This is a genomic window from Micromonospora sp. CNZ297 (genome assembly GCF_007827625.1).
Window position 1 is genome coordinate 397,576 of the sequence record NZ_VISU01000004.1, and the last position, 44,173, is coordinate 441,748.

The 44,173-nt window shown below is 70.8% G+C and carries 34 protein-coding genes and 4 tRNA genes (1 of these 38 cut by a window edge); 14 read left to right on the top strand and 24 right to left on the bottom strand.

The features are described 5' to 3' along the window. The 3 genes in view from amcB to amcA are tightly spaced (each overlapping or abutting the next) and all read right to left on the bottom strand, a layout consistent with a single transcriptional unit that may run on beyond the window. Positions 1-940 carry the 5' portion of a cyclophane-forming radical SAM peptide maturase AmcB gene (amcB, locus tag FB454_RS10750; protein WP_013284419.1) on the bottom strand. Its footprint begins 197 nt before the window's first position, so 940 of the gene's 1,137 nt are visible here — the first part of the coding sequence; the start codon lies at positions 938-940; the stop codon falls past the left edge of the window. After that, entirely contained in the window at positions 937-1,284 is a 348-nt protein-coding gene (locus FB454_RS10755; protein WP_013284418.1) for a hypothetical protein, read from the bottom strand. Before FB454_RS10755 ends, amcB begins: the two co-directional genes overlap by 4 nt. Then, complete coding sequence (gene amcA / locus FB454_RS34835) at positions 1,281-1,445, bottom strand: multiple cyclophane-containing RiPP AmcA (protein WP_013284417.1); 165 nt, start codon at positions 1,443-1,445, stop codon at positions 1,281-1,283. Before amcA ends, FB454_RS10755 begins: the two co-directional genes overlap by 4 nt. 368 nt (positions 1,446-1,813) lie before the next feature. On the opposite strand from amcA, the gene FB454_RS10760 reads away from it, so the two are divergent. Continuing rightward, complete coding sequence (locus FB454_RS10760) at positions 1,814-3,040, top strand: helix-turn-helix domain-containing protein (protein WP_030270184.1); 1,227 nt, start codon at positions 1,814-1,816, stop codon at positions 3,038-3,040. Between the two features lie 6 nt (positions 3,041-3,046). Here the strand turns inward: FB454_RS10760 and FB454_RS10765 are convergent, their stop codons facing one another. Next, positions 3,047-3,727 (bottom strand): YdcF family protein, encoded by a 681-nt coding sequence (locus FB454_RS10765; protein WP_186461571.1) that lies wholly within the window; start codon positions 3,725-3,727, stop codon positions 3,047-3,049. A 287-nt stretch (positions 3,728-4,014) separates the two neighbouring features. On the opposite strand from FB454_RS10765, the gene FB454_RS10770 reads away from it, so the two are divergent. Beyond that, the gene (locus FB454_RS10770) at positions 4,015-4,902 is read left to right on the top strand and encodes a hypothetical protein (RefSeq protein WP_145753308.1); all 888 of its coding nucleotides are present in this window, start codon (positions 4,015-4,017) and stop codon (positions 4,900-4,902) included. On the opposite strand, the gene FB454_RS10775 is transcribed toward FB454_RS10770, so the two are convergent. The 3 genes from FB454_RS10775 to FB454_RS10785 form a co-directional block, all read right to left on the bottom strand. Then, entirely contained in the window at positions 4,895-5,350 is a 456-nt protein-coding gene (locus FB454_RS10775; protein WP_486481522.1) for a DUF4326 domain-containing protein, read from the bottom strand. The two genes, FB454_RS10770 and FB454_RS10775, sit on opposite strands and share 8 nt — an antisense overlap. A 121-nt stretch (positions 5,351-5,471) precedes the next feature. Then, positions 5,472-5,547, bottom strand: a tRNA-Lys gene (locus tag FB454_RS10780). Positions 5,548-5,610: 63 nt separating this feature from the next. Further along, entirely contained in the window at positions 5,611-8,679 is a 3,069-nt protein-coding gene (locus FB454_RS10785; RefSeq protein WP_145822879.1) for a VWD domain-containing protein, read from the bottom strand. 77 nt (positions 8,680-8,756) lie between these two features. Here FB454_RS10785 and FB454_RS10790 point away from each other — a divergent pair, with 77 nt between their 5' ends. Together FB454_RS10790 and FB454_RS10795 are read left to right on the top strand one after the other, a co-directional pair. Continuing rightward, entirely contained in the window at positions 8,757-9,491 is a 735-nt protein-coding gene (locus FB454_RS10790; RefSeq protein ID WP_013284411.1) for a class I SAM-dependent methyltransferase, read from the top strand. Then, a complete protein-coding gene (locus FB454_RS10795; RefSeq protein WP_013284410.1) occupies positions 9,481-9,990 on the top strand; it encodes an SRPBCC family protein in 510 nt (169 codons plus the stop codon). The genes FB454_RS10790 and FB454_RS10795 overlap by 11 nt, the downstream gene beginning before the upstream one ends. A 158-nt stretch (positions 9,991-10,148) precedes the next feature. Here FB454_RS10795 and FB454_RS10800 read toward each other — a convergent pair whose 3' ends face one another. The 8 genes from FB454_RS10800 to FB454_RS10835 form a co-directional block, all read right to left on the bottom strand. Beyond that, positions 10,149-10,664, bottom strand: coding sequence for a hypothetical protein (locus FB454_RS10800; protein ID WP_145822880.1), 516 nt, complete (start codon positions 10,662-10,664; stop codon positions 10,149-10,151). 625 nt (positions 10,665-11,289) lie between these two features. Next, a complete protein-coding gene (locus FB454_RS10805; protein WP_486485411.1) occupies positions 11,290-18,075 on the bottom strand; it encodes a polymorphic toxin-type HINT domain-containing protein in 6,786 nt (2,261 codons plus the stop codon). A 90-nt stretch (positions 18,076-18,165) separates the two neighbouring features. After that, on the bottom strand, positions 18,166-21,627 hold the full coding sequence (locus FB454_RS10810) for a LamG-like jellyroll fold domain-containing protein (RefSeq protein WP_176921770.1): 3,462 nt from the start codon (positions 21,625-21,627) through the stop codon (positions 18,166-18,168). 116 nt (positions 21,628-21,743) lie between these two features. Continuing rightward, on the bottom strand, positions 21,744-24,938 hold the full coding sequence (locus FB454_RS10815) for a DNRLRE domain-containing protein (protein ID WP_145822881.1): 3,195 nt from the start codon (positions 24,936-24,938) through the stop codon (positions 21,744-21,746). A 696-nt stretch (positions 24,939-25,634) separates the two neighbouring features. Next, entirely contained in the window at positions 25,635-26,492 is an 858-nt protein-coding gene (locus tag FB454_RS10820; protein WP_145822882.1) for a MerR family transcriptional regulator, read from the bottom strand. A gap of 47 nt (positions 26,493-26,539) precedes the next feature. After that, a complete protein-coding gene (locus FB454_RS10825; RefSeq protein WP_013284404.1) occupies positions 26,540-27,091 on the bottom strand; it encodes a kinase in 552 nt (183 codons plus the stop codon). An 84-nt stretch (positions 27,092-27,175) separates the two neighbouring features. Continuing rightward, entirely contained in the window at positions 27,176-27,430 is a 255-nt protein-coding gene (locus FB454_RS10830; RefSeq protein ID WP_013284403.1) for a hypothetical protein, read from the bottom strand. 248 nt (positions 27,431-27,678) lie between these two features. After that, positions 27,679-27,754, bottom strand: a tRNA-Lys gene (locus FB454_RS10835). A 187-nt stretch (positions 27,755-27,941) separates the two neighbouring features. On the opposite strand from FB454_RS10835, the gene FB454_RS10840 reads away from it, so the two are divergent. Both FB454_RS10840 and FB454_RS10845 read left to right on the top strand, forming a co-directional pair. Continuing rightward, positions 27,942-29,219 carry a L,D-transpeptidase gene (locus FB454_RS10840; RefSeq protein ID WP_013284402.1) on the top strand — a complete coding sequence of 426 codons (1,278 nt, stop codon included), beginning with the start codon at positions 27,942-27,944 and terminating at the stop codon, positions 29,217-29,219. Between the two features lie 162 nt (positions 29,220-29,381). Continuing rightward, on the top strand, positions 29,382-30,677 hold the full coding sequence (locus tag FB454_RS10845) for a L,D-transpeptidase (RefSeq protein ID WP_013284401.1): 1,296 nt from the start codon (positions 29,382-29,384) through the stop codon (positions 30,675-30,677). A gap of 46 nt (positions 30,678-30,723) precedes the next feature. Here FB454_RS10845 and FB454_RS10850 read toward each other — a convergent pair. Then, a tRNA-His gene (locus FB454_RS10850) sits at positions 30,724-30,799 on the bottom strand. A gap of 89 nt (positions 30,800-30,888) precedes the next feature. Beyond that, the gene (gene orn, locus FB454_RS10855) at positions 30,889-31,479 is read right to left on the bottom strand and encodes an oligoribonuclease (protein ID WP_013284400.1); all 591 of its coding nucleotides are present in this window, start codon (positions 31,477-31,479) and stop codon (positions 30,889-30,891) included. A 74-nt stretch (positions 31,480-31,553) separates the two neighbouring features. Here orn and FB454_RS10860 point away from each other — a divergent pair, with 74 nt between their 5' ends. After that, positions 31,554-32,849 carry a glycosyltransferase 87 family protein gene (locus FB454_RS10860; RefSeq protein ID WP_145822883.1) on the top strand — a complete coding sequence of 432 codons (1,296 nt, stop codon included), beginning with the start codon at positions 31,554-31,556 and terminating at the stop codon, positions 32,847-32,849. Positions 32,850-32,951: 102 nt separating this feature from the next. On the opposite strand, the gene FB454_RS10865 is transcribed toward FB454_RS10860, so the two are convergent. The 3 genes from FB454_RS10865 to FB454_RS10875 form a co-directional block, all read right to left on the bottom strand. Continuing rightward, a complete protein-coding gene (locus tag FB454_RS10865; protein ID WP_145822884.1) occupies positions 32,952-33,800 on the bottom strand; it encodes a hypothetical protein in 849 nt (282 codons plus the stop codon). Between the two features lie 140 nt (positions 33,801-33,940). Next, positions 33,941-34,672 (bottom strand): YcnI family copper-binding membrane protein, encoded by a 732-nt coding sequence (locus tag FB454_RS10870; RefSeq protein ID WP_030270213.1) that lies wholly within the window; start codon positions 34,670-34,672, stop codon positions 33,941-33,943. 16 nt (positions 34,673-34,688) lie between these two features. Next, on the bottom strand, positions 34,689-36,356 hold the full coding sequence (locus tag FB454_RS10875) for a copper resistance CopC/CopD family protein (RefSeq protein WP_123111773.1): 1,668 nt from the start codon (positions 36,354-36,356) through the stop codon (positions 34,689-34,691). A 222-nt stretch (positions 36,357-36,578) separates the two neighbouring features. Between FB454_RS10875 and FB454_RS10880 the strand changes: the two genes are divergently transcribed. From FB454_RS10880 to FB454_RS10895, 4 genes are read left to right on the top strand one after another with little or no spacing between them, the layout of a single operon-like run. After that, positions 36,579-37,166 carry a sigma-70 family RNA polymerase sigma factor gene (locus FB454_RS10880; protein ID WP_013284395.1) on the top strand — a complete coding sequence of 196 codons (588 nt, stop codon included), beginning with the start codon at positions 36,579-36,581 and terminating at the stop codon, positions 37,164-37,166. A gap of 30 nt (positions 37,167-37,196) precedes the next feature. Then, the gene (locus FB454_RS10885; RefSeq protein WP_145822885.1) at positions 37,197-37,721 is read left to right on the top strand and encodes a MauE/DoxX family redox-associated membrane protein; all 525 of its coding nucleotides are present in this window, start codon (positions 37,197-37,199) and stop codon (positions 37,719-37,721) included. Next, positions 37,714-38,430, top strand: coding sequence for a thioredoxin domain-containing protein (locus tag FB454_RS10890; protein ID WP_145822886.1), 717 nt, complete (start codon positions 37,714-37,716; stop codon positions 38,428-38,430). Before FB454_RS10885 ends, FB454_RS10890 begins: the two co-directional genes overlap by 8 nt. After that, complete coding sequence (locus FB454_RS10895; RefSeq protein ID WP_145822887.1) at positions 38,427-39,515, top strand: hypothetical protein; 1,089 nt, start codon at positions 38,427-38,429, stop codon at positions 39,513-39,515. The genes FB454_RS10890 and FB454_RS10895 overlap by 4 nt, the downstream gene beginning before the upstream one ends. 486 nt (positions 39,516-40,001) lie before the next feature. On the opposite strand, the gene FB454_RS10900 is transcribed toward FB454_RS10895, so the two are convergent. Genes FB454_RS10900 through FB454_RS10915 form a run of 4 tightly spaced genes read right to left on the bottom strand, consistent with a single transcriptional unit; the run spans position 40,002 to position 42,677 of the window. Further along, the gene (locus FB454_RS10900) at positions 40,002-40,763 is read right to left on the bottom strand and encodes an energy-coupling factor ABC transporter ATP-binding protein (protein WP_145753329.1); all 762 of its coding nucleotides are present in this window, start codon (positions 40,761-40,763) and stop codon (positions 40,002-40,004) included. Further along, on the bottom strand, positions 40,760-41,530 hold the full coding sequence (cbiQ, locus tag FB454_RS10905; protein WP_145753333.1) for a cobalt ECF transporter T component CbiQ: 771 nt from the start codon (positions 41,528-41,530) through the stop codon (positions 40,760-40,762). The genes FB454_RS10900 and cbiQ overlap by 4 nt, the downstream gene beginning before the upstream one ends. A 2-nt stretch (positions 41,531-41,532) precedes the next feature. Further along, a complete protein-coding gene (locus FB454_RS10910) occupies positions 41,533-41,961 on the bottom strand; it encodes a PDGLE domain-containing protein (RefSeq protein ID WP_145753337.1) in 429 nt (142 codons plus the stop codon). Continuing rightward, positions 41,958-42,677, bottom strand: a complete 720-nt coding sequence (locus tag FB454_RS10915) for an energy-coupling factor ABC transporter permease (protein WP_030270233.1) — start codon at positions 42,675-42,677, stop codon at positions 41,958-41,960. Before FB454_RS10915 ends, FB454_RS10910 begins: the two co-directional genes overlap by 4 nt. A gap of 123 nt (positions 42,678-42,800) precedes the next feature. Here FB454_RS10915 and bcp point away from each other — a divergent pair, with 123 nt between their 5' ends. The 3 genes from bcp to FB454_RS10930 all read left to right on the top strand — a co-directional run bounded on the left by bcp (position 42,801) and on the right by FB454_RS10930 (position 44,026). Continuing rightward, the gene (gene bcp, locus FB454_RS10920) at positions 42,801-43,271 is read left to right on the top strand and encodes a thioredoxin-dependent thiol peroxidase (RefSeq protein WP_030270235.1); all 471 of its coding nucleotides are present in this window, start codon (positions 42,801-42,803) and stop codon (positions 43,269-43,271) included. 77 nt (positions 43,272-43,348) lie between these two features. Continuing rightward, a tRNA-Leu gene (locus FB454_RS10925) sits at positions 43,349-43,434 on the top strand. Between the two features lie 64 nt (positions 43,435-43,498). After that, positions 43,499-44,026, top strand: a complete 528-nt coding sequence (locus tag FB454_RS10930; RefSeq protein ID WP_145753341.1) for a GNAT family N-acetyltransferase — start codon at positions 43,499-43,501, stop codon at positions 44,024-44,026. The last annotated feature ends 147 nt before the right edge of the window (positions 44,027-44,173 follow it).

The window sequence follows — 44,173 nt, forward strand, 5'->3', positions numbered from 1 at the left end:
CGACGTAGTCCAGGTCGCCGGCGCCGGCAAGCATGGCGGTGATCGGCTGTTGGAGGACGTTGCCGGCAATGAAATCGCCGTATCGCGGCTCGGTGATGCCGAGCAGCTCCGGTGACAGCAGCACCACCTGCCCATCCCAGGAGACGGTCGGGATCGGCTCGTAGGGCGCGTGATCGACGTGGCCGGAGCGGGTGGCGGCAATATAGTCGGCCAGGCGGTCCACGTCGCGGATCCGCAGCGTGCTGCCGCCGACGCGCCGTGCGATGAGCTGCTGCCAGAACCGGTACGCGTCATCCTCCGCGACCGGTGCGCGGTCGGCGCCCTCCTGCTCTTCGATGTTGAAACCCACAGACTCGCAGCCCGGCAGGCCGGTGAAGAAGTCGACGAGTGCGTCCGCGTGTTCGATGGTTTCCGGGGTGACCACACAGATCACCGAGTACCTCAGCCCCGTGCCGGCCAGCATGTGCATGCCGCGCAGGGTGCGGGCGTCCGTCGGGTTGCCGGCCCGGTCGAGGCGGTTGCGGTTCAACGCGCCCGGTCCGTCGATGCTGACCCCGACCTCGAACCCGTAGGTGGTGAACAGCTCGCACCACTGGCGGTTGATCAGCGTCGCGTTCGTCTGGATCTCGTGACACACCAGCCCCGCGCGCCGCAGCTCCTCGAACGGGGCCAGCAGATCCCGGAACAGCCCGATGGGTGTGGCGGTGGGTTCGCCCCCGTGCCACACGACACTCACCGGATGACCGCTGTTCTGCTGGGCGATCGACTCGGCGCAAGCCTGCGCGACCGCGCCGCTCATCAGACGCAGGGATCTCCGGTCGGGCAGGTAGCAGTAGGTGCAGTCTAGGTTGCAGAAGCTCGTCGGCTGCACGACCAGGGTGTGGAAGCTGCCAGCGACCGCCGGCTGGCCGGTGGAGTCGATGAGTCCGATACCGTTCACGAGGTGGCCTCCTCGATGCTGACGGCCGTGGTGGTACTGACGCGGTAGGCGTGGGTGTGGCGGGCGGGCCAGCCGAGGAACCGGTCGAACATGTCGGCGGCGCTGCCCGTGACGCTCGGGTTCAGCCGGTGCAGGTCATCTATCGCGTCGTGCAGGCAGCCGGCCAGGTAGAGGAACAGGCTCACCGGCACTTCTCGGTACTCGGCCAGAAGCGCGAGCTTCGCCGCGCCGCAGGGCCACGGCTGACCGCACCGGCGACACCGCCACAGCGGGCGCATCGGCAGATGTTCCACCTCGGCTGGCGCGAGCCGGTTCGCCGCGAGACGGCGCTGTGGCCCGGTCACCGGCGACCGCCCTCGCGGGCTTGCTGCTCGAACAGCCGACGCCACACGAAGGTGAGAAGCGGCAGATCAGCCGGCCACACCCGTCCCGGCGAGGCCGTCCACCTCGGCTCGGGAAGCCGGGACTGGCCGGCCATGGCGTTACGCGAGACGTACACCGTCATGCCGCCACCCCCACCAGGGACGATGAGCGGCGGGCTCGCCGGGGGATCGGCGAGCCCGCCGCCGCACCACGGCGGCTGGGAGCGGACCGCCGATCACCCACCCACGCAGCCCTCATGGCGGTACGCAGGCGGGGAAAGCCTCGAGACAGTTCGCTCCCGGACGGGCCGAGCCAGCGGCCCAGACCGTGGTGTGGAGCGCCGCTCATCGATCCCTCCATCTGCAGCTCCTGTCAGTCATCCCGACACCGGCATCGACACGTGCCGTTGATCCGAGGTGAACTGAACGTAGGGGCGACCCCTTCGGAGGACCGGGAAAATCCGTACCGGGTCCAGCAGCCTTCAGCGGGCAGGGTGATGGTGTGCGAGGGATGACGGACGACATGACGATCGGCCAGCGCGTCGCCTTCTACCGGCGTCGGCGAGGGCTCTCCCAGGAGGTGCTGGCCGGTCTGGTCGGCAAGACGCAGGAGTGGTTACGCAAGGTCGAAACGAACCGGGCCGACCTGGACCGGCTGTCGGTCATACGCGCGATCGCCAAGGCCCTCGACGTGTCCCTCGGCGACCTGATCGGTGCACCGAGCCTGTTCGAGTGGTCGGACGACTCGGGACGCGAAACTATCCCCGCCCTGCGGGCCGCTCTCCACGACTATCGTCACCTCGCGCCAACGCTGGCCCGCACGGGCGATGTCGAGGCCCTCACCCTACGCGAGATCGAGATCGATGTCGCCGAGATCTGGACCGCCTACCAGCACTCCCGTTATGGCACCCTCGCCCGCCGGCTGCCCTACCTCATCCACGACTGCCTCACCGCCACCGAGGCGTACGACGGAGACGACGGCCGGCGCGCACATGCGATGACCGCCTACGCCCACCAACTCGCCGCGTTGTTCCTCACCAAGCTCGGCGAAGGTGACCTCGCGTGGACCGCCGCCAGCCGAGGGCTGGCCGCCGCGAACGCCAGCCACGATCACGTCGTCATCGGCTCACTCAGCCGCTCCGCCGCGCACTCGCTGGCGTCCATCGGTGAATATGCCCAAGCCCGGGGCCTCGCCGCCACGGCGGCGCAGTTCCTGGGACCACGGCTCGCCAAGCCGACTCCGCAACTGCTGTCGGTCTACGGCAGCCTGCACCTGGTCTGCGCGCTGGCCGCCGCCCGGGACGACGACCGCGCCTCCGCCGACACCCACATCGCCGAAGCCGATGCCGCCGCACGGCGACTCGGTGCCGATGGCAACCACGTGTGGACCGCATTCGGCCCGACCAACGTGTCGATCCACAAGACGACCGTGGCAATGGAACTCGGCGACGTGCAACGCGCCATCGCCATCGGCGCCCCACTCGACACCAGCACCGTGCCCGTCGAGCGGCAGGTTCGGCACGCCATCGAGACCGCCCGAGCCCTTGCCCGGTGGAACCGCATCGACGACGCGCTCGCGGCGCTTCTGGACGCCGAGGTCATCGGCCCCGACCAGGTGCGCTACCACCGGCTCTCCCGCGACCTCGTCCGGGACATCCTCACCCGCCCCCGACCACCTCGACTGGCCGTCGAACTCAGCGACCGGATGGGCGTTCGGTCGGGAGGGCCGCGCTGGTAGCTGGGCTCAGATCAGTCGGCTCGTGTAGCCAGCGGCCACCAGGCGCTGGAAGGCCTCCCGTACCTCGTCCGGCATCTCCTGCGGGATCGCGAACCCGCGCTCGGCGTACACCTCGATCCGCTGTGTGTCGCCGACCAGCATGTCCACCACCCGCCGCGGGTCGCCGATGCTACTCACGTAGTCGTCCAGTTCGAGTGGATTCGACGCGCACACCACATCAACCTCCGGCCACATAAGCCTGCAGGTGGCGTAGGCCCGACGCTGTTGGTAGGGCCGCGACATGATCAGCACCGACTTCACCGGTATCTGGTGCTCGGTCAGGAGCTGACGCGAGTACTCCAGGTTCTGAGCGGTGTTCGTGGCACGCGGCTCTACGAGAATCGCTTCCCCGGGTACACCCTGCTCAATGGCGTACTCGCGGTAGTGCACTGCTTCTCCACGCGGAAAACGCTCGACGGTCGTCGGGGCGTTCGCGCCGGTGAACACGATCCTGGGGAACAGGCCCTCGTGAAACAAGCGCGTCGCGATGACAGCCACCCCGAGGTCATGACTGCCCAATCCGATCCCCACGTCGCACGGATGCAACTCGTGACCCATGTCGTGGTAGCGCCAGAGCGTCTCCACGTCCGCCCGAATCGCGTCGGGGATCGCCTCGGCAGGTGCCGCCGCATGCCGGCTCATCAGCACCTACCAGTCCGGTCCGCGCTGGGTTCCCTCATGCCGCCAGCGTAGGGGTAGCAGGGCACACGACGCCGCTGACTCCAGCACCAGGCCGCTGGCCTCCTAAGCATCAGAAGGTTGGCGGCGGTCGGGGGCATCGTGACGTGGGCGGTCAGGTTCCAAGCTCGACGAGGCGACGCCTGCCAGTTTCACCCGGGACCTGCCATACCTGCTCGCCCGGCCGGCTAGCGCCAGCTCCCCCAAATGTGAGACTGTCCATGTAACTGAATGTGTCTGTACAGCTGCATTTAGCGATGTGGGTGGTTCCGTTGGAACAGCTTCCATTGTGGGGACCCAGCACCGACGAAGAGCCAAGACTGAAACCAGTCCTGGCACGACCAGCGAAACTCCGCCTCCTGATCACAGTGAAGGCGGCACCCAACCCCTCCGCGCGGTACGGCGAGACGGTCTGCGTCGGGGCACTGGGCATGGACCCACCCTGGACGGGCTGGATTCGCCTCTACCCAATCCACTACCGGCACCTCGACGACGACGGCAAGTTCCACAAGTACGACATCATCCACGTCGAGGCGCTCCCAGCCAGGCAAGACCAGCGGCGCGAGAGCTGGAAGCCGATCGTGGACACCATCACCACCGAGCGGCATATCGCCAATCGGCAGTCGCGCCGGAACCTCCTCGATCCACTCGTCGAAGACTCCATGTGCCGGCTCAACAAACAGGCCCGCGACGACCCGAGCGCACGATCGATCGCGCTCATTCGCGTGGCCGACATCTCGGCGCTTCAGGTCAAGCGACACCCCGGCTGGTCGGCGGAGGATCGCAGGAAGATCGCTGGCTACCTCAACCAGTTCGACCTACTGGAACCGGCCAAGCGCAGCCCGCTTCAAGCACCGCGCTTCACCGGCGCCTACCGCTACCGCTGCGCGGACCGCCAGTGCCGCGGTCACCAGCAGACACTCTGGGATTGGGAGTTCGTCGCCCTACAACGTCGCCTGAGCAAGCTCACCGACCCAGAGGCCGAGGAGCAGCTGAAGAACAGGTTTCTCACCCGGCTCTGCGCCGCCGACCGCGACGTCGCCTTCTACGTAGGCAACCAAGCGGCAAGACCGCAGTCCTTCAGCATCGGCGGCGTCTACGCACCGAGACGGCCCACCGCCCGGTACCGGCTGCACGTCAACTAATGACGTCGGCCAGCACGTCGGCATGGCACGCATCCTCGACGCGGCACCAGCACGCCAACTGCTTCCCCGTGAGCTCTCGACGCGCCCGGTCCACGAGGGCCGGCTGCCCCACAAGCCACTGCCGATAGAGGCGTAACGCCTCCGCCCGATCATGCTTTCGCAGGCTGAACGGATTGGCCCACGGAGAACGCCGCAACCCGAACCCCTGCCGCCCCACATACACGGCACCGGGCGGCACCACCGGGTGATAGAGATCCCCCTGCACACGAACCCGCGGCTGTCCCCCCACACCGCCAGCGTAATCGCCAATGATCGGCCCCGCGTGGATGCTCGAAGGAAGCGCGTCGACGCCCGGGCGGGCGGATGCGCCAACGACCCCGAGGACCCAATGCGGGCTGGCCACCTCAGAAAATGACGATGAGCCCAGGCGTCCACGGAACAACGACATGTCCCAGCAACGCCGGCCCGGTCCAACGGCTCCCGAGCACCCACCGAGCGACCACCCACCGCCCGCGTACGCGAAAAAGGCCCCGACCCGGTGAGAACCACCAGGTCAAGACCTTGATCGTTGGTGCGCCGCCAGGGACTCGAACCCCGAACCCGCGGATTAAGAGTCCGCTGCTCTGCCAGTTGAGCTAGCGGCGCTCGCTGACAACGGGACGAGACGTTAGCACGCCCGCACACCACCCCGGAAACGCAGGGTCGGCCTCACCGCAGCGCCAGCGTGACCTGCCCTGTCGCGGCCCCGGACGGGTCCACCACCAGGGTGTACGCCCCGGAGGCCGGCAACACGGTTGGCCCGATTTCACCGGCCCCGTTGATCACGCAGCCGGTGGTGACGGTGCTGCCGTCGGGCGCGTGCAGGGCCAGCACGCCGCACTGGTCCGGCAGGTCGGAGGCGGTCGCGCTCACCGTCACGGACGCGCTGGCCGTGACGGTGAACCGGTAGCCGGTGATCGCGCCGGGCCGGTCCGCGACGGCGACGACAGGCGGTCCGCCGACCGAGATCGTCGCCTCCCGGTCCCGGCTGGCGATCAGCCGCAGCGTGGTCGTGCCGGTGCCGCGTTCGGTCGGGTCGACCACCACGGTGTACGTCCCGTCGGCGGGCAGCAGCGTGCCGTCGATCTCGCCGGCGCCGTTGATCACGCAACCGCTGCTCAGCAGCCGTCCCTCGGCGTCCCGCAGCTCCAACGGCGAGCACTGGTCGGTGAGCGTGCTCGTCGGCACCTCCACGTAGACGCGCTCCCCCGCGCGCCCGGTGAACCGGTAACGCGCCCACGCGCCGGGTTGCGCGACGGTGGCGGTGACCGCCGGGCCGTTCGGCTGCACCGTGCCGTCGCTGTCCCGGGCCGAGTACACCCGCACGGCGGCGCGGCCGGTGTCGCCGGGTGCGGCGACGACCCGCAGCGCGTACGTGCCGGTGGCGGTGAGGTCGACGCGGTCGACGTACCCGGCGCCCTTGATGTTGCATCCGCTGGCGATCTCCCGTCCGCCCGGCTCGGTGAGCACGTACGGCGAGCAGCGGTCGCCGATTCCCGGCGCGGTGGCGTCGACGAAGACGGCGTCCCCGGCGCGGGCGGCGAACGTCAGCGGCTCTCCGCCGGGGGTGAGCGTGGCGGTGGCGACGGGTACGGCGGTGATCGGGGTGGCGGCCGGCGGGGCGACCCGTTCGGTGGTGGCGCCGGCCACGGCGAACTCGGGTCGGCCGCTGACCGCGACGTCGAAGACGCATTCGGCGAGCTGGGCGGGCGCGGTCACGCCGGCCCAGCGGCAGACCTGTTCGGCCGCCGCGCGCCGGGCCGGGTCGAGGTCGCCGACGGTGACCTCCCGTTCCGGGAACGCGCGGTCGGTGAAGGTGCCGGTGTCCTGCCCGTCGTCGTAGTGCAGCAGCGAGCGTTCCGGGGTGATCCGCCAGCTGTCCGCGTACGCGGGATAGAGCTTCCCGAACGGCACCGGCTGGGCCAGCGCCGCCCCGGAGGCGGGCGCGATGTCGTCGTCCGGGTCGCCGTCGAAGTCGCCGAGCAGTCCGCGTACCTTCCCGGCCCTGGTTTCGGCGAGCCGGACCAGCACGCGGTAGCCGTACCGGCCGATCTGGTCCACCGCCGCCGCGGACCCGTCCGGCCACGTCACGTCGTACCCGTCGGTGGGGCCGGTGTCCGACGGACGGCGGGTGAGGATGCCGCCGCCGACCAGGTCGGTGCGGTCCGGCAGCGCGGCCGGTGACGCGCCGTCGACGTGCACCCGGGTGCCGCCGTCGGTGAGGGTGAGCGCTATGCGGTGCGCGCCGATCCGGAACGCGACAGCCGAGTTGACCGAGGCGGTACGCGTGCCGGCCATCGGGGCCTGCCGGACCTGCACCTCCAGCGGGTCGCCGCCGGTGGACGCGACCAGCGTGAACTCGCCGACGGCCTGGAAGTCGTAGGCGACCCGGTCGAACGTGACCAGGTGCGGGTCGCCGTTGCTGCCGCCGCAATCAGCGCCGTCCTCGCAGAGCTTCACCGGGCCTTTCGGCGGCGGTGTCTTCTTGGCCGGTTTCTTGCACTCGTCGAGGTTCTTCGGCAGCGGCTTCCCGTCGTACTCGGTGCGCGGCGGCAGCCCTTTCGCCGCCCGGTAGCGGTTCTCCGCGAGCGTCGCCTTCACCTCGGCGGTACGGATGCCGGTGCCGCCGCACTCGCCCTGCGGCACCGCGTTCCGGGAGATGTCGTCGGCGTGGTTCAGCTCGTGGTAGAGCGCGGCGCACGGGTCGCGGGCCACCCCGTCGCCGTACGGGTCGGTGGAGTTCGGGTTCCACGTGACTGTCGAGGAGCCCTTGCCGTCGGCGCTGTCCGGCGTCTCGAACGCGCCCGATCCACCTGTGGTCGGGATGATCCGCACGCGGGGACTCTTCTTGTCGCGCAGCCGGGGCAGCAGGCCGGACGGGTCGCCGCCGGGTAACGCGAACCCGGCCAGGCAGCCGTCGACAGCCGCCTGGAAGTCGACGCCGCTGACCGGCACCCCGGCGGTCGGGTCGACGCCGTAGTCGGCCCGCGCCGGCCGGGCACCACCGCCGACGTACGCGCCGACGGCCACCAGCAGCACCAGGGCCACGGCGGCGGCTGTCGGCCGGCGTCGTCGGCATACCAGCAGCAGCACGACCAGCGCGACGACGAGCAGCGCGAGTGCTCCCCCGCCGACGAGCCAGAGCCAGCGCCGGCCGGTCCCGCCGTCGTCGGACACGGTGAACGTGGCGGTCCGCAGCGCTGTCGCGCCCGCACACGGGTTCGTCGCGCCTGTGACCGGCAGCGTCACGTAGCCGGCGGTCACCTCGTACCGGCCGGGTGCGCCGACCGGCCAGAGCGTGTCCAGCCCACCGCCGTCCGGGGTGGCGGCCACCGAGCGGAGCACGACCTCGCCGTCGCGCAGCCGTACCCCGGTCGACGCCACGACGGCGGTCGCTCCCGGCTCCACTGAGGTGAGCCCGGCGGTGGCGGCGGCGCCGATCCCGTCCTCGAAGAAGCTGCGGGCCAGCGTCGGCTCGACGTCGCGCCCGTCCCGGCGTACCCCCGTGACCTGCACGGTGCCGACGGGCCCGGTGGCGAGCGCGCACGCCGACCCGGTCGTGTTCGTGACGGTGAGGTCGAGGCGGACCTGGTCCCCGGCCTGGTAGTCGGCCTGGCCGGGCCGCAGGGCCAGGCCGAGGCCGCCGTCGGCGGGCGCCGCGGCGCCGCTCGCCGACCCGGTCGCCAGAGCGGTCGCGAGTACGCCGAGCGCCGCCGCCAGCCGCAGGGTCCACCTCATGGTGCGGACTGTAGAAGCGGGTGGGCCGGTTTCCGCGCGGTCTGTCGGGGACCGGTCGGAGCCGTATCCTGCTGGTGATGAATGTCTTCGGCACGGTCGCCGACCTTTACGAGCGCGCCCGGCCGGGATATCCGCCGGAGATCGCCGGGTCGATACTCGCCTACCACGGCGGCGCACCGGCGTCGGTGGCCGAGGTCGGCGCGGGCACCGGGAAGGGCACCGAGGTGCTGGCCCGCCTCGGTGCGCCCCTGACCTGCGTGGAGCCCGACGCGCGAATGGCGGCCCGGCTGGCCGAGCGGTTCCCGGAAGCGCGCATCGAGGCAACGACGTTCGAGCGGTGGTCGCCGCCCGCCGGTGGGGTGGACGTGCTCGCCTGCGCGATGGTCTGGCACTGGCTGGACCCGGCCACCCGCAACGCCCTTGCCCGCCGCGCCCTGGCGCCCGGCGGCACCCTCGCCGTCTTCGGGCACCGCTACGACTACGCCGACGCCGCCCAGCAGGCCGCCGTCCGGGCCGCACTGCGATCCGTCGACCCCACCGTCCGGGAGCGGCCCGTCGACTGGTTCCACCGGGACGTCCTCGACAGCGGACAGTTCGACGACGTACGCCGCGAGGTGTTCCGGCGGGAACTGCCGCTGGACAAGGAGCGGTACCTGGCGCTGATGCGCACGTTCGGGCCGTACCTGTCCCGCACCCCGGACCAGCAACGACGCGGGATCGCCGCGCTGGACCGGCTGGTCGACGACTTCGGCGGCACCGTCGTGCTCGACCTGCGGACCACGCTGGTGCTGGGCCGGGCCGATGCTCGGTGACCGGTGGGGTGTCTCCGACGACGAGACACGTCGCCGGTACCCGTGCGACCACTTCGTCCCCGCGCCCACGTTGCGGGCGTGGCGCGGGGTGAGCGTGGACGCGCCACCTTCCGCCGTGTGGCGGTGGGTCGCCCAGATCCGGCTCGCGCCGTACTCGTACGACTGGATCGACAACCTCGGCCGCCGTTCACCGCAACGGTTGGTGAACCTTCCCGAGCCGGTGGTGGGCGAGGCGTTCACGACTGCCGGCGGGCGGCGGCGGGGCCGGATCCTCGCGGTCGAGCCGGGGCACCACCTCACCGGCGAGATCATGGGCGCGGTGCTGTCGTACGTCCTGGTGCCCGACGCCGGGAACACCACCCGCCTGCTGCTCAAGGTGGTGATGCGGACGAACCCGGTGATCGCCCTCGGTGGCTGCCTCGGCGACCTGGTGATGGCCCGCCGGCAGTTGCTGAACCTCAAGCGGCTCGCCGAGTCCGGCGATGGGTCGGCTCGCTGACCGTCGTGGCTAGACCCCCGGATACGTTCACGACCGGCAGAGGTTCTCGACCTACGCTACGCCGATGGCCGGGCTGGTCAGTGGCTCTCCTTACCCTGATGACGGCCATCGGCCCGTTGCTGTGGTGGATCGGCGTGGGCACCGCATCTGCACCCTGCTCAGCAGCTGCCAGCAACCGGTGCGCGCAACTCCGCACTTCGTTCTCGCCCGGTTCGCGCTATCGAAACTCCCCCAGCTGGTTCATCAACGTCATCCGGAGAGCTGGTGAAGAGTTCAACTCCGGTTGACGAGATTGCGTACGACGAGTCGCCGTCGAAATCAACCGTGAGACCGCCCTGAGCTAGCTCCTCAAGCACGGCCACGAGAGGCCTTCCCGTTAATTGAGTTCCACCAAGTGACACGGCTGTTTCGCCTCCGATCTCTATGAAGGCGAGGCGGTCCAGCTCGTCGTAGGACAGCATGACCATTCCATCTTCATAGATGTCGGTCACCCCCGCGCCCGGCACTCGCTCGAAAGCCTCGTAGCTTCCGAGCCGCTCACGGTGACTGGAACGGCTCTCCCCGAACCGGGCACGATCAAGGCCGATCCCAGGCAGGACATCCAACACGCTTGGACCCTCCGGCACGGCCGAGCCCCTTTCGCTATCCCACACTGCGATCAGCCCATTCTCCATGGCCGCACCATGCCGAACGAAGCATCAACATGGATTGAGATTGATCGGCAGCTGAAATCGACGTCGCCACCGCGCGGCGCTACGCACAGGAAGCGACAACCCCGCTTGCGACGGCAGCGAACGATCTGGCCGCCGCCATGGAAAGGATCCGCCGGCTGCCTTCGCGGCCCTGGACGGCACGGCTGCCCTGATCGACCGGGTCGCTGACCTGCCTCCGCTCTCTCTGGGAGGCGCGAGCACCGTCATGCCCGCCCACGCGCGACGTGATGATGCCGCTGCGAGAGCGAGTCGCTCCCGCAGCGGCACCATCAGAAGAGCATCACAAATATCTTGCGGTCATTCTTCTTGTCGCTTCGCCGTTATTATTCGGCACTCAGCCCATCCCTCAGATTATCATGAAGCCGCTCTTGACACGCTCTCGTGTCAGACCACGTTTCGCTGAAGTGTACGATTTCCTTGGCCTGGCCAAGGTTCCCGCCTGTCAGCGACTTCACCGCCTTTACACACTCAATCTGTGACAACCCCGCGCTCCTCATGTACCGCAGCGCGGACTCCATGCTTTCGCCGCCGTCAATCAGATGACGTGCGCCCTGCAATGCAGCCTCATATCGCTCTTGTGGTTGCATCAGCACACATCACGACCGGCATACTTCTGCAGGTCCAGGGTGAAGTCAGGGCGATGCCCAACCGGCCCGGTAAGCCGAATCCCTGAGATAGTCAACTGATCAAATCCCTGCGCAGCCGCCGCAGGTGCAATTTTCCCGCGCAAAGCTTTCAACACAGTTGACGTGCCCAAAGATCCGCGGGTTAGCTCCGGACTGTCACCGTAGACCACCACATTGGAGAGCGTAACGCGCCGTCCGCTCACACTTGTTTCTGCGAGCATTCCTACATTCCCCTTCGGCGTTTCGATGCTCCACTCGAAGTCTTGCCCATCCACGAAGGGCGGCACCGGCACGCCACCCTCGTTGTGCACGAGGACCGGAGTATTGCCGGCGACCACATAGTACGTGTGGATGTCGTCGATCGTGAGATTGTGGACCTGTGCAGGCTCCGTCCACTGCCGGATCGCGCTGATCTGCACGTGAGTGCCGGCCGAGGTGCTCAGCCACTGGCCAGCCCGCAGATCGGCGGCGACGACCCACTTGCCCAGAGCAGGCACCCAGAACGGGTGATTGTCGGTGGCGACCACGCGCTCAGTGGCGTCGCCGCTGTCACGGTCGGGGTCGATGGTGACTTCGACCAGGTTCTTGCTGCCCTGACCGATGATGGTCGCCACCACCGGCTTGATCGTCGTCTTGCCGGTCACCGGATCGGTCACCAACACCATGTCGCCGGTCTTGACGTCCTCGATCGGCTTGCGCGATCCGTCGGCCATCACCACCAACGTGCCGGGCACGAAGCTGTTCTTGCACTTGATGAATGCCTTGGCGCTGCCGACCAGATCGCCGAGCAGGCCCTTGACGCGGCTGGTCAGGTTGGCGAGTTTCTTCCACTTCCATGGAGCGCCGTATCTGACGGCCAGCTTGCCCAGCGCACCGCCGATCGCCGCGCCCGCGACGTTGACTGCCGTGGCCAGGCAGCCGCCCATGTCGCCCTTGAGGAAGCAGTCCAGGGCATCGGTGATACCCAACTCGTCCATCAGGATCTTCGCCAGGGCCTTGGCGGCATTGAGCATCTTCGCCTTGGCCGCGGCGATCCGCCGCTGCCTTTCCTTCTCCGCCGCCGCCCGCGCGGCCGCGGCCCGCTCCTCCGCTGATGCCCGCGGGTTGTTGTGGACGTTGATCGTGGGCTCGTCCGGGTCGTACGCGCCCGAGCAACCGCCGCACCCGTCGTTGTGGCCCTTGACCTTGTGGTAGTTGCCGTACATGTCCTCGTAGTCGGCGCCCGGCCCGCAGGCGTCGTCGGAGCAGGCCTTGAGACCGTCCGGGTCGGAGAACGAGATCGGGTTGTTGTTGGCGTACGCGTACCCGTTCATCTGCTGCGGGTCGTTGACGTCGATGATCGGGTCGACCGAGATGAACCGGCCGGTGATCGTGTCGTACTCCCGCGCGCCGATGTTGACCAGGCCTGTCGTGGAATCGATGTTCCCGTTGACGAACCCCTTCTCCGTCGGCCACTGACCGGGCGAAGCGCCCCGGTTCTCGCCGTACGGGGTCATCCGCCGGTGCGTGACAGCGCCGCTCTGGTCCACGACTGCCTGGCCGGTGCCGTGGTGGTCGTTCGCGACGTACCGGAGGCCGTCCACCTTGCGGACCAGGCTCGCCCCGCCCGGAAGCGAGTAGTACCGGGTGGCGTCGGTGGACCGGGTCTGGTGGTTCAGCCGGATCTCCATGCCCGGCAGGTAGAGCGTGGTGGAGGCCGGCTCCTTGCGGAGCATCCGGGAGCCGTCGACGTCATAGAGGAAGCTGGTCTTCTTGCCGGCTTCGGTGACCGACTCGAGGTTGCCCTCGGCGTCCCAGGCCAGGGTCTGGTCCTCGCCGGTCCTCGTCCGCTTCTTCGTGTTGCCGGCCGCGTCGTACTCGTACGAGTACAGCCGGTCGCCCTGCGGAGTCTTCTCCGTCATCTGGCTCAGCGTGTGCGGCTGCGCCTGGCCGGCGGCCGGATAGGTGTAGCTGCGCTCGATCAGCGGAGTGCCGTTGGTCCCGTACTGGACCTCGGTCTTGCGGTTGCCCGTGACGTCGAAGGTGTAGGCGTGGTGGTAAGGGGCCACGCCGCCCACCCCGGTGACCGAGGGCCCGCCGGCGCACGGGTCGGTCGCGGTGCTCGCCGACGTCCAGGCCCGCTCCATGCGGCGCAGGTAGTCGTACGTGAAGCACTGCGTGTCCTGGGTCCCGGACGGGTTGTTGGCGATCCGCAGGATGTTGCCGGACTGGTCGTACGTGTAGCGGGCGTCGATGTCCACGACCGGGGCCGACTCGCGGTCCAGCCGTTGCCGGGTGAGCCGCTTGGAGCCCTGCTCGTACTCGTAGGTCGACCAGACCTTCCGGGTGCCCACCCGAGCCTCGGTCTGCAGTACCTCGCCGGTGCCGGCGTACTCGACGTCGGTCAGGTAGGGGGCGTCACCGGTCGCCGCGGTCAGGCGCTCAAGACTGTCGTAGGTGTAGGCGACAGTCTCGAACGGCAGCCCACCGCCCTCCGACATGCTCAGCGACTGGACGGTGCCGTCCCGGTTGAACTCCGTGCCGAAGGTGTAGAAGCCGGCCAGTTCGGCACCGGCGTGCTCGGGCACGGAGTAGTAGGTGGCGTGCGGCCGGTAGAACTCGTCGTAGATCGAGAAGTACGTGGCGTACTCGTGTCCCTCGATCCAGCGGCTCGTCGACGAGAGCTCACCCAGCATCTCCAGGTCGTACGTCCAGCTGCTCAGCAGCTCGCCAGTGTCGGCGGCCCCCTTGTAGACGGCGATCTTGCGGCCGATCTCGTCGTACTTCGTGCTGATCGTCTGGTTGAGGGCGTTCGTGGTGCTGGTGAGCCGGTCCAGGTCGTCGTAGCCGGACGTCGACGTGCCGGCGTCCGGGTCAATCGACTTCGTCTTGCGGCCCAACTGGTCGTACTCGTGGGACCAGACGTTGCCGGCCGGGTCCTTGACCGTCTTCAGCTGCCCGGCATGCGTGTAGGTGTACTCGGTCTTGTCGAAGTCGCCCGTAGGACCGCTGCCCTTGTACTGCCGCAGTTCGGTGGTCTTGCCCAGGGCGTTGGTGATCGCGGTCGTCGGGGTGCCGCCGGCCGGTGGGTCGACCGAAACCCGGTCGCCGCCGTAGGTGGTCGTGGTGCGCCACTTCTCGTTGCCCGCGACCGCGAAGATCTCCGCCGTGACCCGGTCCGCGCCGTCGTAGACGTACAGCGTCTGGCCGTTGACGTCACCGTTGACGGCCGGGTAGATCACGTCGGTGGGCGTGCCCGCCACCGTGTACGTCGCGTACGTCTTCGCCAGCTGGCCGGTGCCGGTGTAGAAGGTGTCGGCGACCGTACGGGTGCCGTCCGGGCCCTCCGACTGCACCTGGCGGGGCCGGAGCAGACCGTCGTGCAGCTTGTACTCGACGCTGTAGGAGCCGTCGTTCTGCCGCCGCTCGGTCTTGATGGCGACCGGCTTGTCGGTGCGGACCAGGTAGCTGTAGCGGATGCTCGGCTCCAGCCCGCTGGCGCCCGTCCGGTCCGGCATCCAGACCTTCGCCAGCCGGCCCAGGGCGTCGTACTCCAGGACGCTCTTGAGGCCGTTCTGGTCCACCTGGCCGACCGGCACACCCCACGCCGGGGCGTAGTCGGTGGTGGTGACGAACTGCAGCGGGTTGGTCTCCTTGACCTTGGTGGTCAGGCCGTTGGTGTCCGTGTACACGGTCTTGGTGACCCGGCCCAGCGCGTCGACGGCGGTCAAGGGCCGGCCGTACGCGTCGAACGTGCCCTCCGAGGCGCGGATGTAGGTGGCCGTCGTGCCGTTGTGGCTCTTCAGCCGCTCGGTCCGGGTCGGGTTGCCCAGCGTCGGCGCGACGCCGAACGCCTTGCCGTCGTAGAGCGTCCGGGTGTCGGAGATGACCTGCTTGCTGCGGTCGGGGGTGGCCGAGCACGCCACCGACACCGACTCGACCCGCGACACCAGGCTGTACAGGTGGGCGGTCGCGTTGTCGGCGTACGTGGTCCGGCTGCAGGCCTCGTCGCCGGTGACCGCCACGTCACCCTCGTTCTCGGTCTCGGTCACCCGGCCGAAGCTGGTCTCGAAGGTCGAGGTCTGCTTCGTCTCCCGCCAGCCGCCGGCGGCCAGGGCGACCAGGCTCCGGGCGGTGGTGGTGTTGATGAACCAGGCCTTCTTGCTGCCCCAGCTGTGGGTCTCCGTCGCGGTGTTGTGCCGCCACGGGACGGCGATGCTCTTGCTGACCGCGTCGGCGCCGTCGTAGACGATGCTCTCCAACTGGTGGCCGGAGAACTCGTTGTGGTCGGTGTGGCTCCCGCCGGTGGAGTCGGCGACGCTGACGGTACGCGTGCCGCCGTCCGGATCCTTGTCGCCGTGCATGCCGCGCAGGTAGCGGTACTCCGTCTTGGTCGTCTGGACCTGACCGTCGCCGGCCGTGACGATCACGCGGCCGTAACCGCGCCAGTCGCTCCAGGTCAGGTCCTTCGGGTCGGAGATGCCGTCCGGGTCGGCGTGCCGCCAGGCCGCACCGTCCAGGTACTGGTAGCGGGTCACCATGTCCGGCGCCCCGCCGGTGCGGTCGGTCTCGACGACCTGCTCGACCACGTACTTGTGGAACCAGTCGGTGATCGGGTCGCCGCTGCCGAGCGGGTTCCACTTCACCGGGTAGCAGCGCCTGGTGCTGTTGCCCGGCGTGGGCAGCGTGCTCTTGGTGCAGTCCGGGGTGGCGTAGTTGACGTCGATCTGACCGCCGGCGTCGGTCCACACTGTCGCCAGCCGGAAGCGGACCAGCGGGGCGATGTTGTCGCCGTCGCGGTCGATCCGGTTGGGCAGCTGCAGGCCGCCCAGTTCGACCGACGGCATGGCGATGTCGGCGCCCGGCCCGTAGAGGCCGGTGTGGGTGATCTTGTGGAGCCAGAGGGTCCGCGAGCCGTCACCGTTGTCGGTGAGCAGGTGGTCGAGCTTCCAGTTGTCCACCGGCGTCCAGCCGGTGCCCTCGCGGATCTCGGTGGTGATGCCGGTCAACCGGGCCCGGGTCCAGAACGTCGGGGTGATCTGGTCGAGCTTGCACTTGGTGTCCTTGGCGCAGTTCCGGTCGAACGGCACGTCCGGCCAGTAGGGCGCGGTGGTGGTGTTCAGATCCTGCGGGTCGCAGTCGACGTTGCCGGACGGCAGGCACCGTTCCTTGGTCTCGAAGCGCACCCGGGCGGGGGCGTTGGTCGTGTAGACGGCCTCGTGCCGCTGGCCGTAGTCGACCCGCTTGAGCCAGCCGCCCCGGACGTACGGGACACCGTTGACGTCGGTCTTCTTGCCCCGGGCGTAGTAGTTGATCTCCTTCTCGTAGAAGTACGAGGTGACGTTGCCGTAGCGGTCCTTGACGTAGTCGAGGCTCCAGCGCCACGCCTGGTCGCAGTAGGCCGACGTGAACGTCGCGTTGTAGCAGGGCTCGCCCGAGTCGTCGCCGTAGATCGGCACGGTCCAGGTCGAGCCGGTCTCCTCCTTGCCGGAGGTCCAGCCGGGGAGCCGGTTGAGGCCGAAGTGGTACTGGGTGCCGTCGGTGGTGGTGACCCGCCAGTACTCGCCGTCGTTGTCACCGTTCACCGCGCCGGTGAGCCGCTCGACCTTCGAGCCGTCGTCGGTCCCGAACCGCCAGGTGTCACCGGTCTTGACCAGTTCCGTCGACTTGCCGTTGAGCAGGATGGTCGCGTTGTCGTACGCCCAGCACTGGTCGGCGTACTGGTCGTGCCCGTCGTCCGAGCAGGGCTTGTACCGGCGCTCGATGTGCCCGGGCTCGTAGTTGAAGCCCTCACCGATCCACGAACCCTGGTTGTTGGTCGTCGCGGTCCGGCCGTCGACCGACTGCGACGAGTAGGCAAGCGCGATCGGCGGCGCACCACCACCCGGCACCGGCGGGCTCCGCAGCGGGTAGCTCCAGGAGAAGCCACCCGTGGAAGGGGCCACCGACCACTTGGACGACGGGGACAGCTTCGTGGCGCCGTAGTCACCCTGCGAGGAGGAGTCGGTGGCGGTCATGGCGAAGAGCGCACCGGTGCCCGCCTCGGCGGAGAGCGTCTCGGCGGCGCTGTCGTTCGTCGTCGGCAGCGGAACCGGGGCACACTGGGCCTTTTCCGGCGTGGTCAGCGCGCACTCCGGCAGGCGGACCAGCCGCAGCCGGGCGCCGAAGTCGCCACCGAACGCACCGGCGACCCCGCCGTAGCCGAGGGCGAGGCGGACGTTCCCGGCAGCGGCCTGACCGTCGGCCCGGTCGAGCCGGACGATCGGGCCGTCGACCTTGGCCTTCTCCGAGGCCTTCCGGTCGAGCACCTCGATGCGTACCTTGCCGGGAGCGGAGGCCGCCGGACGGGCCGAGTCCGGCGCGGCGGCCGCCGCGGCGGGTGCGGCCGACACCGCGACCGGCAGGCCACCGATCTTGGCGGTGGCCGCCGGGGCCTTCGAAGAGCCGGCGGTGGAGCGGGCCGACGCGGGCGCCGGCACGGTGATGTCCGCGGCGCCGGCGGCGGGCCAGGTGACCTTCGCCGGGGCGGTGGAGGCGGCAGCCACCGCCGGGTTGGCCGCCTTCGGCTTGGCCGGCAGCGGGTCGCGCTTGGGCAGGACCTTGGACGCGTCCGAGGTCGACGGACGGTTCGGCTTCGCCTCGGCCGAGGCGGGTGGGGTCGCGATCTGGATGAAGCCGGCGGCCATGACACCGGCCATCGCCCAGGAAACCGGTCGTACGGTGTGGCGGACGAACCCGCCGGACCGGACCAGGAGTCGGGAGAACATCACCCCTCCAGGGGTTACGGGAGAAGAACGGGAAAGGTCTCGCGTGCCGGTGGGCCCGCCCGGGAGCGGGCGGACCCACCGCCTGTCACGTCAGAGCGAGAGTTGTTCGCGGACCTGGACGTTGAGCTTCTCGATCAGGACCTTGTCGGCGACACCGTCGTAGACCCGGACGTCGTCGACGGCGCCGGACAGGTGCTCCTTGAAGGCGCCGTCGAGCCAGGCGCGCCCCAGTTGCACCCCGCCGGTGGCGACGAACGGCGACACCAGCTGGATCGCCTCGGTGAAGGACCCGTTGACGTACAGGGTCACTTCGCGGGCGTAGCCGTTGTAGACGAGGGTCAGATGGTCACCCTTGCCGACCAGCTTCGGCGCCTCGTCGGTGGCCTTCGTGGTCCACTCCGGTGCCACCGTGTCGGTGCTCGCCATCGCCAGCTCCCACTGCCCGGCGTTGTTGCAGCGCACGACGACCGAGCTGCCGTTGGTGCCCTTCTGCGAGAAGACGGTCATCGGGGTACCGGCACAGTTGCTGGTCAGCTTGACCCGGGCGCTGATCGAGAAACTGCCCGCCATGTCCGCGTTGGTCGATGTGCTGGCATAGCTGTCCGCGTTACCGGTCAGCGCGAGGTGACCACCGCCGAGCAGGGACAGGACCGGGTGCTTGAAGATGGTCGCACCGGTGCCCAGGGTGAGCCCCGCTCCACCGCGCTCCTCGGGGCTGACCTTGCTGGTCTCCGCGTTCAACCGCCAGTACGCCTTACGGCTCGGAGCGGTCTTCTGCAGACCGGTGACCTCGTCGGCGATGATCAGCCGGTCGAAGACCGAGACGTCCGCCATCGCCCCTCCCCAGTTGTCGGCGTAACCGCTCTTGGTGAGCACACGGCCGATCTGGAGCGGACCGCGCGACTTGGTCAGCGACCTGCGCTGGGCGACGCGCGGGGCGTTGTTCCCGACCTGGAGCGACATCTCCTTCTTCGCACCGTCGAAGATGGCGGACACGTACGTCCAACCCGTGGTGGCCGCCGCACCGTCCACCTGCCAGCGGCCCAGTGAGTTGACGTCGTTGACCGGCATCCGGAAGAACCAGGTTCCTCCCTCGACCCCCAGCGCGAACCCGGGCTCACCGGTGCCGTCCTGGCTGACCGCCACCTGCCGGCGGCCGGCATCGTCGATCTTGAACCAGCCGGTCACGGCGAAGCTCGCCGACGTGTCGGTCAGGACCGGCTTGCTGGTCGTGAGGTGGGCGTCGGCCGTCCCGTCGAACCGGGCGGCCGTGTCGGACGTCCCACCCGGACCCTCGACCCCGAACGTGACGCCGCTTCCGGCCGTCGCGTCGTTGTCACCGAGCCCGTCGCCGGCGCCGTCCTCGCCCGCGACCTCGCCGAGCGACCACTGGGCGGTCGGCGGTCGCTTGCCCACCCGGAACGTGCACGAGGCGATGCTGCTCGACCGGCCGGCCCGGTCGACGGCCTGGACGTTGATCGTCCGCGGGCCCTCCTTGTCCGGGTACCAGTTCGGCAGGGTGACCGGGCCGCCGTCGGTGGTGGGCCGAAGCACATTCACGCCCGGCGCCGGGTTGGTGTTGAAGCCGTACCGGTACTCCACCACGTCCGTGGCGGCGGAGTCGAAGACGAAGTTGCCGGGTACACCGATCGAACCCAGCCACTCGTCGCTCTCGATGCAGTTCGACGCGCTCGCCGTCCCGTTGTCGGCCGCGTCCTGCGGCAGGTACACCGCGGAGTCGACGTCGGGCGCGCTGGGGCTGGTCTTGTCGTAGAGGAACTGACAGACGTTGCGCGAGCCCTCACTGCTCCACGGACCCCAGCTGGTGTTGTCGCTGGCCCGTACCTCCCAGGAGATGGGGACGTTCTGCGCGATGTCACTCGGGACCGTGTACGAGAAGACCGATCCGCTGGCCTTCAGCGGAGTGGTGTACGAGCGCGTCTGCAGCGTCCCGCCGGCCGGCGTCCAGGTCACCTTGAACTCGGCCTTGATCTGCTCGGTGTGGGCCGAGGAGTGGTCCGGGTCCCGCAGCACCGCGTTCAGCCGCGGCGGCACGTCCACGTAGGGCGCGCCGGAGCCGTAGACACACTGCCCGCCGGGGGACATGGTGAGTTCGTTGAGGTTGGCGATCACCGGCGCCCGGTTGTAGCGGACCGAGAGGACGCCGTTGTCGCAGAACCGCTTGGTGTGCGTCGAGTCGCTCTCACTGACCGACCGCAGGCCGAGGGTCACGTTGCTCCAGCCCTTGGTCACCGCCTGCTGCACCGCGGCCTTCGCGTTCCACTCCGTGTTCTGGTTGGTGGAGGTACAGGTGGCCTGCGTCTTGGTCGGTGAGCTGGTGGCGAGGTGCGTCGCTCCGGACCAGCCCGAGCCGCCGGGCTGGTTGCTCCAGTTGGTGGAGGAGGTGATCCCGGCCGGCATCAGGTAGAGCGCCGCCGCCCGGGCGGTCGAGTTGTAGACGTGCTGCAGGGTGACCCGGAAGGTGGCCTCCAGGATCGTCTTGCCCGAGTACGGCGTGGCGAGCCGGTAGAACAGGCGCTTGACCTTCGAGTTGTTGCAGGAACTGGGGCAGAGGCCGATCCGTTCGTGCCGCTTGCCGTCGAACTTCCAGTACTCCTCGTTGGGGTAGCCGCTGTCCACCATCGCCCAGGCGCTGTTGGTGCTGCTCTGCCATACCGGGTCGATGTACAGCGGGAACGAGGCCTCCGGATCGGTCAGCATGGACCGGTCCGGGGTGAGGGTGAGGGTGTTGTCCGAGTAGTCGAGGCCGACCGGAGCCACCTCCGACGTGTCGCCCGGTCCCTCGGCCGAGGCCGCGCCCGGGTCGGTGGACGAGGTGTCCAGCGACCGCGCCGCGGCCGCATCGCCCCCCTCCTGGCTTCCGCTGTCCCACATGGTCGGCGCGTCCGCCTCCAGGACCGGGTTGTCGGTGACCGGGTCCAGGGCGACCACGCCACCCTCGGCCGTCTCCTCGATGGTCAGACCCACCGCGGCGACCCCGAGCCGGAGATTCTGGAGCTCCGGCAGATCGGCCGCCTCCGGCGTCTTGACCACCAGTACGTGCGAGAAGCCCTCGACAGTGACGTTCGTGACCAGGTCGACATCCTGGAACACGTTCGGGTAGGTCGCCTTGCTCTCCTCGACCACGGGAGCGGGAAGCGGCCCGTGCGGCCAGGTCAGGGTCATGCTCTTCTGGTCCCGGGTGACCACCATCAGCGGTGCGGTGCCGCCCTGGGAGAGCTGCATGCCGAGCAGCGCGGCCGCCGGGGCGTACGAGCCGTCGGGCTGAACCACAAGGGTCGAGTCCGCGGGTACCCAGGCGTCCCCCTGGGTGACCCGCACCGGCTGCGTGTGGCCGTTGGCGATGAGCGTGCCGTCCGGCTGCGCGAAGACGTCGCGGTACTCCGTGCGGTGCGCCAGCACCTCGACCGGCTGGTTGAGTGCCCTCGCGGCCACCAGCGCCTCGGCCTCGGTGTCCCGGACGAGGTCCTCCGAGGCCGCGGCGGTGCGCGGCGCCGGCTCCGGAGGCTGGACGAACACCGCAGTGGACATCAGGCCGGCGAGGCCGAGCGTGAGGCCGAGCGTGAACACCCGGCCCCGTTTTCTCGTACGACGGGCCACCCTCTGGTCCTCCCCCGCTGGATAACTGCTCATGTCGATGGTCTTCATCAGCTGATCGCCGCCCCGAACGCGCTGTGCCCGGTGGGGAGACCGCCCTGTCCCGGCTGCCAGGTGACGCTCGGAACCGTGTTGCCCGCGCTCAGGTCGGACCAGGTGAACCCGTAGACGGCGTCCGCACCGTAGGGAGTGCCGACATAGAGCCGCTGCGAGGTGGCCGAGAGCGAGGTGCCGACCAGTTCCTGGGCGCCGGCCGTCCCCGGCATGCCGCCCGATTCCCGGTGCAGCGTGGTCGGGGTGCCGATCGGATTGGCCAGCGCCGGGAAGACACGTACCCGTCCGGAGTCGGCCACCGACGTGCCCGCGTCCTCACCCGGCACGCCGATCGCGACGAACATCGTCGCGTTGGTGCCCTCACTGCCCGGCGCGGTGTTCACCACCACGACCTTCTCGCCGAGGTAGTCGCCGTCCTCCGAGGCGTACGTGATCGCGGGCAGTTCGGTGAAGGTGTTCGCGGCCGTGACGTGGAACCGGTGCACCAGCCCGGCGTCCGGCGCCGGGGTGTTGGTGGCCGCGACGACCAGGTCCTCACCCGGCACACCGACAACGACCAGCGAGTCGGCCTGGCCGGCGGGAGCACCGACGGGCCGGTACGGCGCGATCGAGATCGACTTGCCGAAGTTGTCGTTGGCCTCGGCGTCGTTCGAGACGTTGGCGACGTTCTGCTCCAGGCCGGCGGCGAGGGTCGGCAGCCCGTTGCTCAGCGTGTGGCTGAAGACGTTCACCGCTCCGGCGAAGGCCTCGGTGCCGATCGCCTCGCCCGGGGAACCGACCGCCCAGTGGTGGGTGGAGGCGGCCACCGCATAGCCCGTTCGGTCGTCGATCTCGGCCGCGCCCGGGATGCCGCTACCCTGGGACATCGCCACGTTCACGGTGCCGCGCATGTAATGCACGATCCCGGTGACCGGGTTGGCCAGCCCTTCACCGGGCGCGCCGATGACGAGGTACGGCTCACCGCTGGCCGTCCGGCTGCCGGCCACGGCGTAGCCGAACCAGTCGTACGCCTCGGCCGCGTCGGGGACGTTGGCGCTGTCCTGGTGGTACGAGACGGCGGGCGGGCCCTGCGCGAGGCCGGCGGGTGATCCGAGCAGTACGTAGACGACACCGGCCTGGGCCTGGCCGCTGACGGCCTGGTTCGGCACGCCGACCGCCAGGTCGGTGCACCCGTCGTTGTTGGCGTCGTACACGGCGATCGACGTGCCGAAGCGGTCACCCGCCTCGGCTGCACCGGGCATGTTGGCCCCACCCTCGTGCAGGGTGTGCACCGTCGTGCTGCCGCCGTACGTGACGTTGATGCGGCCGGCACGGATCTGGCCGTTGACAGTGGCCTCCGGGTCGGCGATCGCGATGTCGGCGACGCCGTCGCCGTTGAAGTCGCTGTCCGTTCCGCCGGTGCAACCGGTGACCGGAGTGGCCGTGGTGTACACCTGCATCTCACAGAACGACGACCAGATGTCGCTGCCGCTGACCCCGTCCGCGGCCTTCACCCGCCAGCGGTAGATGCCGCCGTCGACGAAGGCCCCGGCCGGCACGGTCGCGGCGGCGGTAGCCCCGGAGGCGACGCCGCTGAGGCTCGCCGCACCGATCGGCCCGTCGGCGTTCATCGCCCACCACTCGAAGGTGACAGTCATCGCGGTGCCGTCACCATCGGTGACTGTTGCTTTGAGCTGCGGCGTGAGGGTGTTGACCAGCGGACGACCCGACCCGGTCGCGCACGTGGTGGCAGGGACGGTCGACCGGGCCGTCACGGTCGGCCACGAGTTGTAGGTGACGCTGGCCTTGGGCACCTCGGCACTGGCGGTCGCGTTGCGGGAGCGGAACTGCTTGAAGGACTTCGAATCGGTTTCGTCGGTGGCCCGTAGGCCCATGTCGGCGCGGGTGTCACCGGCGTTCGCCGCGCGCTGGAAGAACTTGGTACCGCTGATCCCGACCCAGGCGTCGTTGCAACTGGCGTCGTAGCCGGCAGTCGCCAGGGTGGTCGCCTCCTGGTTGTTCCATGCCGGCTGGGTATCCCAGATCATGTCGTCGGCCACGGCCCCCACGGTCCAGAGCTCCCACGACCGGCCCTCGCACAGGGGCGACCACCAGTTCCAGAACGAGACGGTGGCAGAGGTGATCTGCTTGCCGACGAGGGCCGCGGTGTCCCAGCGCAGCAAGGACCGGGTGACGGGCCCGGTCGGACCGAGCCGACCGAGCCGGAGGTCGTCGGTGCCGCCCCGGTTGACCGTGTCGCCGGCCTGGATGAACGTGTCGAAGGTGGTGTACAGCGGGTTGATCGTCGGGTCGATGACGATCGGATACTCCCGCTCGGAGTCGGTCAGCCAGCGCATGTCCGGGGTCAGCGTCAGGTCGAGCCGGCCGGTTCCACGGGCCCCGGCGGCAGGGGCGATCGTGGATGCAACCGCCGTCTCGGCGGTGGGATTGCCGAGCGCGTCGACCCGCGCGTCCCACATTCGCAGTGCGGGAGTGCGCGCAACCACCCGGCCGGCGGTGTCCTGGATGGCGGTGTTGCCGCCGGCGTCGCGGACCGCCCGGGCGGCGTTCGGCCCGGTGATCGGCAGCGTGAGTCGGGCGACCTGCTTCACGGCGCTGCGGTCCTTGACGACGAAGAACGCCTCCATCCCGGCGCGGGTCGCTTCGACGATCAGGTCCACCCCGGGCAGCGTGTCGACATAGGTGGCCCGTCCGCCGTCCAGCTTCGGCTCGGGCAGCCGACCGGCCCAGCCGACCGCGAGCCGGTCGGCCCCGTGGCCGAGGACTGCCAGCTCCTGCGTCCCGCTCGGCTGCGCGCCGGAGACGACCAGATCGAACGGGTGGGCGACGGCGGCAATCCGCCCGTCCGCGCCCTTGCGCAGGGTCAGATCGACCGGAACCCACTGGTCACCGCGCCGGATCCGGCTCGCGCCGACCGAAAGCTCGGCCCGGAACTGACCGTCCGGTAGGGCGAAGACCTCGGTGGTCTCCGATGTGAGGCTCTTGACCTGCACCGGCTTGCCGGACTCGCGGGCGGCCCGAAGGGACACCGCCTCATCGGTCCGGCTCTCCACGCCACCTGTCACGCCGTCCGGTCCAGCGGCGAGAAACTCCGCCGGTTCTCCCGGTACGCCCGCCAACGCGGCCGCCGTCAGTACGGCGACGCCCGCAGCCAGGCACGAACGGACAGTGGCCGTCACTCGACGTGCCACAAACCCTCCCCCGTGTGCTTTGCAGTTGTGCGAGCGGGACTCTAAGGGCGTCCTGCCTCAGCGCACAAGGTCGGACACGTTCTGTCAGGACGGATCACGGCGAATTGGACATCCCATCGATCGATCAACACGCTCGGTAGTCGATTGCGTCCTCCACATTGGAGCGTTCGGCGACTGCCGCACCCACGAGTGATGGCGTCAGGCGGTCGGATCGATCTTCAAAACCGCAGATCAGTAGATGGTTGCTGCAGTCAACTGACGCCGCGCGGGCCACTTCACCATTGCGAACTACTTTCACGCATCACCATCTTCGAATATGACACGGCGTAGTTGCCATTGATCGAACAATCAGCCGATGCGGCACTCGCCCATCGGGAGACAGTGCCGGACCAATCAGACTCATGGACGCACCGAAATGGCGGCGGGCGGCATCACGCCAGCCGCTCGGGCAGGTCATCGGTCCAGCACGGAGCACCGAACAGCGACAACGGAAAACCGATTCGTGTCGTCAGAACACCGACCGATATTCGCCTCATTCGGGCGTCGGGATCACCCTCGTCCGCGGAGTGACGCGTTGGTGATCATCATGCGCGACGCGAGCGAGGCAATCGGCGAAGACGATTACCAGTCGAAAGCACTGCGGCACCGATTTCGTCAGGGTTGGCCGACCTTCTGACATCCGGGCTGCGGGCGGGTTCAGCGCTCAAGGTCCTCCGTGGGTGACCCCGGCCGGCGTTCGACGGGCGCGCTGCTCAGCACGCCGTCGGGGCGGACCTCCTGACGCAGACGCGCCAGGTTCACGAACCGGTCGCCGTCGACAGGGGCGGCGTCGAGCAGGCGCAGGACCACAGTGCAGTACTTGGCCATCGTGTTGCGGCCCGGCATGAAGATGGACCGCTCGTCGTGGGCGTCGGGCGTCTGCACGATCAGGCCGGCGGGCAGGGACGGCAGTGTCTCCGGGGTGCCATCCACAGCGACCTTGACCGTCCAGAACGGCCCGGTGCCGTCGAGTACGCGCCGGTCCTGCTCCGGCGTCTCCAGTGCCAGCGTCCGCCACGGCTCACCCCGGCAGGTGACGCCGGCCTGCCGCACGGTGGTGACCAGGTCGGCCGCCGCCGCCGTGATGATCTCCTCGGCCCGGTCCCACTCCTGCGCGTCCCGGCCCAGCGGTGTGCCGGGCACGAGCCGCGCCACCACAGTCGTGGCCGGCACGTGCCGCAACCGCGGTTCGGGCTGCGCCTCGAAGACGGCGCGGGCCGCAGCGATGGCGTCGGCCTGAGCTTGCCGTTGCCGGCTGACCTCGTCGCTGTGCCGGTCGAGCAGGGCGACCGCCTGGTCCGGTTCGTCGAGGGCGCGCCGGACCAGCTTGACGCTCATCCCGGTGTCCCGCAGCAAGGTGATCAGCATGGCCCGTTCCACCTGGTCGAAGGCGTACGAGCGGTGGCCGGTCCGGTCGTCGATCCCGGCGGGCACGAGCAGCCCCTCGGCGTGGTAGAAGCGCAGCGCCTGCGGGGACAGGTGGCACATCTGGCTGAACTCGCTGATCGACAACATGACCCCAGACTGCCCCTTGCAGTAACCGGAAGGGCAAATGACGCCGGCTAGCGCCTGTCGTCGTCGCACCCGTCCTGAGGCAGTCCGGAGGCAGCCGCGATCGCCTCCACGGCCTGGTCCAGACCGGCGCTCTCCGGGAGGACGAGTTCGCCGGGCCAGCCCAGGACGTCGTGCGCGGCGTACCAGCCGCTCATCTGCGCGGCGGTGAAGTCAGCGGCCTGCGGGCGGGTCAGATGCCGGCGCAGCGTCTCGGCCAGCGACACGTCGAGGTAGCAGAACAGCGACCGCCCCCGGTGACCGTCCCGCAGCGAGGTCAGCACGTCGCGGTAGCGGCCGGTGTACAGGATGCCTTCCAGGACCACGTGGTAGCCGCGGTCGAGGGCGAACCGGACGGTCTGCTCGATCAGGGCGGGCGCCACGCCGCCGGGCTTGTCCCGTTCGCGCAGGACGATGCGACGCAGGTAGTCCTGTTCGACGAGGGCGCAGCCCCGGCCGTGCCGGCGTCGCAGCTCCCGGGCGATGCTGCTCTTGCCCGAGCCGGAGTTGCCCCGAATGCAGACGAGGATCGTGTCCGAGCTGCCGGCGGGTACGGCGCGCACTGTCCCTCCCTGGCGCGAGGAGCGATGCCGAAGGCGGGTGGACGCCCGCCGGTGCCGCTCCTGGCAGCCCGGCGGGCGACCGCACTAGCCCTGGGTCTTCACCAGGAACGCGTAACCGATCACCTTCGTGCCGTCCCAGTTGTACATGGGACGGCACGCCTGCGGCTTCGTCCACGACGACTGGTACTTGGGCCGGGCCTCGTTGCAGGCCTTCAACGTCGAGTAGGTCGGGCTCGAGTAGTCCGCGTACGCGGGCGCACCCAGACCGAGCACCAAGGCGCCCACGACCGAGGTGGCGGCGACGAGGCTGCGGATCCGCGGCCGTCCGAAGGCTTTCATGTCTTCTCCCGTCCTGATCGTCGTCACCCGACCATCCATCGTGGCCGTTACGATCATGATCAGATTAGGGCGACCGCACAAGCGGCGCCGACGGGCGGACCGCGCCTCGGTGGAACGTCATGGGTGCCCTGCGGCCGGTGTGACGCACGTGGCGTCCCACCCACGGGCGGCCACCCCGGCGCGCACCGGGGCACCGTACGCGAAAAAGGCCCCGGCCGGCGTGAACGCCTGGTCAGGGCCTTGCTCGTTGGTGCGCCGCCAGGGACTCGAACCCCGAACCCGCGGATTAAGAGTCCGCTGCTCTGCCAGTTGAGCTAGCGGCGCTCGCTGACAACGGGAAGAAGATTAGCACGCCCGCCGAGGCGGGTTCCAATCCGATACCGGGGTCCACCCTTCGGACGAGCTTAACCGGCGAAAGCGGCCAAAACGGTCACCTGATCCAGCGCGGGGGCGGGCGCGGGAGCGTCGATACGGCACGATGTCCGCCAGGCACGCGAGGACAGGGGTGGGCATGGGCAGGTTCGCGCGGGCCGGGGCGACGGTGGGCGCCCTGGTCCTGACGGCGTCGCTGGCACTGACCGGGTGCGGCAGCGGCGGCGACGAGGGGAAGAAGCCGGAGTTCGTGCCCGGCCAGCAGCAGGTCGGCGGCGTCTCGTCCTCCGCGCCCGACCCGAGCGTCGCACCCAGCGACAGCGCCGCCGCGCCGCCGCTGACGGTGAGCCCGGCCGACGGCGCGAGCGGCCGGCCGGTCAGCACCGAGATCAGCGCCCGCATCCCCGGCGGCGGCACCGTGTCGAAGGTGGCGCTCGCCACCGCCGACGGCGCCAGCGTCGCCGGGCGGATGCGGCGCGACGGCTCCAGCTGGGTGCCGTCGGCCGCGCTGAAGTACGGCACCAAGTACACCGCCACGGTCACCGGCGCCGGCAAGGACGGCCGGACCTACCAGGGCACCAGCACGTTCACCACGATGGCCAAGCCCAAGTCGATGATCGGCTCCGGCCTCTACATGTTCAGCGGCAAGACGTACGGGGTGGCCATGCCCGTGGTCGCCGAGTTCTCCCCGGGCATCCCGAAGAAGGACCGGGCGGCGGTGCAGAAGCGGATGTTCGTGCAGACCGACCCGCCGCAGCCCGGCGCCTGGCACTGGGTCGACAACGGCACCCAGGCGTACTACCGGGCCCCGGAGTACTGGAAGACCGGCACCACGATCACGGTCCGGCTGGCGCTGGCCGGGATCCCGCTGAGCAACGGCCGCTACGGCAACATCGACCGCAGCGCCACCGCCGAGATCGGCCGCGCGTTCGAGATGACCGTGGACAACGCGACCAAGCAGATGACGGTCTCCGAGAACGGCACTGTCATCCGTACGCTGCCGGTCAGCCTGGGCAAGAAGAGCACCCCCTCCTCCAGCGGCACGATGGTGGTGATGGAGAAGAAGGAGTCCACCGTCTTCGACACCCGCAGCGAGCCCGACCCGGCCAACCGCTACGTCACGGAGATCGACTTCGCCCAGCGGATCACCTGGGGTGGCGAGTACATCCACGCCGCTCCGTGGTCCGAGGGCGTGCAGGGGCGCCGCAACGTCTCGCACGGCTGCGTCAACGTGTCGATGGCCAACGGCCGGTGGCTGTTCGGCAAGACGATGGTGGGCGACCCGATCACGGTGAAGGGCACCGAACGCCGCCTGGCCCCTGGTAACGGCTGGACGGCGTGGAGCATGAGCTGGTCGCAGTTCGTCGCCGGCAGCGCGCTGCCGGTTCCGCAGGGCGGGCAGCCGGCGCCGTTCTGACCGGCGTAACGTGGTCGGACATGCCACCTCCGAAAAAGCGCCGGACGACGGCGGAATCGTTACACCCGCGCAGGGTGTTCCGTTTCACGTCCGGCAACGCGTACCCGCTCCGGCGCGTCTGACCAGAGACGACGGGGCACGGCATCACTTTGTGAGGGACTCATGCGAGCTGGCCAGGACGAACCGATCCGGGGCGCGAGCGCCCGACGCGTCGGCCGCCGCCGTGCGCTGGCGGCCGGGCTGCTCGCCGCCGCGATGGCCCTGACCGCCTGCACCAGCGGCGGCGGCGACAAGCCGTCGAGCTGGCAGGGCGGCGGCGACGAGGGCGAGAAGGCCCCGAAGGCGGCGGCCACCATCAGCGAGCCCGCCGCCGACGCCAAGGACGTGCCCGCGTCCACCGCCATCACCTTCACCACGAAGGAGGCGCAGGAGACCACAGTCGAGCTGAAGGACGCCGCCGGCAAGGTCGTCGACGGCACGCTCGCGGCGGACGGCGCGAGCTGGCTGCCGTCCTCGGCCCTGGAGTACGGGCAGACGTACACGGCGACCGTCACCGCGACCGGCGACGACGGCAAGCCCGCCACCGCGACCAGCACGTTCACCACGATGGCGAAGCCGGCCAAGCAGATCCGGGTCACCAGCTTCCTGGGCGACAACCAGGTCGTGGGCGTGGGCATGCCGCTGATCGTGAAGTTCGGCCGGGCCATCCCGGAGGACTACCGCGACGACATCCAGCGCCGGATGACTGTCACCTCGAAGCCCGCCCAGGAGGGCATCTGGCACTGGGTGAGCCCGACCGAGGTGCGCTACCGGCCCAAGACGTTCTGGAAGGCCAACAGCACGGTCAGCTACAAGGTGCAGGCGGGCGGGCTGCCGCTGGGCGGCGGCTGGTACGGCCGAGCCGACCTCAGCGTCGACGTCAAGATCGGCCCGTCGTTCGTGATGACAGTCGACAACCGCACCAAGCGGATGACTGTCACCCGCGACGGCAAGGTGGTCAAGACCATCCCGGTGAGCCTGGGCAAGAAGAGCACCCCCTCCTCCAGCGGCACCATGGTGGTGATCGAGAAGCTCCGGCACACGGTCTTCGACACCCTGGAGGAGCTGGGCCCGGAGGAGGGCTACCGCACCGAGATCGACTACGCCCAGCGGCTCACCTGGGGCGGCGAGTTCATCCACGCCGCGCCCTGGTCCGAGGGCGTGCAGGGCCGCACGAACGTGTCGCACGGCTGCGTCAACGTCTCGATGAAGGAAGGCAACTGGCTGTTCGCCAACACCCGCATCGGTGACCCGATCACCGTCAAGGGCACCGAGCGCAAGCTCCAGAACGGCAACGGCTGGACCGACTGGAACATGAGCTGGGACGAGTACGTCAAGGGCAGCGCCCTGCCGTACGAGCCGCCGTCGGACGACACCACGCCGGACGCCGGTACGCCGAGCGTCGAGCCCACCCCCTGACCCACTCATACGACGAAGCCCCCTCCCGGAGGAGGGGGCTTCGTGTTGGGGTGACTGATGGGAATTGAACCCACGACAACCGGGACCACAACCCGGTGCTCTGCCAACTGAGCTACAGCCACCATGCTCGCCGCTCCGGTCGCCCGGGCGGTGCGCGGACTAATCATAGCCACACTCCGGCCGACCCCGTCCACCGGGTTCGGCCGGGGCGTCAGAGCTGGGCGGCGATCGCCTTCGCGGCCTCGACGTCCGGCCCCGGCAGCGGCACGAACACGGTCCGCCGGTAGTACTCCAGCTCGCGGATGCTCTCCCGGATGTCGGCGAGCGCCCGGTGGGCCAGGCCCTTCTGCGGCTGCCCGAAGTACACCCGCGGGTACCAGCGCCGGCACAGCTCCTTGATCGAGGACACGTCGATCATCCGGTAGTGCAGGTGCGCGTCGAGCCGGGTCATGTCGCGGGCCAGGAAACCCCTGTCGGTGGCGATCGAGTTGCCGCACAGCGGGGCCGTACGCGGGTCCTTCACGTAGCTGGTCACGTAGTCGAGCACCATGTCCTCGGCCTCGGCCAGCGTCACCGTGGAGAGGCGTACCTCCTCGGTGAGGCCGGACTTGGCGTGCATGGTCCGCACGATCTCCGGCATGCCGTCGAGCGCCTCGTCGTCGGCGTGGATCACCACGTCCACGCCGTCACCGAGCACGTTGAGGTCGGGATCGGTGACGAGCGCGGCGACCTCGATCAGGGCGTCCCGCCGCAGGTCGAGCCCGGTCATCTCACAGTCGATCCAGACGAGAAGATCAGCCACCGGAACAGACTACGCGCCGCCGACGCGCCCGCGCCTCGGCCCGGCGGCCGAGGTGGACCGCTAGGGTTTCCTGCGTGCCAGCCGAACCCGTCGCCCCACCCGCCGTCCCCCGTGACGACGCGGGCGGGCGTACGGCCCGCCGGGTGGTCGTGGTGCTGGCGCTGATCGCGATCATGCCGGCGCCCTACCTGCGCAACCTGCGGCACGACTACTACGACCAGAAGATCTACATGTCGGCGATGGACTGGTGGGCGGCCGGGCACCCGCTCTACGACTACGTCCAGCCGGACCGGGTGCAGGGGGCGCTCTACTTCACCTATCCGCCGTTCGCGGCGCTGCTCCTGGCGCCGTTCGGGTATCTGCGGCTCGGGGTGGCCATCGCGGCCTTCGCGGTGCTGACAGTGGCCGCGGTGGTGGTGACCACGCGCTGGCTGGTACTGCCGGTGCTGCGGCGGCACGACCTGCCGCGGGGGTTCGGCCTCACCGTCGCCGTGCTGCTGGTGCTGGCGGCGGAGAGCACCCGGGAGACGATCACGCTCGGGCAGATCAACATGCTGCTCGTGGTGCTGATCCTCGGCGACCTGCTGTTCGCCGTACCGCAGGGCCGGCGCTGGGCCGGCGTGGGCGTGGGACTGGCGGCGGCGCTCAAGCTCTTTCCCGGCATCTTCGTGCTCTACCTGCTCGCCGCCCGGAAGTGGCGGGCGGCGGCCGTGGCGGCGGTGACAGCGGCGGTGGCCACGCTGCTGGCGGCGGCGGTCGCGCCGGGCGACTCGTGGCGCTTCTGGACTCACGAGCTGTGGGTGACCGACCGGGTGGGCCGCCCCGACTACACCGGCAACCAGTCGCTGTTCGGGCTGCTCAGCCGCCTGACTGCGCCGGCCGAGCCGGACCGGCTGCTGTGGCTGCTGCTCGCGCTGGCGGTGGCCGCGTTCGGCCTGTGGCGGGCGGCGCGCGCGGCCCGGGCGGGGGACGCGCTGGTGGGTCTCACCCTGACCGGGCTGGTGGGCGGGCTGGTCAGCCCGATCACCTGGATCCACCACCTGTACTGGTTCATTCCCGCGGTGGTGGTGCTCGTCGACGCGGCACTGGACGCCGATCCGGCGACGCCCGCCGGGGCCCGCCGTCGCGGCGGCCTCTTCGCGCTGGCCGCCGTCGTCGGCCTGCCGATCGTGTACGGGTTGGTGACGTTCCAGGACTGGGGCACCGCCATCGTGCACACGGACGACCCGGTCGACTTCGTGGTCCGCAACATGTACGTCCTGCTGAGCCTGCTGGTGCTCGCGGCGCTGCCGATCCGTCGGCACGCGGACGAGAAACCGATGACCCGGACTGAACGGACACACCTCGCAACAAATGGCGATCAGCGCTAATCTGGTATCAACTACCTCAGTTTTCTCCCAGGTAGCACCGATCCCCCGGTGAAGAACGGCCCTCCGCGTCGGCAGCGCGGAGGGCCGTTCGGGTTCTCGTCGTCAGTCCCGGCCGTCGGGGCACCGGCTGGGCGGCGCGATCGCCGCGCGGGTCCGCCCACCGGGCCCGGAGCCCACTGCCACCAGGTGCCGCTCGGGTCGCGACGCCGGGCCCGGCTGGCGGCCCAGCCCGCTCAGCGAGGTGACGCCGAGACGCCCGGCCAGCACCGGCACCTGGTCCGGCTCGACCACGAAGACCACCTCACGCGGCCGCAGCGGGCGCAGCAGCACCACCACGGCGAGGATTACCAGCAGCGTCCCGCCGGCCAGCAGCGCCCACGCCAGCCCGGGGAACCACCCGGCCCGCAACTCGGCACGCATCCGCAGGTCGAGCCCGTCCGCGCCGTCCACGCGCATGACGACCAGGCTCAGCGACCGGCCGGACAGCTCCGCCGGGCTCCACTCCAGGGAGCCGACGCCCTCGCGTACCCAGAAGGGCTGAGTCATCGGCACGGCGGCGCCGGTGCCGGCGGTGGCCGGGTCCAGGTCGACCGGCAGCGGGCCCCGGGTGACCGCCACGCGGCGCACGGCGCTGTGTGGGACGTCGGCCAGCCACCCTCGCACCTGGTCGGTCGGGGCGAGGCCGAGGAAGACCGGGCCGTCGTCGTCCCGCGCGGTCAGGTGCAGCCGGGCCTGCCCGGTGCGCGCCAGCGGCAGGTCGGCGCGCAGCAACGCGTCCACGTCGGTCACCAGCACCGCGCGGGCGGGCGTGCGGACCGGCTCGAACCGGGCGTCGAAGCCGCCGTCCGGGCCGGCGTGCCGGGCGGCGAGCCAGAGACCTCCGCCCGCCAGCAGCGCCGGAATCCCCAACGCCAGCAGCACCATGCCGGCGATCGTGCGTACGAAACGCATTCGCGTCGTCCCTCTCGGTAGCCAACTACCCGGCCGACCTTACCGACGCGCGTCGGCCGATCGCCGGATATCGGCGGCACCCGTCCGGGACGGCGACCGGCCCGGCGGATCGTTCCGCCGGGCCGGTGCGTCGCTCACGTTCAGGACTTCGCGGCGGGCTCCCGCCGGGTACGCGCGAACGCCAGGCCGCCGAGGGCCAGGCCGCCCAGTCCGGCGACCAGGCCGGCCACGCCGAGGGCGACGGCCGCGCCGGAGCCTGCGTCGTCGTCATCGTCGTCGTCGGCCGCGGCGGCAGCCGGCGCACTCGCGCCCGCCGAGGCGGGCGCCGCCGCGGCCAGCTTGAGCACCGGCGCCGGGTTCTCCGGCTCCTCCGCGCCCGGCGTCGGCTCCTCGATCCACCGGGAGACGTTGCCGTCGGAGTACGTCTGGAGCACCTTGAACACCATCGTGTCGGCCTGCGGCAGCGGGCCCATCGACACCGGGAACTCCTGGAACTCGCCCGGCTTCACGCCGCCGTTCGGCGCGGCCGTGAAGGTCAGCTTGGAGACCGCCTCGGTGAGCTGGCTGCCGTGCACCTCGATCGGCGGGTCGACCTTGCGCTTCTCCACCGCCACCGTCCAGCCCGCCACCGGCATGGTGGAGACCGAGCCGACCGGCGCGTTCTCCGGCAGGTTCACCTCGACCTTGACTGTCGACGCCGTGTCGCTCTCGTTCGGCACCCGGAACGCGAACCGGCCGTAGCCGCCCTGCGTACCCTCGGCCGGGTTGATCGTGACGTGCGCCGAGGCCGGACCGGCCAGGCCGAGCACAGCCGTGGCGACGGCGGTGAGGGTCAGCGCGGCGATCGTCGCGGGGCGCCGGAGACGGATCATCAGATGGGACCTTCCGTTACTTGATCGGCACGGTGGCGGTCACCGTGGCCTGGTCGATGTCGGTCGTGCGCACGGTGATGCGCAACTGCCAGTCGCCCCGGGCCGGCAGGTTGACCTCGCCGGTGGCGTGGTTGTCGCTCAGCGGCAGCAGCGGGACGGTGATCGGCTCGATCCCGGCCGACGGCAGCGCGGCGGTGACCTTCCACTCCTGCACCGGCTGGGGGCGGCTGTCCTTGGTGTAGGCGTACAGGTGCATCGAGTTGTTGCCGGTCTCGGCCGGGTCCAGCTGGACCTCCAGCGAGTAGATCGGGCTGCTCAGCGTGGTGGAGAAGTAGCCCTGCTCGGCGCCCGCGACGTTCGCGGCGGCGGTCCGCGCCGGGGTGGTCTGCACGAGCGTCGCCGACACGCCCAGCACCACCGCCGTGATCACCAGCTCGGCCACCACGGCCCGCCGCATCGCGCCCGGCCGCCCGGCGGCGACCCGCCGCCGCACCAGCGCCCGGGAGTACGCGGCCACGCCGATCACCAGCGCGAACAGCACGATCTTGGCGAGCAGGAGCCGGCCGTACGTGGTGTCGAACAGCGCCTGCAGGCTGGCCACCTCGATCAGACCCTGCACGGTGCCGGCCAGCAGCAGCGCGGCCACCGCGAGCGCGGCCCAGCGGGACCAGATCGGCAGGATCGCGTCCAGCTCGCGCTCGTCGGCCCGGCGCAGCAGGAACACCGCGAGCATCACCAGGCCGCCCAGCCAGACGGCCATGCCGCCCAGGTGGACCGCGTCCACCACCACTGACACCGCGGGCGCGGGCGAGGCCGCCGCGTGCCCGGCCAGCGGCCAGGTGAACAGCGCCGCGCCGCCGAGGACCGCCAGGATGATCCCGTCGGTACGGCCGATCGGACCGGCGAACAGCGGCCGGAGCAGGAACGCCGCCGCGGCGAGCAGACCCAGCCGGACCAGGTGCGTGGTGCCGTAGGCGCTGCCCAGCACGTCACCCAGGCCGGACCCGGTCACGTCGAACAGGCCGCCGCCGTTGACGTACGGCACCTGGAGCCACACCTCGGCCACCGTGGCCACCGCCAGCAGGCCCAGCCCGGTCCAGGCCAGCCGTGCCGGTCCCCGGCGGGACAGCCGGCGCGGCCAGAGCGCGGCGAGCACCAGCGCCGGGCCGACGAGCAGCAGCAAGCCGGTGTAGCCGGCGTACTTCGCCACCTTCACCGCGTTCTCGGTGACCGGGTTCGCCCGGTTGTCCGAGCCGCTGTCGGTGGGCGGCTCCGACGGCGCGCCGACGGAGTAGGTGAAGGCGCCGGAGACCGGGTGGCTGTCGGCCGAGATGACCCGGTAGCTGACCAGGTAGGTGCCGCGCCCGCCGGACGGGTCCACCGGGATGGTGACCTCGGCGCCCTGGAACGTCGGCTCGCCCCGGTCGGCCCGCGAGCCGTCGGGGGCGATCACCCGTACCTTCCCGGGCACCTTGCGGACGCCCTCACTGAACGTGATCACCACCTGCGCGGGCGCCTCGGGCACCACGGCGGAGGCGGCCGGGCTGCTGCTCACCAGCACCGCGTGGGCGGCGGCCGGGGTGGCCGGTGTGAGCAGCAGGGCGACCAGCAGGAGCAGCAGCCCGGCGACGGCCCCGGAGCGGGCGGCGACGACCCGGGACGGGCGGCGTACGGCAGCAGTCATGACCGCAATGGTTCCCGAACCGGGGCGGGTCCGGCGAGCCGGTCTCCGGCAGGCGTGACCGAGCGCCCACCCGGTGCGGCGGCGCGCGCCACGCCGGGCCTGCTCAGAGGTCATGGGAGGGTAGTCGGACGGCCGGCGGAAAAAGTTCCCGGCGTGTGCGGGACCACGGAATGGGTCGAAGGACCCTGTCCCCTCCAGGTACGCCGCGTAACCTCGGGTGACGTGATCCCCGGCCCGCGCGACACCGCCGCCGACCGCCCCGAGTCGGCACCCGACGCTGCCCGGGACGCGGCCACCGGCTGGGCGCTGGCCGCCCGCGACGGGAACCGCGACGCGCAGGCCGCCTTCGTCCGGGCCACCCAGGCCGAGGTGTGGCGCTTCGCCGCCGCGCTCGTCGACCCGGACAGCGCGGACGACCTGACCCAGGAGACGTACCTGCGGGCGTTCCGGGCGCTGTCCGGCTTCGAGGGGCGCTCCAGCGTGCGTACCTGGCTCCTCGGGATCGCCCGGCGGGCCTGCGCCGACCACCTGCGCACAGTCGTGCGCCGCCGCCGGCTCGACGCGCGGCTCGCCGCCCAGGCCGCCACCGACCGCCCCTACCCGGACCCGGCCGGCCAGCTCGGCGCCACCGATCTGGTCCGCCGGCTGCCAGCCGAGCGGCGCTCCGCGTTCGTGCTCACCCAGCTGCTCGGCCTGTCGTACGCCGAGGCCGCCGACGTGGAGGGGGTGCCGGTGGGCACCATCCGCTCCCGGGTCGCCCGCGCCCGCGACGAACTGGTCGACGCCGTCGGCGACACACTGGCCGGATAGCGGGAACCTTTCGTGGCGCTCGGACGACGAATGACTGTGACCCCCTCCCTCTCCCGGGCCGGCCGCTGGCCGGCCCTGCGGCCCTGGCTCGGCGTCGCGGCCCGCCTCGGACTGGCAGCCGTGTGGCTGATCGCCGGCGGCACCAAGGTCGGTGACCTGGCCGCCTCGGGCCGGGCCGTGAACGCGTACCAGGTGATGCCGTACGACGTGGCCACCGTGATCGGCGCGGCGCTGCCGTTCGTCGAGCTGGCCCTGGGCGTCCTGCTGCTCGCCGGGCTCGCCACCCGGATCAGCGCCGGCGTGTCAGCGGCACTGCTCGTGGTCTTCATCGCCGGCATCGCCTCGGCCTGGGCCCGCGGCCTGGCCATCGACTGCGGGTGTTTCGGCAGCGGCGGGCAGCTCGCCGCCGGCCAGACGCCCAGCTACCTCCCGGAGATCCTCCGGGACCTCGGGTTCCTGGTACTGGCCGGGTTCCTGCTGATCTGGCCCCGCACCCCGTTCTCCGTGGACGGGTGGCTGGCGGGCGACGACACCGTGGAGGACACCGATGAGTAGTCGCAAGGGGCGCAAGGACGCGGCCCGGGTCGTACGCGAGCAGATCGCCCGGGAGAAGCGGCGCAAGCGGACGCTCTGGACCTCGATCGCCGCGGTGCTGGTGCTCGTCATCGCCGGTGGCATCGGCTGGGCGGTCTACTCCAGCCAGAAGTCCGACGAGTTCACCGCCCCGCCCGGGGCCGACGACGCCGGCACCGGCATCGTGCTCGGCACCGGGCCGGTCACCATCGACCTGTACGAGGACTACCTCTGCCCGGCCTGCAAGCAGTTCCAGCAGATCAGCGGCGAGACGCTCAACCAGCTCGTCAGCGAGGGCAAGGCGAGGCTGGTGTTCCACCCGGTCGCGTTCCTGAACCGCTTCTCCACCACTGAATACTCGACCCGCTCCTCAGCCGCCTCCGGCTGCGCCGCGCAGGGCGGCAAGTTCCGCGAGTTCACCGACCAACTGTTCACCAAGCAGCCGCCGGAGGGCGGCGCCGGGCTCAGCAACGACGAACTCGTCGACATCGGCGCGGGCGTCGGGCTGAACCGCGACGAGTTCGCCTCCTGCGTCTCCGACGGCACGTACCGGCCGTGGACCGAGCACGTCACCGACGAGGCGAGCAAGTCCGGCGTGACCGGCACCCCGACCATCAAGGTCAACGGCAGTGACCTCCAGGACCGCAGCCCCGAGGGGATCAAGTCGGCGGTGGAGGCGGCCGGCAAGTGATCGCACCCCTGCGCCGGGCCGCGCTGGTGCTCGCGGTCGCGGCCACCGCACTGCTCACGCTCGCCGCGCCGGCCGCCGCGCACGGCGCGGACGCGCCCGACGGCACCGACTACCGCGCCACGATCAGCGGCGTCGACCCGGACCGCCCCGGGCTCACCGCGCGCATGGTGGAGGCCGGCGCGCGGCTGGAGCTGACGAACGACACCGGCGCCGAGGTCACAGTGCTCGGCTACTCCGGTGAGCCGTACCTGCGCATCGGCCCGGGCGGCGTGTACGAGAACACCCGCTCCCCCGCCTCGTACCTGAACCGGACGCTGGCCGGGGAGACCCGGCTGCCGGCCGAGGCGAACCCGGCCGCCGCGCCCGACTGGCGGCGGATCGACGACGGCCCCACCGCCCGCTGGCACGACCAGCGCACGCTGTGGCGGGAGGAGGCTCCGCCGGCCGCCGTCGCCGCCGACCCGGACCGGGAGCACCGGGTACGCGACTGGGCGGTGCCGCTGCGCGCCGGTGACACCACCGGAGCCGTACGCGGCACGCTGGACTGGGTGCCGCCGCCCGACCCGTACCCCTGGTGGGTGGCCGCCACGCTGGGCTTCCTGCTGATCGGCGCGGCCGGGCTGGCGCCTGGTGGCACCGCCGCCGGGGTGCGGGCGCTGCGCGCGGTCGGCGCCCTGCTCGCCCTGGGCGGCGCCGCCACGGTGGCGCTCACCGTCGCCCGCGCGCTGGACACCGGCACCCCCGGCGTCGGCGGAACGCTCGCCGAACTGGTCACCGGCCAGGTGTGGACGCTGCTCACCGGGCTCGGCGCGCTCGCCGCGGGCGGGTACGCGCTGGCCCGCCGCCCGGCCGCCGACTTCGTGCTCGCGCTCGCCGGCGCCTGCCTCACGCTGTTCGCCGGGGCGACGAACCTGGCCGCACTGTCCCGCGCGAACCCCCCGGCCGCCGGCCCGGCCGTGCTGGTCCGGGTGCTCGTGGTGGTCGGCCTGGCGACAGGCGCCGGCGCGGTGGCGGCGGGCCTGCTGCGCCTGCGCACAGCCGCAAGAGCAGCCCGCCCCACCCCCCACCCAACCCCCGTGCCCTGACCCCCGCCCCGCCCCGCCCCGCCCCGGCCCGGCCCGGCCCGGCGAGATCTTGGTACCAAACGGCCCCTATAAGGGCCCTTTCCTACCAAGATCTCCACCGCTCCCACCACGCGGACCACCAATCTCGCGTAACGGGAGGCGCTCGCCACAGCAGCCAGCCGAACGAGGAACCTCCGCCCACCCACCCCCAAACACCGCGATCTCGCACCTTCCGCCCCGGCATCCAGGGCATTCAGGACATCTCCGGGGCCGCAACGGCAAGATCACCGAGCGCTGCGAGCGCCGGGCACGCCCGAGTGGAACACCACGGGTGTCAAAACGCCCCCGACACACCCATCACGTTCCACTCCCGCCGCACTCACCCCTGGGCGGCGTGATCTTGCAGTTGCCGCCCCGCGCGTGCGGCTTTTGCCCCGAAATACGCGGACGGAAAGTGCAAGATCGCGGCGGAGGAGGGCGGGAAGGGCGAGAGGGACGAGGGCCGGGTCAGGTTGGGCGGGGGGCGAAGCCGTAGGGGAGCTCCAAGCGGTGGGCGGTCAGCAGTGCCTCGTCGGACAGGAGGTCCGCGGTGGGAGCGTCGGCGACGATGCGGCCGCCGTCCAGGATCACCGAGCGGGGGCACAGCTCGGCCGCGTACGGCAGGTCGTGGGTGACCATGAGCAGCGTCACCGGCAGGGCGCGCAGGATCTCCGCCAGTTCCCGCCGGGCGGCCGGGTCGAGGTTCGACGACGGCTCGTCCAGCACCAGGATCTCCGGGCGCATCGCCAGCACCGTCGCCACCGCCACCCGGCGCCGCTGCCCGAACGACAGGTGGTGCGGCGCGCGGTCCCGATGCTCGCTCATGCCGACCGCGGTGAGCGCCTCGTCGACCCGGGCGGCCAGCTCCGCGCCGCGCAGGCCCAGGTTGGCCGGGCCGAACGCCACGTCCTCGGCGACTGTGGGCAGGAACAGCTGGTCGTCCGGGTCCTGGAAGACGATGCCGACGCGGCGGCGTACCTCGGCCAGCGTCTCCCGGTCCCGGCTGACCGTCAGGCCGCCGACGGTCACCGTGCCCTCGGTCGGGGTGAGGATGCCGTTGAGGTGCAGCACGAGCGTGGTCTTGCCGGCGCCGTTGGGCCCGAGCAGCGCCACCCGATCGCCGCGCGGCACGGTCAGGTCCACGCCGTGCAGGGCGACGTGACCGTCCGGGTACGCGTACCGGACGCCGTTGACGTCGAGGGAGGGCGGCTGCTGCACGTACCCGATCATTGCAGGACGAGCGCGACGGCGGCGATGGTGGCCGCGATCGCCGGCACCGTCGCGGCGGCCGCCCACTGGCCGGCGGTGGCCGCGCCGGCCCCCTGCCACACCGCCGGCATCCGGCCGGTGTAGCCACGGGAGAGCATCGCCAGGTAGACCCGCTCGCCGCGCTCGAACGCGCGCAGGAACAGCGCGCCGACGCCGGCCGCGAAGCCGCGCAACTGCCACAGGAACCGCGGGTCGTCGCCGCGCGACACCCGCGCCACCCGCATCCGGCGGGCCTCGCCGACGAGCACCTCCAGGTAGCGCAGCATGAACGTGGCGATCTGGGTGAGGATCTGCGGGCACCGCAGCCGGTCCAGGCCGAGCAGCAGGTCACGCGTCGTCGTGGTCGCCGCCAGGAGGAGCGACGCGAGTACGCCGAGCGTGCCCTTCGCCAGGATGTTGAACGCGCCGTGCAGCCCGTCCACGGACAGGGCGAGCCCTGCCACCTCGACCCGTTCCCCCGCCCCGAGGAACGGCAGGGCGAACGCGAACAGCACGAACGGCAGCTCGATCAGCGCCCGGCTGAGCAGCCAGCGCGGGCCGACCCGGGCCAGCGCGGCCACCACGGCGACCAGGAGCGCGAAGCCGCCGAAGGCCCAGTACGCCTCCCGGGGCGTCGCCACCACCGCGACTGTGAACAGCACCATCGCGGCGATCTTCACCTCCGGCGGGAGGCGGTGCACCGGCGAGCCGGACTCGCGGTAGAGGACGTGCGCGTGCCCGGCGCCCATGGTCAGCGGGTGCCGGTGGACGGGGTCGCTGCGTCGTCCGCCGGGTCGGCGCTCGCAGTGGTCGTGTCAGGCCCGGCGGGGCCGGCGGGCGTGGCGGGGCCGCGGCGGCGGGCCAGCCAGAACAGGCCGCCGCCGAGCGCGAAGGTGAGCAGCACACCGAGGACGCCGGACAGGCCGGTGGACAGGAAGTCGTTGCCGATCCCGCGTACGCCGTAGTCGGCCAGCGGGCTGTCCGCCAGCTCGTGGTCCTTGGCCTGCTGGGCCGGGCAGCTGCCGCCGGTGATCTCGTCGTCGGCGTTCACAGTGCAGCCCTTGAGCAGCGACGAGTCGAGGCCGTCCGGGTGCGAGGAGGCGTAGTTGCTGACCACGCCGGCCAGCAGCAGAGCCACCAGCAGGCCGCCGAGCAGGAACGGCCAGTGACGCTTGCTCATCGGGCACCTCCGGCGACCGGGACGGCGGGAGCCGGCGTGGCCGGCTTGAGGGCGCGCAGCGCGTACACCAGGTCGGGCCGGACCTTCGCGACGGTGACCACCGTGGTCGCGGTGATCAGGCCCTCGCCGATGCCGATGAGCAGGTGGGCGAAGGCCATGGTGCCCGCCAGGCCGGTGAGGTTGCCGCCGAGGTCGGTGGTGCCGCCCAGCCAGTACTGGAGGACGAAGCCCTGGGACGCGACCACCACGCTGACCAGCGCGGACACGAACGCGGTGACCGCCAGCCCGGCCGGGGTACGCGGCAGTACGCGCAGCAGGAGCGCGATCAGCAGGTACGCGGCGGCGGTGCCGAGCAGCGCCATGTTGGTGATGTTGAGGCCGAGCATCGCCACCCCGCCGTCACCGAAGACCAGCGCCTGCACGATGAGCACCACGGCGACGCAGAGCGCGCCGACCCACGGGCCGACGAGCAGCGCGGCCAGCGCGCCGCCGAGCAGGTGACCGCTGACCCCGGCGGTGAAGATCGGGAAGTTGAGCATCTGCACGGCGAAGATGAACGCCGCCACCAGCCCGGCCATCGGGGCCAGCCGGTCGTCGAGGTCGGCGCGGCCCCGCAGCACGCAGAACGCGAGCGCGGCGAGGGCGAGAGCCGCGAAGATCGCGGCGACCGGACCGTTGATGATCCCGTTGGAGATGTGCATCGCCAGGGTGTCCACGCGCTCAGCGTATTTCCAGGAAGGCACTGTTGCCAATATCTGGCAACAACCTCATGATGGCCGTCACCACGCCCGCGCGTCGCCGTCCGCCGACCGTACCGGCCCGGCGGTATCGTCACCGCCATGACCGACCGCCTCAAGCCCGGCGACCCCGCCCCCGACTTCACCCTCCCCACCGACGACGGCGGCACGCTGTCCCTGTCCGGCCTGCGCGGCCGCAAGGTCATCCTGTACGCGTACCCGGCCGCCATGACGCCCGGCTGCACGAAGCAGGCGTGTGACTTCCGGGACTCGCTCGCCTCCCTCCAGGCCGCCGGCTACGAGGTGGTGGGCATCTCGCCGGACAAGCCCGCGAAACTCGCCAAGTTCCGCGACCGGGACGCCATCACGTTCCCGCTGGTCTCCGACGAGGACAAGGCGGTGCTGACCGCGTACGGCGCGTTCGGCGAGAAGCAGATGTACGGCCGCACAGTCACCGGCGTGATCCGCTCGACGTTCGTGGTGGACGAGGACGGCAAGATCGAGCAGGCGTTCTACAACGTGCGGGCCACCGGCCACGTCGCCAAGCTGCGCCGCGACCTCGGCCTCGACTGAGGTCGTCGCGCGGCACGCCCCGGTCGCGGCCCGGAGTACACACGGCTCCGGCGCGACACTCTAAACTCAGCGGGTCGGCGGGAGTGGCGGAACGGCAGACGCGCAGGCCTTAGGAGCCTGTGTCCGAGAGGACGTGGGGGTTCGAAACCCCCCTCCCGCACCATCAGCGGTGTCACCCGCATCACGAACGCGGGTCCGGGCCGCGTCGCCACGCGCAGGATGGCGTCGTGGACCTGCGTTTCGTACTCGACCCCGACCTCACCCCCGAGCTGCGCGAACAGATCATCGCGCTCTGGGTGGACGTGACGAACGCCGGCGGCGCCGTCGGCTTCGTCGCCCCGGTGACCGCGGACGAGGTACGCCCGCTCGCCACCTCGACGCTCGACGAGGTGGCGGACGGGCCGGACCGGCTGCTCGCCGGCTACGAGGGCGAGAAGCTGGTCGCGGTGCTGGTCATCGCCGACAACCGGTTCCACCTCAAGACGCACTGGCGGGTGCTCAAGCGCGTCATGCTACACCCGGACACGCAGGGACGCGGCCACGGCGCGGCGCTGATGCGCGAGGCCGAACGGATCGCCCGAGGGCTCGGCCTGGCGGCGCTGCACGTGACGGTCCGCGACGGCCTGGGCCTGGACGGCTTCTACAAGCGCCTCGGCTACCGCGAGATCGGCCGCCTCCCCGCCGCGCTGCGCCTGTCCCCCACCGACGCCCGTGACGAGATCCTCATGTGGCTCGACCTCCCCACCGCCCCCTGACCCTTCCCCGCCCCGCCCCGCCCTGCCCTGCCCTGCCCTGCCCTGCCCCGTCGATCTGTGAGTGGGGTTGTCAAGGGGTTTGGTGGTGGGTGGTGATGGTGCGGTAGAGCTGTCGGGCGATGTAGCGCTTGAGGCAGCGGGTGATTT

Excerpts from the sequence above, each read along its gene's own strand:
- amcA (WP_013284417.1), bottom strand. The coding sequence starts at position 1,445 with ATGACGGTGTACGTCTCGCGTAACGCCATGGCCGGCCAGTCCCGGCTT.
- FB454_RS10760 (WP_030270184.1), top strand. The coding sequence starts at position 1,814 with ATGACGGACGACATGACGATCGGCCAGCGCGTCGCCTTCTACCGGCGT.
- FB454_RS10770 (WP_145753308.1), top strand. The coding sequence starts at position 4,015 with ATGTGGGTGGTTCCGTTGGAACAGCTTCCATTGTGGGGACCCAGCACC.
- FB454_RS10775 (WP_486481522.1), bottom strand. The coding sequence starts at position 5,350 with ATGTCGTTGTTCCGTGGACGCCTGGGCTCATCGTCATTTTCTGAGGTG.
- FB454_RS10785 (WP_145822879.1), bottom strand. The coding sequence starts at position 8,679 with ATGAGGTGGACCCTGCGGCTGGCGGCGGCGCTCGGCGTACTCGCGACC.
- FB454_RS10790 (WP_013284411.1), top strand. The coding sequence starts at position 8,757 with ATGAATGTCTTCGGCACGGTCGCCGACCTTTACGAGCGCGCCCGGCCG.
- FB454_RS10795 (WP_013284410.1), top strand. The coding sequence starts at position 9,481 with ATGCTCGGTGACCGGTGGGGTGTCTCCGACGACGAGACACGTCGCCGG.
- FB454_RS10800 (WP_145822880.1), bottom strand. The coding sequence starts at position 10,664 with ATGGAGAATGGGCTGATCGCAGTGTGGGATAGCGAAAGGGGCTCGGCC.
- FB454_RS10805 (WP_486485411.1), bottom strand. The coding sequence starts at position 18,075 with ATGTTCTCCCGACTCCTGGTCCGGTCCGGCGGGTTCGTCCGCCACACC.
- FB454_RS10810 (WP_176921770.1), bottom strand. The coding sequence starts at position 21,627 with ATGTCCACTGCGGTGTTCGTCCAGCCTCCGGAGCCGGCGCCGCGCACC.
- FB454_RS10820 (WP_145822882.1), bottom strand. The coding sequence starts at position 26,492 with ATGTTGTCGATCAGCGAGTTCAGCCAGATGTGCCACCTGTCCCCGCAG.
- FB454_RS10830 (WP_013284403.1), bottom strand. The coding sequence starts at position 27,430 with ATGAAAGCCTTCGGACGGCCGCGGATCCGCAGCCTCGTCGCCGCCACC.
- FB454_RS10840 (WP_013284402.1), top strand. The coding sequence starts at position 27,942 with ATGGGCAGGTTCGCGCGGGCCGGGGCGACGGTGGGCGCCCTGGTCCTG.
- FB454_RS10845 (WP_013284401.1), top strand. The coding sequence starts at position 29,382 with ATGCGAGCTGGCCAGGACGAACCGATCCGGGGCGCGAGCGCCCGACGC.
- FB454_RS10865 (WP_145822884.1), bottom strand. The coding sequence starts at position 33,800 with ATGCGTTTCGTACGCACGATCGCCGGCATGGTGCTGCTGGCGTTGGGG.
- FB454_RS10870 (WP_030270213.1), bottom strand. The coding sequence starts at position 34,672 with ATGATCCGTCTCCGGCGCCCCGCGACGATCGCCGCGCTGACCCTCACC.
- FB454_RS10875 (WP_123111773.1), bottom strand. The coding sequence starts at position 36,356 with ATGACTGCTGCCGTACGCCGCCCGTCCCGGGTCGTCGCCGCCCGCTCC.
- FB454_RS10885 (WP_145822885.1), top strand. The coding sequence starts at position 37,197 with ATGACTGTGACCCCCTCCCTCTCCCGGGCCGGCCGCTGGCCGGCCCTG.
- FB454_RS10890 (WP_145822886.1), top strand. The coding sequence starts at position 37,714 with ATGAGTAGTCGCAAGGGGCGCAAGGACGCGGCCCGGGTCGTACGCGAG.
- FB454_RS10900 (WP_145753329.1), bottom strand. The coding sequence starts at position 40,763 with ATGATCGGGTACGTGCAGCAGCCGCCCTCCCTCGACGTCAACGGCGTC.
- cbiQ (WP_145753333.1), bottom strand. The coding sequence starts at position 41,530 with ATGGGCGCCGGGCACGCGCACGTCCTCTACCGCGAGTCCGGCTCGCCG.
- FB454_RS10910 (WP_145753337.1), bottom strand. The coding sequence starts at position 41,961 with ATGAGCAAGCGTCACTGGCCGTTCCTGCTCGGCGGCCTGCTGGTGGCT.
- bcp (WP_030270235.1), top strand. The coding sequence starts at position 42,801 with ATGACCGACCGCCTCAAGCCCGGCGACCCCGCCCCCGACTTCACCCTC.